Raw genomic sequence first — 49,088 nt, forward strand, 5'->3', positions numbered from 1 at the left:
GCCAGCCAGGTCAGTCAGCTAGATTAGCCAGAGCCGGATTATTTCCCTGGCTCTGGCTAATCTAGCTGACCAGGGGCTAGCAGGCCCGTTGGCGTATCTCAACCTGGTGGTGTCGTCGCCTGAGATACGCCAACGGGCTCAATTCCTCTGGCTCAGCCAGCCAACTCCAATTAATCAACTTGGCTGGCTGAGCGGGCAATCAGCAGGGCAGATTGCAGCAATTACTCTGGCTGTAGCATTAGCATTCTGGCCGGCTTAGCTGCCAGCTAAATTTGCGCAATCTTAGTCGCCAGCCAGAATTGTGCAATTGCATATCGCAGGGATCTGGCACGATCTGGCACGAAGCTCGCGTCAGGGTCCGTCGTTACCAATATCGTGACGGCCCCTGACGCGGCACTGACTTTTGCTTATACGCTAGCGGCGCTAGCCTCGTCAGGCTTTACCTCGCTAGCACTTGCCCGTACCTAGACGCTAACGTCATTTTTTCCAGTGAGCTTGAAGAACAACAGGAGAGAGATGATGGATGTCAGCGTCAAGATAGTGGAGTAGGCGGCGGCTGCGCCGAAGTTAGAGCGAATAACCTCGGTGTAGATCGCCACGGTGAGAGTTTTCGTCCCTGCGGTGTACAAAATGATTGAGGAACTCAATTCACTGATGACGGTAATCCACGACATGATCGCGCCGGCGAACACACCGGGAAGCATCATGGGAATCGTCACGCGCCACAAGGATTTGAACTCGCTGGCCCCCAAACTGATCGCAGCTTCCTCAAGGGAGGGGCTGATCTGCCCGAGAATCGCAGAGCTAGAACGAATCGTGTACGGCATCCGTCGGACGGCTAAAGCCACAATGATGATGTAGGCCGTGCCGGAGAGGAATATCGGCGGAGAGTTGAAACCGTACAAGAACGAGATAGCTAAAACAGATCCGGGAATGATGTACGGGAACATGGAGAGCACATCGAGGCTACCAGTGATGGCATTAGGTTTACGCACCGAGAGATAGGAAACCAACATACCGATGACGACAACGAGAATAATCGCAGCCAGACCGAATAAATAGGTATTCCAGATCGCGCTCGAATTCGTCGAATCGAATAAGGTATGCCGGTAATGATCCAAAGTGAGTGTCCCATCCAGCACAACCCCGCCTGAGGTCCCCATAAAGGAGGTCGCAATAACGGTCACTTGCGGCAAAATAGCCAGCGCCAGCACCCCATAGACGAATACGTAAGCAAAGATACCGCGCAGACCTTTAGCAGGCTCTGCTTGCATAGGCTTCAAAGCCGTCATGGAGTAAGTCAGGCGCTTAGAAATATAGCGTTGCGCGAAGAACAGAACCAGCGCAATGAGCACGACAACGACGCACAAGGCAGCGGCAAAGTGGTCATCCGTGCTGACTTCACCCATGAACTCGTTATAAATCAGGACGGGGAAGGTCTGGTATCCTTCACCGATCAGCATGGGAGTACCGAAATCGGAGAACACCCGCATGAATACCAGCAGCATTGACGCCAGCAATGTGGGAACCACTAAGGGGAGGACGACTTTAAGTACCCGCCCGACGGCGTTACATCCGAGCGACTGTGCTGCTTCGATGAGCGAAGAGTCGAGATTCTTCAGCGCTCCCGAGATATACATGTAGATCAGCGGGAAGGATTGCAAACAAAAGACGAGAACAATCCCAGGGAATCCGTAAATACCGGGGAGTTCTATGCCGGTTAAGGTATGAATTGCGCGGGTGATGTACCCATTGCGACCCAATAGTTGCACCCAAGCATAGGCCCCGATGAAAGGTGGGGATAGGTAGGAGATAACGATGAGAATGTTGATCCATTTTGAGCCGCGGATCCGCACGGAACGCAATACGTAGGCCATTGGCAAGCCGATAACTGTTGCAATTAACGTTGCAACAATTGTGACCTTGAAACTGTTAACCAGGGAACCCCAGTAGTATTCCTTGGCCATGAATTTGGCGAAATATGCGGTGGAGAAGCTACCCGTTTCTGGATCAACCACTGCCCGATACAGGACGAGAATCAGTGGAAAGACGACGAAAGTAACGAAGAACGCCAGCAGTGCCAGGCTCAGCACATTCCATCCGGCTTTTGTGCCGCGAGAGGTCGCCCCGGCGCGATTCGCACGAGTCTTTCGGCGCGGCGGAGTAGGTGATTTAGTCGTGACCGTCATGGCAAACTCCTAGTTCCCTCGGGTGAGGTTGCGCTGACCGTCTGCGGTAAAGACGTTAATCTTATGGGCGCGAACCTGGAGCTTGACGGGGGTGCCAGCGGGGATAGGCGCGGCGGTATCGTCGTCGCGAATAACCTCTACGTGCTGCCCGTCGGGCAATTCCAGGAAGTAATGGGTGGATGTGCCAAGGAATACTGACGATATGACGGTAGCCGGCAACCCTGCGGCATCGTTTTCGGTCACGATGAGGAATTCTTCTGGCCGGACGGAAACCGTCACGTTTTGGGAATCAGAGCTGGAATCGCCCTGCGGATCAAGACCCGGCACGCTGACCTCGTATCCTTCGCTAATGCGGATTTTCTCGCCGATGCGCTGGGCGGAAAGCAGGTTGGATAAACCGATGAAGGTGGCAACAAAGGTATTTGCTGGGCGTCGATAGATCTCTTGTGGTGTGCCTACTTGCTGGATAACCCCGCCGTTCATGACGGCGATCCGATCAGAAACGGCAAGGGCTTCTTCTTGATCGTGGGTGACATACACCGTAGTGATACCAACGGAATGTTGGATTTCTTTGATGGCATTGCGCATTTCGACGCGCAACTTGGCGTCAAGATTGGATAGCGGCTCGTCCATGAGCAGCACTTGCGGTTCAATCACGAGTGCACGGGCAAGGGCGACGCGCTGCTGCTGACCGCCGGAAAGTTTGGCAGGCATACGCTCTGCCAATTGGCTGATCTTAACGGTATCGAGGATCTTTTCGATAGCTTGTGCGGCCTCTTTCTTCGCGGTTTTGCGCATTTGCAGGCCGAATCCCACGTTTTCTTTGACGGATAGATGTGGGAACACGGCGTAGTTTTGGAAAACCATCCCCATATTGCGCTTATTGATCGGGACGTTATTAATGACCTTACCGTCAACCGTAATCTGCCCACCGTCGATGCTGTTAAAGCCGATAATCATGCGTAGTAGCGTGGTCTTTCCGCAGCCAGAGGGACCAAGTAAGGTGAAGAATTCTCCGGGGTTGATTGACAGGGAAAGACCGTCGATAACAGTGTCGTTGCCGAATCGTTTAGTGACGTTATCAATGGAAATCGTTACGCTCATCGTATTTTTCTTTCTTTATGGTCGCGCCTGAGGCGACCCTATGACTGGGCAGATCATTAAACGCATTAACGAGGGGTCATCTGCATTAATGCAATGATCTGCCCAGTACATTTTGGGAATAAAGGGACGCGGGATTACTTTGCGTCGGTGCGATGCTCGGAGTACTTCTCCGTGATAGCGGCCTTATTTTCAGCGACCCACGCCTCGTCATAGTTGGCAACGAGCTTGATCTTGTCGGTGGGCGTCATGTAATCAGCGAGCTTCGCGCCGGTGCGCAGCGGGCGAACAGTGGTTGTTTCACCAACGCGGTTCTGAGTCTCTTCATTAATCATGAAGTCCACGAACTTCTTGGCATTATCTAAATGAGCAGCGCCTTTAATGATCTGTACGGATTCCCCAGGGAAGATTGCCCCTTCAGCGGGGAAAACAACCTCCACGTCAGCACCGGACTTGACCAGGTTAGCGGCGGGATCTTCCCAGGTGAGGCCGACGACGTATTCGCCGTTAGCAACGCCCTTGTAGACCTGTGATGAGGAGTTCGCGATCTTGCCGTCGAGATTGGCCAGGAATTTATCTACATAATCCCAGGCTGCCTTGGACATCGGATCGCCATTACCGGCGGTGTAGAGCATAGCCATCAATACCTGGAATGCCGAGGAGGAATTCACCGGATCGCCGAACGCGATCTTTCCTTTCAGCTCAGGGTTGAGCAGATCGGCAAAGCTCTTGATCTGCATTGAACCAGCAAGACCTTTATTGACAACCATCACCGTCGGATCAGCAAAAGCTGGAGTGAAGTATCCGCTCTTGTTCTTGAACTCGGCAGGCATATTGGCATCTTCGGGGCTGGTGTACTTCTCGAACATGTCTTTCTGCGAGGAGAGCATCGTTTCATCGGCGGCCCAGAGCACGTCACCGAGTGGGTGATCGCCTTCGGATTTAACGCGCTTAATTAACTCGCCAGTACCGGCCGTCACCACCTCAACCTTAATGCCGGTTTCCTTTTCAAACTGTGGGATAACCGCGTTGTTGAGGGCTTCGGAACGGGCAGTATATACCACTAATGTGTTGGGGTCATCAGCGGAATCATTACCGCCACAACCAGTCAGGCTGAGGCCGACAACTGGCAGAGCGAGAGAACATAACAGTGCAACAGAGCGTTTCATTTTCCATTCCTCCTTGAATGTGTCGCGTCAACGCTTAGAGCAACTCTAAAAGTTCCTCAGCAGGTGTGATACCGACGATATCCCGCACTGGGTGGAAAATATCCCGCAATAGCAGAAAGCTATTCAGGAATGAAAAAGCCTGGTTAACGAGCAGTGCTCGGCTCTACGGTTGCCAATAGTAAGTGGTCGATGCTGTTAGCGTGCAATGACGTGGTAAGAGCGGATAACAGCTCGCGGGTGGTAGCCCTAAGCGGCATCAGCAGCTAATAGCTACATGTAAGCGAGCGCAGAGGATCTGCGGCATGCTCGGAGTGCACCTAATACGTGCGGTTATCTGCAGCCCGATCGCAGATTCCGTTGGTGTGCCGGCCTGTGGGCTGTATCCGGTAGCGTTTGGCGAATAACCCGATGTACCACGCATAGCCTCAGTGTTTTTATGCAAAACGAATAGCGCGCTGACGAAAACAGCGTGCCCGACAACGCTAAGACCCGAGCGGCAGAACAAAAATAAGGATCATAGGGCATGCCGTGCGCGCACTGAAAGTAGTGCGAGCAGTAGATATAGGGCGGCAGGAGACGCCATGAGACAGGCAGCAAAGAGAGAAAATCCCTGTGCTAGCCTAGTGGGCAGACAACTCACAGGGGGGCGTTGCCACATGCGCAAAGCCTATTATGCCTGGTTATTGGCAGATACATCCACACAGCTCGGTTCCGCTATTCGCGCCTTTGCGCTGCCAGTGCTAGTTGTTATTGCGGATGGATCCAATACGCGAGCAGGAACCCTATCGGCAATCTCGTCTTTTATTATTGCAGCGGTTTCGTTAATTGGTGGGGTCATTATTGATCGCTATGATCGGCGCATTTTGTTGCTGCTCTCATGTGCAATATCGTTGATGATCTTCGGTGGCAGCATTGCCTGGCTCAGCTTTAACCGGCTTACCTGGATATTCCTGATGGTCGTCGCAGTCTTATCAGCACTGCGCGGCGGCATGTTAGGGCAAACCTCCAATGTATTGCTTCGCGATGTCGTCGAGGACGAAAAACTCCCACGGGCAATGAGCATCAATGAGGGGCGGGACGCCAGTATAGAGATCGCTGCTGGGCCGATTAGTGGTTTCCTTATTACCCTGGGCGCTATCGTCCCGTTTATCGTTGAGTTTGTTCTCAATGCGCTCGCCTTTGCCGCCACGCTATTTTTGCCATCGACGAAAACAAAAACTGCTGAGGGTGCTAACGACGAGGAATCCCCAACACTAAGCGAGCAAGAGATCGATAACGCTGCCCGCGGCTTACAAACGAAAGAGCGGCGCAACCTTATCGTGGCAATGTACCGTGGACTAGCCAATACGGTAGGCGAGGCATGGCAAGGGATTGCACTCATTGGGAAAAACAGAATTTTCCTGCTATCAGTGATTCTTTCGTCATTATTCTTCCCCATGCTCAACGGGCTGATTTTCATGCTCATCCTCGTCATGGTTGATGGTGGAAATTCCCCGATTTCTGCTGCGACGCTCAACTCTTCAGTGGCAGTTGGCGTCATTATCGGCTCGTTCCTCTCTGCTCATATCACTTCTCGGGTAGCAACTGGAAAGATCTTAGTGATCGCTTTCTGTATGCCCGTGCCCTTTGCCTTAGGTGCGTTATGTGCCCCTAATTTTGTTCTCCGATTAGGTGCGCTGTTCTTTTTACTCATCATGCTGCCCTCGGGTAACGCGGCCTTTGGCGGATTCGTGATGAAAATGATCCCCAAAGATCTACTGGGGCGCGTCTTTTCCGTGCTACAACTCGCGGGCATTGCTATTGCGCCGATTGTCAGCATGTTCGTCGGCCTCGGCTTGGATCACCTGGGAGCAATCCTCACGGGTTCTGTGCTCATTGCGGTGATGGCAGGCGTTGGAGCCATGAGCTTTTCTCCGTTACTGCGCAATATTCCACGGCCCGACGGGTGGGACGATTACATCGAAAATCTAAAAATTATCCGCTCATAATCGTGCGTATGCCCAATTAAATGCGATCTATGTGTTGTGCGTGTTGACGTCGGTGAGTAGACGTTGAATATGGATAGCAAGATACCCCACTTCGTCCTCACCACATTCGTAATCAAAAGCGGAAATAATGAGCAGCCGTGCACGTTCTGCCAATCCCCAAGCCAGTGGTCACGCATTGCGAATCTCGCTGCGAACCAGCTCATCTTTCGGCAGAGGAGTAGGGCAATTCTGGCTCAGTCGAGCAAAGAGATTAGCGTAAATGTGTGATAAAACGAGCCAGCGACAAAGAGGAATAATCCAGGTGTGTGGGCAACTGCGCCTCCAGCATGGTCATAATATCGCTCATCACTTGGGCGGTTGCCGTCGCTTTAGGCATATTCCCGTGTGCATAGTTTGCCGCCAAGGCGTGCAACGCAAAATTCGGGGCTTCTGCTTGCCCTAAATCAACACCCAGGCTGGCGTGGATTAACCGCACGGCTTCGCGCCCAAAGACCATCTCGCGCGGATATAAGGGTGGGGTATGTGCTGGGCAAATATCGTCGATATGGGTGATTGACGGTTATAGGTTGTGAGGGGCGGCAGGTGGCGATCCGGAATCTTAAAGAATGTGAGCGGGGAGAGGTTTCGTGCTCACGGCAACGCGAGGGCATCTGCGCAAATAGAGGCAATCAGGCAGTGAAGCGAGCAGATTTTGCCTGAAGAAGGCGAACGCGCGTAATTGTGGGTGATTTACGGGGTAGCAGGTGAGCTGTTCGCCATTCGGAAAGTGAAATATTAGCTATATTCGTACATAGATATTTGGCTATATCGGGCATGTCTGTATTAGGTTATGGGTCTGGCGGATAGATATGGGTGTTTTCGGGAGAGCACGGGATTACATCGAGAAAAAGCGGTGCGTATTGGCAAGGCGCAATGCATTACCAGGGGATAGCGGTGAGGCCGGTAGCGGTAATGGAGAGCGGATGGTGCCTGCCACTGAAACGATAGCTGGAAAATCTGCGCCACAAAACGAGGATTCGGCAGTAGATAAGCAGAGCGAAGCGGTAAATACTGCGGAGGGCGATACTCCGACAGCAGTGGATGACAATGCCGAAATGGATGCGGCGATTAATGCGGCTGTGCAGGAAGAGAAACAAGAGAAGCGGGTAGCGAGATATGTCCTGCATCAGGCCTATACGGTGCAGTTTGTAATAATAGTTTTTGGTGCTTATGTTGTTTTTGGCCTGCCTTATATTGCTGTAATGGTTTGGCCTTCTGGGGATGCCTATCAGCAAAAACAATATCTGTCAGCAATGCTTGACTGGTATCAACATGCCGGGCAGTCAATGGTCGGGGATCCACTGATAATGCTCAATACTTTGGCGCTGGCATTCCTCGCGGCATTCGTTTTTATTACGTTCGGATCTCGCCATGACAAGACCTGGCAGGGACTGCGGGTAGATGGTGTCATAGAGGGGTGGTGTAGAAATGTTGCAGCGGTAACAATCCTTTGCAATCTGCTTGTGTGTTATGCCGTCTGCCGGCAAAAGGGCTTTGTTGCGTTACCGCCATATCTTATTTCAATAGCCTTACTGTTCTTATGCGGCTCACTTTCCTGCCGAGCCTTTGTTTTTCCGCTAGCTCGGCAAGTGGAAGATTTAGTGGATCAGAAGAGGGAGAAGGAGAAGCGACGTTCGGAGTTTGCTTATGGGTGGCATAAGGTAATAGTTAGCGTTATCGTTTACGTGGTAAGCATTGGCTGTGGTGTATTGGGATGCTCTTTTGGTTGCCACACTAGCAGCCTGCTTCGTAGGATTACGGTTGTTCTTTTTATCTCAGTATGTATTATTTTATTCTGTTTTTACAGTATTTTTTCTTGGCACAAAGAAAGTATATTCATGCGAATTATACAATCTCTCACATGCGTGTCTTTTATTCTTCTTGGTGTGCTTACCCTCATTTATGCAGGTATTCACGGAGGTGTGCCTCGCGCTATAGCAGTGTTTGTAGTGCTGCTTGAGTTATGTTTTCTCCTCCCATATCTACTTTTCTGGGGTGCTTTCTTGATAGCTGGTGAAGAAGGAAAGACAGGGAAGCAAGCGCGTTACAGGTTTCTTTTCAGAGTGAGAGAGTGCTGCTTGTACGTATCAATTCTCCCCATCCTAGGTGCCATTTATGGCTGGGTGCTAAGCCGCGAAATCAAGCGGTGTGACAAAAGAATCGCTGAGCTAACAGCTTTCTTGGAAAAGCAAAAAGGATCGGCGCCTACACTATGAGGTGCCGATCCTTAGAAGTAATAACGCCTCTATTTTACCCGATAGAGTCAATGACTCTCTTTGCCTCAGCTAGTGAAGCTCCTGTGCGCTCGCGATACAGCTTAATTGCCTCAATTTTGTGACCGGCGAGCAGAGCTGCTTGCTCTTGTGGGGAGAACTGATTGAGATCCACCGACGGCTGAGCGGGGGCTTCGTCAGCACTGGAGGTGTTAACTGCCGGCGTGATGTTTGTGGTGGTGCTAGGGGTGGTGCTCCACGTGCTGGTTGGAGAGCTATCCTTGCTGAAGATCTTAGATAAAAAGCCCATTTTTGCTCCTAAATTCCATGCTTCATTGAGGTGCGTCACCTCGTATGCGGGGTGAGGTATCGCTAAGTATATTCTCCTTTATATGGATCGTTTTGCTGTGGGAAAGAATTATTCTCTGAGCTTTCTTGGCTGGTAGGTAGCGGGTATATAGGAATTGGCGGCTATACGGAAATAAGGAAAGCCGGTGTGCTCGCCTCCCGCAGGCTTCAGAGCAGCCAAATGTATTTGCTATATCCGTAGGTTTTCGGCTGTTCGTCCGGCAGATATGCATGATATTCCTGACGGAGAACCCCGGAACGGGATAAAATCGCGGCAATAGTGTGAGAGAGAAGGAGCTAATCCCATGCTTATTACAACTACATCCAGCGTTGAGGGATACCCCGTCCAGCAATACTTTGGCGTCGTCAATGGTGAGACTATTATCGGTATCAACTTCCTCAAAGATATTGGTGCCGGATTACGCGATTTCTTTGGTGGTCGCTCGGCCGGATATGAGCGAGAGATGGCGCAAGCGCGAGATATTGCCCTTGCCGAAATGGCAGATAATGCCACCCGAATGGGCGCGAATGCTGTGATCGGATTCCGCTTTGACTATGAAACACTAGGTGCAAACAACAGCATGTTGATGGTGGTTGCCACCGGAACGGCAGTACGGATCTAACCTCTGCCTCAGCCACGCCGAGTATGTCGAGGAGTATCCACAGATACTGCAAAAGCAAATGTGGCATGTTGTGCTCTATTGGGTGCGTTTCGTCTATATACGGGACGCACCCAATGTGTGAGTAACCATTCTTCAGTGCCAGATGGCTAACACGGGGTTTGCGGCGAAGATATAGCCCCCCCCTGAACCTGAGCGATTCCCCGATGGTGAAACGTGATTAATGCCGGAAAATCGGCGCAAGACTCCAGGAATAATCGTTCTTCCCGTAGAATATATAGCGGTGACGCCACCTGGTGACATCGCCGAGATCTGGGAGAACCATGCTGACATTACTTGCCGCATTCGCAGGTGGAGCTTTTGGTGCTCCCATTCTTATGCGGCGCGGGCGGCTAGGTTATCTGATTCTGGCGCTTATTCCGGCGTTCGCCTTCTGTTATCTCCTGAGTTTTGCTCCGGCGGTTATCCACGGAAATCTGTCATATTCGGCATGGCATTGGGTTCCGCAGCTCCATCTCATTTTATCTTTCCGCCTAGATGCGCTCTCCTGGGTGATGGCTTTGCTAGTCACCGGCATTGGAGCACTGGTCTTGGCTTATTGTGCTCGTTACTTTTCCCCGACGGCATCTGGTATGGGGCGTTTTGCTGCGATTTTCTTGAGCTTTGCCGGTGCGATGCTCGGGCTGGTCACCACGGACAACACCTTAGCGCTCTATCTGTTCTGGGAACTGACCTCCGTCTTTTCCTTTATTCTGATCGGTCATAACCACGATAAACGCAACTCTCGGCGGGCGGCCATGCAAGCCTTTATCGTCACCACTGCCGGTGGATTGGCAATGCTAGCTGGCATTATCACCCTAGGAAGCATTCCTGGTGGCTCATATTCTCTGACGGAGCTTATTTCGGCCGCGCAGTCAGGGGCGCTAGGGGTTGCGCCTATCACCGCACATTCCGTGCCGCCAATTGTTATCTCTGGGGCAGTGGTAGCTATCCTGTGTGGCGCGCTCAGTAAATCCGCCGTTATCCCTGTGCATTTCTGGCTTCCCGGCGCAATGGCTGCCCCGACGCCGACCTCTGCCTATCTTCATGCTGCCGCTATGGTCAAAGCCGGCGTCTACCTTATCGCTCGATTATCTCCCGCATTTTCTGACGTTCCAGCCTGGCGGTATATTGTGCTTATCGGCGGGATCGGGACGCTGCTCCTTGGCGGGTATCGAGCCCTAAAGCAATATGATCTGAAACTCGTCCTGGCCTTTGGCACGGTATCGCAGCTCGGCCTGATTATGCTCATGGTTGGCTACGGAACCTCGGCAATGCTGCTTGCCGGTATGAGTATGCTCGTCGCTCATGCGCTATTCAAATCCACGTTATTCCTGGCCGTCGGTCACGTGGATTGGGCGACTGGCACGCGCGATCTGCGGAAATTATCTGGCGTTGGGCGGCGAATGCCGATTACTGCTATCGCGGCAGGTCTTGGCGTGTGCTCCATGATGGGCATTCCAGGATTCGCTGGGTTCGTCGCGAAAGAAGCCGCCCTCCATGCGCTCGTTGAACCACAGTTGCGCCCAGATGGAACGGATCTCCTTGCGATCTTCACCTGTGTTGCCATCGCCCTCGGTTCAGCGCTGACCGTCGGATATGCCCTGCGATTTTGGTGGGGCGCATTTATGTCCAAAGCAGACTGCGAATGTGAAGCAGGGAACGTCAAACCTCATTCGTGGGTGATGACCCTTCCCATCGTTATCCTTTCCCTCGGCGGGGTAGTATTCGGGCTGGCTCCTAATATTTTGGAGCGGGTACTGGGCTCGCACGCCCGTTTAATAGCTGGCAATCCAGGGCATCTATCAGCTTGGGCAGGATTTGGAGTGCCGCTAGCTATTTCGGTGGGGATTCTCAGTGCAGGTTGCGGGCTTTTTGCGATCCGCTCCGTTTTTGCTCGTCTGACCGGTCGGCATAACTTCCCCCTCGATGCGGAAGATACTTACCATGCCCTTATCTCTCGTCTCGATGCCCTCTCTGGGCGGGTAACGGCGGTAACGCAGCGAGGATCATTACCGGCATATCTTTCGACGATTTTCACCTTTACTGCGTTGGCAGCGTTCTTCGCCCTCCTTTTTGGTGATCTGCACGTGCCACTGCGTTTGCGCCCCTACGATACGCTCGCTCAGGCTATTTGTGCTGCTCTCACGCTTCTTGCGGCAATCCTGGCAGCGCGTGCCCGTCATCGCCTGAAAGCCGTGCTCATGATGGGAATTTCTGGTTATGGCGTTGCCTTCACCTACGAGCTGTATGGTGCTCCAGATCTTGCCTTGACCCAAGCGCTGGTGGAAACCATGACCTTAGTGGTCTTTATTTTGGTGTTGCGCCGCTTACCGCAGTATTTCTCGAACCGACCATTGCGTATCTCGCGGTGGTGGCGCATTGGCCTAGCAGTAATTTTTGGCTTAATGACGACGATTGTGGCGGTGTTAGCGGCGGGAGCGCGGATACATGAACCGATTTCTGCGGCCTTCCACGATGAAGCGTATGCCTACGGCTACGGGAAAAATATCGTCAACGTGACCTTAGTGGACGTGCGGGCGTGGGATACGTTCGGCGAAATGTCTGTGGTGGTGGCCTGTGCTATCGGCATCTCTTCGCTGCTCTTCATCCGAGATCGCAGCGGGCGCGTGGATAGATTCCGCAATTTGACTGCGCCGCGAACCTCCGTTGCCGGTCAGATCGTGCGCCCGATGCGAGATAATGGTGGGCCGACGTGGCGGCGTTCCCAAACTCGCCGGATCGAATCAGCCGTGACAGCTCCAGCTCGAAACCGCCGTTGGCTTGCCGGCACTGACAGTGTGGATTTCGCTAACCGTTCCGTGATCCTCGAAGTCGGCACGCGGCTCATTTTCCATACCATCGTCGTGGTGTCAGTGTTTTTCCTGTTCTCTGGGCACAATCAACCAGGAGGTGGATTCGCTGGTGGGTTACTAGCGGGTATCGCCTTAGTTTTGCGCTACGTTGCTGGCGGGCGCTATGAGCTAGGGGCGACGTTGCCGCTCCATCCGGGGCATTTAATGGGAACTGGAATGATAACTGCTGGTATGGCGGCCATGATTCCAGTTCTCTTAGGCGGCACAATTTTGCAAAGTGCCAAGATAGATTTTGTTCTCCCTGGTTTCGGGCATGTTCATCTGGCGACGGCAATCTTTTTCGACATCGGCGTCTATCTCGTGGTTATTGGATTAATCCTCGATATTTTGCGCTCTTTGGGGGCAGAGATTGACCGTCATGGCGAGATTGAAGGTCTGAAAGTAAAGGAATACCAGTTGTCGCCCGCACAGGATTCACGTCGAGATGATACCGACGCAGAAGTTTCGCGCTCCATGAGTGACGATGAGGGAACGCCGGATGATCTTCTCGTCGCCAACGCTACCGGCCAAGATCGGATTTCCGGCGAAGACGTAGAGCACACTCGCGCCTACCTCGGGCAAACACGGCAGGAGGAGCGATAAGTCATGGCATCCTTAGCGCTTGCGATATTGGCCGGTGGTCTTGTAGCAGTGGGAGTGTATCTCGTTTTAGAGCGCTCACTTTCGCGTATTGTGCTGGGATTATCTGCAATAACCAATGGGGTGAATATCGTCTTTCTGATTGCTGGCGGGCGCTCCGGGCAGCCGCCGATTGTGGGAACGGCTGAACCAGAGCACATGTCAGATCCATTGGCGCAGGCCATGATGCTCACAGCAATCGTGATTTCACTATCCTTGACGGGATTCTTGCTGGCGATGGCCTATCGCATGTGGCAGCTCAACGGCAATGATGAAGTGCAAGACGATTTAGAGGATCGACGCATTGCCCAACGAGCAGAGCGTGACAAGATCGAAGCCCGAGTCGATGTGCCAGATACGATTGAACAGCAAGCTGCCGAAGCAAGCGATGAAATGGAAAAGGGCGATCCGCTGGAGGTTGCCTCATGACCTGGACTTTCTTGGTGGCCCTACCCGTGGCCTTACCGATCTTCGGGGCGGGACTTTCGCTGGCATTCGCCCAGGTGCGACGCTTACAAGGGATTGTCTCCGCGGGGATCTTGACCTTAGTGTGGCTGGTGGCGGCGGCGCTGGTGTATTTATCAACGCAGGGTCCTGTGGTGCTCGATGTTGCCTCGTGGGCAGCCCCCGTCGGGATCTCTTTGGTTGCTGATCGACTCTCGGCAATTTTGTTGCTGACCTCTGTAACCGTCACGCTCACCGTGTTGTTCTATTCCCTGGCGCAAGGTGCGGCAGATGGTGATGAGGCTGCCCCGATTGCGGTGTACCATCCGGCATTCTTGCTGCTGTCAGCCGGAGTCTCTAATGCGTTCTTAGCTGGGGATCTGTTCAATATCTACGTCGGTTTTGAACTGTTGCTTACGGCTTCGTTCGTCCTTATCACCTTGGGTGGAACTCGTGATCGAATCCGCTCTGGCACGGTCTATATCGTGGTGTCGCTGGTATCGTCGGTCGTTTTCCTAGTGGGAATTGCGCTATCGTATGCGGCGACCGGCACGGTGAGCTTGGCGCAGTTGGCCTTGCGGCTGCCAGAGATTGATCCAGGGGTTCGGCTGACGATCCAAATCCTGCTCCTGGTTGGGTTCGGGATTAAAGCGGCAGTGTTCCCGCTGTCGGCATGGTTGCCTGATTCTTATCCGACGGCTCCGGCTCCAGTGACTGCGGTTTTCGCGGGATTACTGACGAAAGTCGGGGTATATACCATTATTCGTAGCCAGACCTTGCTGTTCCCTAATAATCGGCTCTCGGTGCTGCTAGGTGGGCTGGCGATTGCCACTATGCTGATGGGAATTTTAGGCGCGGTGGCGCAACATGACATTAAACGTCTGCTTTCCTTCACCTTGGTTTCCCATATCGGGTACATGATGTGGGGTATCTCGATTGCGTCGGTCGGGGCGTTAAGCGCGACGATCTACTACGCGGTCCATCACATCACGGTGCAGACGGCGCTCTTCCTCGTTGTGGGCTTGATTGAACGTCGGGGCGGAACGACCTCCCTCGTAAAACTCGGTTCGCTACTGAAACTTGCTCCGTTACTGGCGGTGCTCTATCTCGTACCGGCATTGAATCTCGCTGGAATTCCGCCTGGCTCAGGATTCTTTGGAAAAGTGGGGCTTATTGAGGCTTCCGTTGATCGTTTCACCTGGTTGGATGTGGTGTTGATCGGGTCAGGCATTATCTGTTCACTGTTGACCTTATATGCCGTGGCGCGCGCGTGGAATATGGCTTTTTGGCAGGAAGCCCCGGAGCCTTTGCCTGCTAAGCCGATCCCGTGGGGGATGACGGCGGCCGCAGCAACTTTGGTCTGTGTATCCGTCGTGATCTCCTTGTGGGCGGGGCCGATCAACGAATTTAGCCGATCGGCAGCAGCGGAATTGCGCGCTCGCAGCCCGTACATTGTGGCGGTATTACCCGAAGGGGGTCGTGGGACGGGGCAAAGCCCGAACGTTCCGGCGGAGGATTTACCACAGGTGGATCCCAGCCCGCGCCCCTCGTGGGTGCCTAAGTCGGGAGAGGAGCACACGGATGACTAATACCTCGCTGGGGAAGAGCAGTGCTCCGTATCGGTCGAGCCGTTCTGCGTCGGCTATTCGGCGAGCGAGCCATCGTCCGGGCAGATTTCCGCATGCTTCCGTCGGGCTGCTGTTGTGGTTGATGTTTGTCTGGGTGTTGTTGTGGGGAGATCCTACGACGGGCAATTTCTTGGCAGGCATGATTGTCGCGCTGGTTGTGACGACGGTGGCCTCATTCCCTGCCACTCCCTTTGATGGGCGATTCCGCCCGTGGGCTGTGGTGCGCCTGGTGATTAGACTGCTGTGGGATATTGTTCATTCCTCTTTCCAACAAGGGATGTTTATTGTGCGCGGCAAAAAACCGCGCGGGGCGATCATTCGGGTGCATGTGCGCTCCCACTCGGATGTGTACCTCGCGATGATTTCTGGGATGACGGCGCTGGTGCCAGGATCAGTGGTGGTTGAAGCGCATCGGGTGACGGGAACACTGTACGTCCACGTCTTTGATACGGGGCTTGCTGGTGGGATTACGGGGGTACATCGGACGATTCTGGCTTTGGAAGAGCGGATCATGCGGGCCTTCGCTTCTCATGATGAATTGGTTGACGCGGGATATGTGCCAGGATCATCGCCCCGATTAGGCCGTCTGCCTACCCCGTATGCGCCGGCGACGGGTGCGCCTCGGGAAAAACTTTCCGATACCTCGGTTCGATCGCCTGTTGCCTATCGCCATTCGCGCCTGGAAGCCGAGAAACATGAGGCCGCCACTGGGCGCAGGCCGGCAGGTGATTGCCCGTGATATACGTCGTCATATTCTGTGTGGTGCTACAGGTGATTGCCGCTTGTTTGATTGTGGGGCGAATCGTTAAAGGTCCAACATCCCTTGATCGGATGGTTGCTGTGGATTTGATGACCTCAATTCTCTTGGGGGCGTTTGCGGTTCTCGCTGCGGTAACTCGACGTTCGGATCTGTTGGCGGTATTTATTGTGCTGTCGCTTGTCGGTTTCGTAGGATCGACGACATTGGCACGTTTTCTTGGTCCTTTGGATCCGGAGGCTCGTCGGATTCTTTCTCGGGAAGAAGAGCGGCAACTTGATGAAGAAACGGCTCGCCGAGCTGACGATGCGGCGCCAGTTCATGACGTCGATCATGAGGAGGATATGCCGACGCAGTATCCGCCGCATTACTCAATGCCGCAGGAGGAGATACCGCAAGAGGCGTATGCTCAGCGTAGCCGCTATGTGTTGCCGCGCGTATTAGGCAATACCTCACCAGAGCTAGGCGGTGAACGCCCATGAATTGGCTGTTGCTAGCCGATGTTCTCGGCATGGGATGTATGCTCATGGGATCCATTTTTATGTTGATCGCCGCGATTGGCGTGTACCGTTACCCGGATGTGCTGGCGCGTCAGCACGTGGCCACGAAACCGCAAGTATTTTCCTTGATTCTTCTCATGTGTGGTGTCATGTTGTTAGTCCGTGAGGCGACGATGACGTGGACGATGTTGTTAGTGATCGGCTTCCAGCTCATTACCTCGCCCATCTCGGCGCACATGATATCGAGATCAGGGTATCGGACTGGGCGGGTTAACCGATCTGCCTTGGTGTTAGATGAGCTAGGTGAAGATATTGCCAGCGGGGATGACGGCGGTAGCTCGCCAGTGAGCTAGCCAGAAGATATGTGCGGCGTCAATGGGTAGCCTGTATGGCTGCTGCGAGCGTCGGTGCGAACGGGAACATACGCATGATTGCGCAAAGAGCGGAGTTCCGAGATGAGCGCATGACATCCGTCGGGCAAACGACGATAATAGACAACACACGATACCTCGAAGTCGGAGGGAAGAATGAATATCGGATGGAAAGTCGTCAGCCTCGCTATTTCTGGTGCGGCCGGCGTGGTAGCAAATCAGGTTGTGGGGCAGATCTGGGAAAAGGGTTTGCACAAGCAGCGGCCAGAGGGCGATGAGGCGGAAATTGATTTGCCGCTGATTGAGATTGTGGTTTTCACCGGCGTTACGGCGGTTGTTAACACCTTGATTACAACCGCATTGAAGCGTAAAGCTGCTCAGTGGTACGGCAACCGTTAATCGGAGTGCCCGCCTGGTAACAGGAATGGTGTAGTACTAGCTGGTGCGGTCATAGTAATAGGCTGCACGGCCCAGAGATAGCTGGGGTAGCTCGGGTGCTACAATTGAGAGCACGACAGGGGAGCGCGAATGCGCTGAGAGTGCGGGATCGGCCTGCAGACCCTCGAACCTGATCCGGTTAGTACCGGCGAAGGAAGTCGAGTATCTCTCCTCGGGGGTACCCCGAGCCCTCCCGATAGCTGGGAGGAACAGTGAAAAGAATATATGTCGCGTGTGTAAGTGTGCTGTTGAGTGCCGGTGTTGGATTATCCGGTTGTTCCGCGATGGATCAGACCTCCTCACAAGCCCGTGATAAGACAGTAACCGTATTGACGCATGATTCCTTTGCGTTGTCAGAAGAACGCAAAGCTCAATTTGAAAAACAGACGGGATACACCCTGAAAACTACCGCGCCTGGGGATGCGGGTATGGTGCTCAACCAGTTGATCTTAAATAAAGATAATCCGACGGTTGATGCAGTATTCGGAATTGATAACATGTCTGCCCAACAGGCAGTTGATTCTGGGGTGATTGCCGCGTATCAGCCGAAAGTGGATCCGCGTGCGCAGTTGCGCGTTGGTGGATTAACCGCCATTGATTTAGGGGATGTATGCCTGAATGCTGATACGGCGTGGTTCGCTAGTCACGGTGTGGCTGTGCCGCAAGGCTTCGATGACCTGGTGGATCCGCGTTATCGGAATCTTTTGGTGGTAACGAATCCTGTCACTTCCAGCCCTGGTTTGGCGTTCTTAGCGGGAACGATTGTGCATGCCGGTGAGCAGTGGCCGCAATATTGGAGTGCGCTGTTTGCTAATGGGGTGAAAGTGGATGATTCCTGGTCCACTGCCTTTAATACGGATTTCAGTGCTGGTGAAGGTAAGGGGGCGTATCCGTTAGCCCTGTCCTATGCGTCGAGTCCGGCTTATGGGCAGGGGGCGTTTGAATCCGTATTGGGGACGTGCGTGCGCCAAGTGGAGTATGCCGGGGTTGTCACGGGTGCGAAGAATGAAGCAGGCGCGCGGGCCTTCGTTGATTTCTTGCTGGAAGATCAGACCCAGCAAGAAATCCCGCAGACGATGTATATGTATCCAGTGGCGAATGCGCCGTTGCCAGCAGATTGGGAAAAGTACGCACAATTGGCCCCCAACCCGATTGTCCCGGATCCGGCAACAGTCAAAGCTCACCGTGAGGCCTGGCAAAAACAATGGACGCAGTTATTTGAATCGCGCTGATATGAGCGGAAAAATCCGGTCATAGGTGATTGATGGCAATAGCGAGCTGTAATAGGGGAAATCGTACTCAGCGCCGCGGCAGGATAGCCGCGGCGCTGAGCTGGGTTATTATTCTCAGCATTCCGCTGGTCTTTCTGGCTCTCTTTTTCTTTTGGCCAGTGGGTGCCATGGTGGGGCGTGGGATCGGAGATTCGGCGGTTGCCCACAGCGTGCTCGGGTCGAGTCGAACCTGGAAGATTGCCGGGCAAACATTGTTCATGGCTCTGGCGGCAACTGGTGGTTCAATCCTGTTAGGTATCCCTGGCGCTTACGTGCTGTATCGGCTCGATTTTCCGGGCCAGCGCTTGTTACGGGCACTGGTCAGTGTGCCTTTTGCCCTGCCGACCATCGTCGTCGGTATTGCGTTTCGGGTTCTTCTCGATAGCGACGGCCCGCTGGGTTTCCTGGGGTGGCAGGAGAGTACCGTTGCGGTGATCGCCGCGATGATCTTCTTTAATTATTGCGTGGTGGTGCGCAGCGTTGGGACGATGTGGCAAGGATTAGGTGATCTTGCCGCGGCTGCCCGCACTTTAGGCGCCTCACCCTGCCGAGCTTTTCTCACGGTGACCCTCCCGCAGCTTGGTCCAGCTATAGCGGCGTCCGGCGCGCTCGTTTTTCTCTTTTGTTCCACATCATTCGGGATTGTCAGTGCTTTGGGGCGCCCTGGATATGGCACGCTCGAATCGGAAATATATATCCAGACGAAGGTCTATATGAATTTTCCGGTTGCGGCGGTGTTATCGGTTCTCCAACTGTTGTTTGTGGTTTTTGCGTTGATTTTATCGTCGGTGCTATCGGCACGCACGGAGAGATACGCCCCCCAACGTGTTCGACCACGGCAGATGGCGCGAAGTGATCTGCCGGCAGTGGTGATAACGGCAGGAATGTTATTATTCCTCGCCGCGCCTATGATAAGCCTGGTTCTTGGTTCGCTACACGCAGCCGACGGCTGGGGCATGCACAACTATCGAGTACTGCACCTGGCTGGTTCGGGTTTTGCCGGTGGAACCTCTGTTCTTTCGGCTCTCAACCATTCCATTAAGATCGCCTGGGATGCGGCAATCATCGCTGTAATCGTGGGGATTATCGTAGCTTTTGCTGGGTCACGTCGGCCACGTAGCCGCCTCCTTAGCCTTCTACAACGCCTAGCTGACACCTTTATTTTGCTCCCTTTGGGGATCTCTGCGGTGACGGTTGGATTCGGTTTCCTTATCACCTGGGGGCGGATTTCCACTATTCCTTCAGGGATGATCGTGCCTCTCGCGCAAGCAGTGGTGGCGCTTCCACTGGTTGTTCGTTCGCTCGTTCCCATTTTGCGTTCTATCGATCCTCGGATGCGCCAGGCGGCAGCAACCCTCGGGGCGACTCCGATACGTATTGCGCTGACGATTGATCTGCCGATTATGGCTCGCGGTATCGGCGTGGCATTCGGCTTTGCGTTCGCAATTTCACTGGGCGAATTTGGTGCAACCTCGTTTCTAGCTAATCCGGATTATGTGACGCTCCCTGTTTTAATATCGCGACTGTTGGGGCGCCCTGGGGTGGATAACTACGGTATGGCTTTGGCTGGTTCCGTCATTCTCATGTTTTTGACGATGGCGGTCATGTTTGCTGCTGATCTGCTACGCCTGCGTGGTCGAAAGGAAAACACATGATGGAATTACGAGACGTTGACGTGCGCTATGCGAAACCGCCGGTACATGCTGTGCGCCGCCTTTCCATGACGATTAACTCGGGCGAAATCGTCGCCATTCTCGGTAAATCAGGCTGTGGAAAATCCTCACTATTACGGGCAATCGCTGGGTTAGAACCGGCAACTGGGCAGATCCTGCTCAATGGTCGAGATATTTCTGCGCTGCCCACTCATCGCCGGAAAGTTGGCATGTTATTCCAAGACGGGCAACTCTTTCCGCATCGCAATGTGGAACGCAATATCAGTTACGGTTTGGAAATGATAGATATGTCTGCCGCTGAGCGCAGGGAACGGGTGGCGCAAATGCTGGAAATGGTGGGGATGGCAGGGTATGGCAAGCGGGCGATTTCCACGTTATCTGGCGGGCAGGCCCAGCGGGTGGCTCTGGCCCGGACGCTGGCAGTACGCCCGGATATTATTCTGCTGGATGAGCCGTTATCAGCGCTTGATCGTCTTTTGCGTTTGCGACTGGGCGAAGAGATCCATCATATCGTGCAAAAATCGGGGATGACTGCACTGTATGTTACTCATGATCGCGAGGAAGCAATAGCGGTTGCCGATCAGATTGCTGTGATGGATGGCGGTGAGCTAATCGGGATGGGAACGTATCAGGAGATGCGTGAGCGCACCTCAGTTCCAATCATTCGCGATTTATTGAGCTGAGCTTCGGGTTGGTGCTTCACACCTGCTGGAGCGGCAATCACCGACCCCTAAGAGAGGGCGGGTAGTGAGCAGGGATAGTGCCGCCGCTCATGAGCGAGAGGGTGATTATTATCCGGAGAATCGCCCTTTCAACACAAGCCGATCACTCATAACGGAGCGTCGGCTTGTGTTGGGGTTGTCAATAACTCGTATAAGAGGCTACCTTTGGTTAAGATACTTGAGGTATTGCCGGTATTTTTTCAGCATTAGATTCTTGGCATATTGTTCCATGTATTCGTAATCAGGCTCGCCGGAATCAGTGACGGGAAGCATGACCTTATCGCCAGCAAGATGCTCCTTATTCCGCTTATAGCCGTGACTATATTTATGCTCAATCATGTCTTGAGCAGCCACGAAGAATAACCCTGTTGCTTCATTCAGCCAATCAGCATATCCGTAAAGCACATTAACTGTCGAAACAAAAGGTTCCTTTTTATAAATTGCATAGCCTGCTGAACCATCGCCATCTTTTATGAAACCTATGCAATTTCCATCTTGAATCTTATTTTTTAATTCGTCAGTCGAATCTAAAAAATACAAGCACCCATTGTTTCTGTTTGTAGCTGCAATATACTCAACCCCCTTACAAGTAGTTTTTTCAAAAGCACTTGCATTAGAGATTTTCCCAGCTGAAATATTAGTGAATAGACTGGCTATTGCGATAGGCTTCCACTCCTTCTCGTTGAGAGTTGGAATCTTAGCAACTTCACCGAGTTCTGCAATGCGTTTCTCGACATAGGCGCAATATTTAGCAAGCATAGCATCACGCTTCTGCTGTGCATACTCCGCCATGTACGTATAATCGGGCTTGCCAGAATCAGTGATAGGGAGCATTAGCTTCTGTCGAAGCATGCGTTGTTCCTTGAACTTATAGCCGTAGCTATATTTAGACCGCTGCTTCGCAAATACAGAAACGAAAAATAGCAAGACAAACTTGTTGTCGGAATAATGGCGGAGATGCAGCCGTTTTACATCATCCGTAAAAATACATTCATACGGATGATAAAAAGCAACGCATGGCGATCCATTATAGTTGACGCCCAGCACGTTACCATCCCTTGACGAATTGTCATTACCGACAAACCCTGTGACGCCGTTGTTATTATCTGTTGCACCGATAAACGGGCGCGTTCCCAGAACTTTGTTCCGCGTTTCCAATCGTTTGCCGGCGCTGACAGTAAAAATGTCATCTAAAGAAAATTCACGCCACTCTTTCTCATCAAGACTCTGCATTATCGTCACCCCCTCCAAACAGGTACTCACGGTTCTGCATGACCATCGAGAACTCGAACGTCAAATAATCGCCGATAGCCTTCTCAAAATCAGCATCCGTAGGAATCTCGTCGTTGAAGTAGTAGAACGAATGCAGCCACTCATCCTCGGGCTTCACCGTAGACTCAACGCAGAACTTCGACGGTGCTTCAGCGCGTCCATTCCAGACATCCAACAGGTGCTGCTTCTTATCCTTTGCAGAATCACCCTCGACAAGACCGATATGTGCCCTAACCTCATACCCGTCATCACGGAAGTCGATAAACTTACACGCCTTATCAGCGTCGTGCGGCTCATGAGCGGTAAACACAGCAATGACAGGGTTCGTTCCCACACGATAAAACGTGTCCGTGTTACACGTAATCACGCCCTCCAACGTGTGACTCTTCAGGATGCTCTTCTTGAACGCCTGCTCGATCTTGGATTTACTGCCCGTCATGGAAGACTGTGGAACAATAACCGCCGCTCGCGCTCCGACCGTCAGTGAATCCAACAGATGCTCAATGAATGAAAGCTCATACTGCTCGGGGTCTGCTTTCGTGCCCTGTGAGTAGGGCGGATTCATCAAGCCAACCGTTGCGCCCTTCATCTGCACCTGAGCGGGATTCTTGCGCAGAAAATCGCAGCATTCAAGATTGCTGTTGCCATCCTTGCGCAAAATCATGTTCGCAGCAGCCACGGCAAACATGTTGCTTTGAAGCTCAAAGCCGTGAAGCTGCTTCTTCTTAATGTTCTTCTTTTGTGCATCTGTATCTGCCATCGTTAGCATGCTGTGCATTGCAGAGATCAAAAATCCGGCTGTTCCACAGGTTGGATCAAGCACGGTATCTTCGGGTTGAACATCCACCAGCTCGCACATTAAGTCACAGATATGACGGGGCGTTAGGATGATACCGAGCGTCTGCCCATCACCGCCAGAATAACTCATAAACTCGCCGTAGAAACGACCGATAAAGTCCTCGCTGGTCTTCTGATACTTGATGTTACGAAACACATGCTCATACAGGAACTCCGTGTAAAACTTCAGCGGAGTCTTTCCAAGAGTCGCGTTCACTTCGTTCAAACGGAAGCTGGTCTGCAAAATGGAGAATTCCGCTAATAACTTGTCCTTTTTCGCGTCAGGGCCGACGTTAGAACGAGTCAAGCGCCCTTTTACGGCGTTCATTAATTTGTCGCCATCGCGCATTCCTGGCGTTTGATCGCCGGTTAGCGAAGTAATAGAAAAACCGCCAAATTCAATTTCATCTAGCGCCAATAAAATACCGGCAACAACTAAGGGTTTATCTTGGTCTTTGAGAGTTCCGTAGGTTCGGAGATATTCGTGAAGTTTAGCTGCATCTTTTAGAATCTGCTCCGTTGTTTTCTCAACATCAGTTGCTTCTTCTAGTACATAGCGCGTGTAGTATTCCTGAATATTGTCCTCAGAAAAGAAAACAAAAGATTCTAGTTCCGGAAGCTCTTTGTAGGATTCTCGATCATCGACATAGAGTGGCGTAATAATGTGTCGTTTTGCATCGCCAGATACCCCGACGGCAAAGACTTTCTTAAATGAAGTGTTCTGAGCAATATGCTTCGCATAGAAGTAGGCACCATTGACGGCGTAATCGGTTATTGCTTTCGTATTACAGTCGAGGATTCCTCCCCCCCCCCGTCAATTTCACGTGCTTTGACAGGTCGGCTTTATCTTCAATGACTAAAACAAATTCACCGATACGTGCCACGAACTCAGGAAAACCAACTTTTCCAGTTCCTCGTTTCGAAGCCGTCTTGAGAGCTTCATTGATCTCCAGTATTTCGCTGCCTTGAGGGTCATAGTTGATGTTGAATTCATCTAATTGTGACGCTACCCAAAGATCTATTTTTGCTTCTTTCTTTGCCACGTTCGTTATTCTCCTTTCACTTATCTGGTGACCGTAGAGGTTGATTTATTTGATTTTGTAGCTCAGACGTTCCGCGTTAGCAAACATACGAACTCGGTCATTGAGTGGTGGGGAAAGCTACTCAGCGCAAAGAAACCGCTCGCCCGCCCATAACGTTACACGCGAAACCTATATGCGCGATCCTCCGTCTCTTCTTCTGCCTTTAACGATGGGTTTTCCGGCTCGTACACCGCGTTACAGTATTTGCTGGTTGGCGCCGTTGCTGGCAGCCTTAATAGTGGCAGCTCTAGTACCGGCAGCCCCTATACGGGTGTGCTTTCCGAGCCTGGAAGCTGATGCTATTGCAGCGCTGGATTGTATCTCAGGGAATTCACCTCGCACGAGCACTCCGTCGCGATATTGATATTCCGAGCCAGTTTCCCTTCGGCCCGCAACTGAAGCAACCGCGGAACGACGCGATCCCGCAGATTCCATGGGTCAATAGTGTTGACGTAAATCTTCGATCCGCCCTCAAAACCGGCCAGAGTGGATACTCGCCATTTGAGCAGGATACGCCAGGGCATATTCACGTCGGAATCCATCGGCTTGGTGTACCACTCCTCATTAGTGGGGATTTCCGAGCCGGTTGCCGCATGGATGGCATGGACGAGATCCGACACAGCAGTAATCTCCTCGCGCGTGTGCTCCCAAGGTTGAATATGAGCCGAACGGGACCACACCTCTAACGTGGGATAGCGATGGCCAAAACCTGCGATAGCAACAGCATGCTTATTCTCAGCAATAATGAGGTTGTGGTATCCGGCGTAATCCACCCCAGCTTCGTTATACAGATTCGGATTGCGCCGCACCTTCTCCACCTCAATACGCCCATTGACGGTGCGTTGATCTATTGCGACGAGCTGCTTATGGAGATGATCGAAAGACGCCCCCGCCGGCTTTAACCAATTTTGGAATACCTGCACGTAACGAACATATCGGTTTGAGGCATAGAGGTCGCGCATAGTGTCAATCGTCAGGCGCATATACCATTCGTGCTCCTGCGGAGTGAGCGTGCCAGAGGAAGCTAATTGCGCATCGTTTTCTGCGCCATCAACGAAATGCCGCCGCCCCACGATGAGATCATGGCTGCCACCAAAAAAGGAATATGCCGCTTCAATCTTGTCCATTTCCGGTAGTGAGTCGAACTCGTCATTGCTCATGCGGTTCGCAAATTTTGCACGCAATACGTTCATGACGTGCGAGCGCCCGGCAGGATCGGCTAAATACGAATCCATTCGCATCTGCGCTGCCGGTGTAAGGGTGTAGCCGTAGTTTTTCGCCCAATAATCAAAGGATAAAATCTCGAACAGATTGGGAACTCGGCGGAATTCCCACTGCTGAGTGAGCATATCGACGCCGGTCGTTCGGACGATCTCTGCGTCATCTCCGTTGCGCACTAACCGAGCTTTTTCTGGCGGGGTTTCCAAAATGCGCTGGGTGCAAAAGGCGCAGTGCCGCCCGTGCTGAGATTCGTCAATCGGTTGGGCAGAATTCGCGGAAACGCCTAGCGGGCGATCTGCCCGACCAGGAATAGTCCAGACCTCTGTTCCGGTAAAAGGGTTGAGCTGTTTGATCGTTCCATCAGCCAATCGGGTTAGCGGTGGCGGGAAAGAATCGTACGCTGGCATGCGGCTTCCTTTCGGGCATCGTTGCGCCCTCCAGTCTATCAGTCACAAGGTGGTATTCGGCACGCTCTGGGTATTATCCCGAGGATATGTAGCCTTTATCCAGCCAAAATGATAGGACGGATAGGTGAGTCAGGATGTGAAATTACCGCGAGAAATTTGGGTGCTTGTTGCTGCGGCTGTGTGCGTATCGCTGGGATACGGAATCGTTGCCCCAGTTTTGCCGTTGTTTGCCGGTAGTTTCGGGGTGAAAACCTATGCGGCAACCGCCGTCGTCTCTGCCTTTGCATGTATGCGTCTCGCATTTGCACCGGCTTCTGGCTGGCTCTCAAAAATTTTTGGGGAACGCCATATGTATATGACGGGCATGGCGGTTGTTGCCAGCTCCTCGGCGTTAAGCGGGCTATCACAAAATTACGTGCAGCTCCTCATCTTCCGCTCTATCGGCGGGATCGGCTCAGTGATGTTTACCGTCGCTGCGATGTCTCTCATTATTAAACTTGCGCCTAGCGGTGCGCGCGGGCGAGCTTCGGCAGCATACGGATCAGGGTTTCTGATTGGCAATATTCTTGGGCCAGCCATTGGAGCTTTTTTGGAGCCATTTGGTTTTCGGGCGCCTTTCTTTATCTATACTGTGCTGCTCCTTATCGCTGGCAGTATCGTCGGCGTTCTCGTTCCCTATGATATTGACGGTCACGAACCCCATCATTGGGGTAAGCACCATAAAGAAAAGCAGGTAGCTCCCACGGAGCGGCCGACTCGGGAATCCATATCCGTCTCGGAAGCGCTCGCAATACCGCGTTTTCGAATCGCGCTCGTCACCGCCTTTGCCCAAGGCTGGACGAATATGGGAGTGCGGGTGGCTATTGTTCCCATCTTCGCAGCCTATCTTGTGAAGACCAGTAATGCGCCAAGTATGCTGCCAGGTTTAGCCTTAATGGTTTTCGCGGTTGGTAACGGGATCGCGCTTGCTTTTGCGGGGCGCTGGTCAGATGTGTATGGGCGCAAGCCTGTCATTGTTGTGGGGCTCATCCTCTCTGGCGTTTTCACAGTTACCATGGGGGTGTGGGCTACGACTTTTGTCGTGTTGATCGGAAGTTTCTTAGGCGGTTTTGGCTCTGGTTGTATTCAGCCATCACAGCAGGGCACAGTTGCCGATATTATTGGCCGACGAGAAGGCAACCGCGTGGTGTCTTTCTTCCAGCAATCGACCGATCTCGGGCAGATTCTTGGACCGCTCCTCGCCGGTTTCTTAGTGGATCATTCCGGCTTTTCTTTGGCGTACATCAGTTCAGGGGCAATTTTGCTTGTGGCGGCTGTGGCATGGATCGTGGCGGTGCGGGGGCACTGGCCGCGGATTTCCCGTCGGCACTAATGCCGGTATTGGGACTACCGAATTACCTCAGTTCTAATGGCATGCGGGGTACTAATAAATGTGCCGTGTTGATAAATGCGCTGTGCTGATAAATGCGTAGGTACTGATAAGCCCGTTGCACACTAATAAACCTGTGGGCATTATTGATAAACATCTTGCGCTAATCATTATTGATAGACCCTTGGCGTTAATAAAATACGCTGATTTTGTTTGGGGCCGACGGGCGGTGACAACGCCGGCATAAGTTATGTGCCGCCTACCGCTAAGGTTGACCTTATTCCTCATACAGCGAAGTATGGATATCTTTTAGTGGGGCTGCGAGATAATGGAATCACGCAAGTTTATGCTGAAAACGGTCAGCAGGTTACGAGGAGGCATGGGTTATGTCCTACGCAGGTGTATATGACGATAAGGGTAAGAAGCCCTTTGTTCTCGATATGGAAGCCGAAACGGTTAACAATACGACCTTCCGCACGACGATGTGGACGGGTGAACATTTGCAAATGACGGTTATGTCCATTCCGGTTGGTGGTGACGTCGGCCTGGAAGTTCATGAAGAAAACGATCAGTTCCTCCGCATTGAAGCCGGAAAAGGCAAGTGCGAGATGGGAACCGCTAAGGACGCACTCGATTTCGTAGCGGAAGTCGAAGACGATTCGGCGATTTTCGTTCCGGCCGGATACTGGCACAATATTACGAACATCGGGGATGAGCCACTGAAGCTGTACACCATTTACGCAGGTCCGGATCATCTGCCCGGCACCGTCCACCAGACGCAAGAGGACGCGGAAAACGATCCGAATGAGGATTAATCCCAGCGTGCGTTCATGCTGAAATATCGCGGCAAAAAAGATAGGAAACCTCGCCAGATTCCCGCCATATTCTTAATGGATACGGAAAACTGACGAGGTAGGCGCGCGAAGAGTTCCTGCGTGAACGGTTAAAACTGATGATGATGTGGGCTGTCGATCCCGCTATGCTGCACGGCGAGCGAGGTCGGCAGCCCCAATGATTCCCGCCTGATTGCCCAATGTTGCCACTCGGATGGGCGGCAACGGGCGATAGGCTCGCCCGGTCAGTAACTCGGTGAAAGATTGGCGAGTAGGCTCCAGAAGCAAATCGCCAGCTTCGCACACTCCTCCGGCAAGGACGAATACATCCGGATCCAGAAGCGCTGCCACATCAGCCATTCCTTGACCGAGCCAGTAGCCGATCTCAGCGAACGCATTTCGCGCCCCGCAGCAGCCCTCCTGGGCAGCTTGCGTCACCATCAATCCAGTAATGGCCTGCGGATCTCCGTCGGCTAATCGCAGTAAACCAGCGGCAATCTCGGGGCAGGTGCGAGCCTGTTCTTGAGCTGCGGCAAGGAGGGCGCGCCCAGAAGAATACACTTCCCAGCAGCCACGTTGCCCACATCCACATTCGCGCCCGTCGCGAACCATATTGATATGGCCGATTTCGCCAGCAAAACCGTATGATCCGCGCAGCAATTCGCCATTGAGGATGATTCCGCCGCCAATTCCAGTGCCGACTGTGACGACGACTGCCGAGGAAAATCCTGCCGCTGCACCGAAACGATACTCAGCCCAGGCTGCCGCGTTTGCGTCGTTTTCGACCACGACTGGCATATCAATTGCTTGGGAAACCTGCTCGGCGATTGGCTCATTACGCCAGGAAACATTAGGCGCAAAAATGACGGTTGAACCGGAAGAATCAACAAAACCCGCAGCCCCGATACCGACGGCTTCGACCTCGTTTTCCTGCTGCAATTGGCGGCACAGATCAATGATCGTATCGCGTACAGATTGGGAGTCGTTCGGAATCGTTGGCCGACGCAACATCATGACAATGTGCCCAGAAGAATCTACGAGCCCTGCGGCGATCTTTGTTCCACCAACATCCACACCGATTGATAACGTCATATCCCCATGATGGCATGCCTGCTTTCAGTTTTCTCGTCTGAAAAACGGAATGCAAGATTTTGGGTGTTCTGTGCGCTCCACAGTGTAGCGTTGCCGAGCTGCTGCCTGCGCTTTTACAGCACTACAGTGCGTATCCCGTCGGTGTTTCGCTTCAGGTGTGCCCGTCGCAGCCGAAGCACACAGGTTTACTCTTTCGATATGGCTAGGTGAGAGCAGAATTTTCTGGCTGCTCAGCGTAGGTACCACATATTTGGCTCGCTAGCATCAGGGGCTCAATCTCACGTTGCTCGCGCATAGCAAAATGACGGTGCCAACGAGGTAGATAATAAGCGGAGCCTGAGGCTATTGCGCTGGCGGAGCATCGCACAAAGCCGCGAGCCTATCTAAGGCTTCTCGGCTCAGCTCAGCTACTCCACGATAGAAATGTGTGCGAGAATTCCGTGCAACATCAACAAAAAATGCGGGTGCCCACTGCATGAGGTGCTCATGAGTAAACCGCCAAACAATGTGGAAATACCGCTGTGCGTCATTGTGCAAACCCCGATCAAGGGCGTTGAGGCTACGGGCTAAACCCTGCGCAATGAAGTCATATTCCAGCCCAATATGGTCATCTGGTTCTTTATGAAGATGCGGAGCTTGTAGGCCAAGCTGGCGGTAATCTTTGCGCACAATGAGCGTATCCTCATCAAAGACTAGGCCGTCTTTCCCGCGGTGAACAGATTCAAAGGGCGCGACGAGGGCGCGGGCAGTGCGACCATACAGCGCATTGAGATCATCGCGGAGCTGTTCAGGGCTTTCCTTGGCAGCAAAGGAGCGTTCCCATTCTTGTAACCCGACGGAGGTAGCCGTGCCGTCAGATAGCGGCCATTCGCGATACATGTGGCGCATCTGATTCAGCGTTTCCGTATCGGGCGCATCCAAATGGAAACGCGATAAGACGAGGAATGCCGAAGCAAGAGCTTCCAGCTCGTTCGCGCTCGGTAGGAGATCTTCACCTCGGCGGGGATGGGAGCTGGCGTCAGAGCACGTAGAAGGGGAACCCGAGCTGGAATTTGTGGTGCTGGGGCTGACGTCGGAACCGGAAGAGAAACCGGATTCGGAACCAGAAGTGGAAGCGGAACCAGCGTTGGAACCAGATTCGGAACTAGAAGCGGCAGACATAGCAGAATCTCCGTCAGTGGAAAAGGAAAGGTCAATCATCGTTACCGTGCCAATTTCTCGTCAAAAAAGGTGAAGGTCAGTGCCTCAAGGTGGGCGAGCTGCTGAGGATCAGCATAGCCGGTGCGACCTCCGTCTGGATTCTCCCAGAAGAATGAGGCGTGGCCGAGTTTCCGTGCTCGGGCATGAAAACAGCGAGCATGGGTGGCAGACGCGCACCCATCGTAGGTGGATGTCGTTAGCAGAAGCGGGGGATACTGCGCGGGATCGGATTGCTTTGCAATATCGAGCTGATGGTATGGGCAGCACAGGTCTGCGTTATCGCGACTCTTATCCGCAGAGGAAGGGGGCAGGGCAGCATCTGCTGAATCGCCAGGGCATACGGTGGTGCGTGACAGATCCAGGAGTGGCATGCGGGCAGCTAGTGCTGCGAAATGTGTGGGATAGCGGTGATATGCATTGCCGATCACCAGAGCGTTATGGGCCGTTCCGATTCCGGCGAGTTTATCTGCACTGGTGATACCGCGCGCAAGGAGATCCTCGGCGACGGCAACAAAATCGGGAACACTGTGTTCGCAGATGGATTGCGGGCGGCGCGGCTCGCCAGTGCTCGCAGGCAGGGATGTTGGGTATTTCGCACGCCCGAGTGCCAGTGCATACACGTAACCGGATCCCAGCCACAACGTGCCAAGAGCGCTGCGATAAGCCGGATGGGCAACAGATGGATCGCTGTTAGTTTCCAACAGGACTCGCGTGGGGCGTTTGCCTTCGAGGCTGTCGTATGGCCCGACGAGATAGTAGGGTACGGCAGTACCATCCGCAGATTGGGCGTAGCATAGCCGCACTTCAGCGCTTGGAGCGGAGAAACGATGCGGCTCAACTCCGATGCGATGTAACCGGAGCTGGGTGGCGTTCACGGTTCCACAGTAAAGTGCGCTGGGGGTAAGGAAACCGTCTACTTGCAACCAGATCTCATCACTTTTTCCAGCATCAACAGGGATAACACGCAGATGTAGATGTTCCATGTGCGCTGGAGTCAGGTCAACCTGATACCACGGGCGGCGATCATTTTTACGGTCAGCAGTGTTAACGGCAGGATCATGCTGGGTGTGCGGATCAACAGCGAAGCGGATAACAGGTTTAAGCTCGCAGGTGGCAAGGATGAGAACCCCGGAGGCAAGGCAATGGATCTCCGTTATTGTGCTGTGGGGTGTGCCGGTAAAGAGGACGTGAATTTCTTGCGGCACGGCGCCGTTACAGGCATCCTGATAGGGCATGGCGAGCACGGATCCGGCTGGATAGCTGCCCGTAGCGGTGGACCATTCCTGCTGTAGCGTCAGGATAATCCAGTTACGCACAATATCTATTCGCGAGAAATCTGGCACGCTAAGTGCCTGCGGAGTGGCGCGCCGCCACCGTCGGGCCTGGGGATGGATACGGTAGATACGCCGACGTTCGAGGTCGTGGTGGATGATTCCATGTATCCGCGGTTCAGGCCAATGCGGCGTCGGGGCACATATCTGAATCTCTACACCCACATCGTCAGCGTCACATTCCAATACGACGGGGGCTTTTGCCAGTGACGTCCCTCGTCGCCAATATCGAATCTGCCGAGGATTTCCGTATGCAGTTAGGCTCTGAGCGCCAATAGCGCTGGTAATGAGGATGTGCTGACGGTCCAGCCAGCGAGCAGTTATCTCGCAATCAGCGCTGGCGAGAAAGCCACGGGTGAGGAATTTCTGTTTAGAAATATCAAATTCTCGGATAGTGCATGTGTTGCTGTTAGCGTCACTGAGGGTGATAAGAGCGCGATCCCCATCGGGGGACAAAATATCTATATCGCGCACAATCCAGGATCGTTTTTCCTGAGTGTTAAGGCGGCCAACATCAAGCACGGTATGCCAACGCAAGGCAGACATTGGTTTTGTGCCGTAATGCTTGGCTAGCGTGCGTCGCCAAAGCCCGCGCGGATGGCGTGAATCTGAGGTAAAACAATAGACCCATGTGCCGTTGCGATGTGGCGTGGCGAGTGCATCATCGGCACACAGGGCACGACGGGCACGGCTTTCATATTTGGCTAGTTTGCGTGAGGGGAACGCATTATGAGTGCGGCGTGATTGGCGGTGAGCCCAGCGCCGGACGCTCGTGGTGTTCTTTTCTAGCCGTTGACATGGGTCGGCAGGAGTTTTCCGCATGGTATCAGTCTAAATCAGGTGGGCTATGTGATTGGTGATGAGGGTGGTGATGAGAAATGAGGGGTGTGGCACGTGCGAGCACGGAGGATAACGAGCGAGTAAAAAATAATGACGGGGATAGACGCAAAAGTGTCGGCTGATTCTTCGTTAAAAGAACCAGCCGACACACAATGAGGTATAGGCAAAGAAGAACTCAGATACCGATACGCATCATCGAGGCGTAGTGCAAAGAACGTCCCATGAATTCGGCAACCAAGATCAGGAAGAAGGTCAAGGTCACTAAAGCAGCCAGCGGAGCAGGCTTTTCTAACATGGCCTTACCGGCAATCCGGTACACCAGCGCACCCAGGACGATAGCTCCCAACGCCAACAGAACAAGCCGTGCCCAGAAGAACAGACCAGAGTAGACGGCAAGGGAAGCCGTTGCTGCTGGGGATGGGTTCGTAGCCAGATTCTGAATGTGCATCGTGTAGGAAATGAGCACTCCCACTGCGGCGAGGGCAGAAACGACGGAGCAGGCGCGCACGAGCCGCACAGAGTACGTCCATTCCTCAGGCGAGGCTGGGGCGTTAATCTCCGTGATATTCCGAGTGAAGCCGAGGCGATCACGCAGGGAGCGTGGCCTGCCCTTAGGATCGGTTGTGTTCTTCACCGCGCGAGGTGGCACCGGAACAGGGGATACCTTGGAGCGTGCCGCGCGCTGGCGGATAACCGTCATTACTCCGATGGCAGCCGCCACTGCCGCCGCACCCAGCATGATCGTGGTAGCGAAGAACTGGAACGGAACAACCCAGGTGTGCCAGGCGGGAACTGAGCGAAGCGAAGTGTAGATCATCGACATGACGAACACTAACGCCACCCCGATAACCGCGGTGATGAGGCCAAGTGCTTGCCGTAGCGCGCGCGAACCAATGCGGAACCACTGCATAACGGCAAACAAGAAGCCAGCGCCAGCGAACCCTACGCCAACGATAATTTCGCGTGAGAGCCACGAGCTTTGCCAGTGCCGGATGACGTTAAGCACATGCATGACGTCATTCATGTGGAACATGGAGGCGATCAAGCCAAAGACGAGCGCCGGGCCGATTACGTAGAGAATCGGCAGAGTCAGGCGATCAACGGTTGTTGAATCCGCTTTTGCGGAGAGCCACAGTTGGGTGGCACCGAGGATAATAAACATCCCCACACACATTTGTGCGATGACCGTGAATAGGATCATCGGAAGTTCATGCAGATTCATGGCGTTAGATCTCCTGCGGGTTCATGATGGAGCCGTTCGCGTTATCCCAAGGCTGGGCATCGCGATGCGGCTTGATAACGAGACGCGGCTGAGTGACGGATGGATCGGGCAGAGGCGCGACGGCATCCAGTTCACCGTAGGTTTCGCGGAGTTTGTCGATCGGACCCCAATCGAGCGCGCGCGACGGGCAAGCCTCCACACATGCCGGATCTTGACCTTGACTGCGGTAGTCGTAGCACAGATCGCACTTGCTCATGTGGCCAGTTTCCGCATTGAACTGAGGAGCGGAATACGGGCAGGCCCATTCGCAGTACCGGCAGCCCACGCACTTAGAGGAATCGACGTAGACGGTGCCGTCATCGCGTCGAGACATTGCCGTCGTCGGGCAAACCTCCATACACACCGCATTTTCACAGTGATTACAGGAAATTGAGGTGTAGTAGGAGAAGATCGACGGTGTGACGGTATGGCCGGAACGCTGCCAGGTTCCGCCAGCGTATTCCACGACGCGACGCCAGGTGACGCCGACGGGCAGGTCGTGCTTATCCTTGCACGCAATTTGGCAGGCCTTGCAGCCGGTGCATACGGACTGATCGAAGAAGAAGCCGTAGTTGGCATCTGCTTCAGTTGCGGCTGTTCCCTTTGCGACGACCTTGTTCTCGGGATTGGTGATTAAGCTGTCGCCTTTTGCGGCAGCGACAATATCAATGCTCATGTTTCTTCTCCCTTAGGCTTTCGCAACGTCGGCAAGGATCGTGTGGCTGACTAGGCCTCGCGCGAGTGGCGAGGGATGTAAGGAGGTCAGGGTGTTAACCGAACCGGAGGTATCTACCGGCTTTTCTGGATTAGCTCCAGCGGGCAGTTCAAACTCGCTCGCCTTTTCTGGCTTGTACCAAGCTCCCTGCGGGATTGACATGACCCCAGGGATAATGCGTGGCGTCACCTGGGCGCGCAGCTTGACCGTGCCTCGCTCGTTGAATACAAAGACGTCATCGCCGTTAGAGATACCTCGCTCGGCTGCGTCAATTGGGTTGATCCAGCAGGTTTGGGTGTGGGCTTCCTTGAGCCAATCGACGTTTCCATACGAGGAATGTGTGCGAGCTTTGAAGTGATGCCCGATGACCTGCAAGGGGTACTTCTTGTTCTCGCGGGCTTCAATGGCGCCTTCCCAGGTATCGACGTGCGCTGGAATCGGCTGGATCTCTTCGCCGCGTAAGCGTGGACGGAACGTGCCGTACTCCCACTTTTGCGCCATATTGGCCAGGCGCTGCGAGTAGACCTCGATCTTGCCTGATGGCGTGCTTAACGGATGCGCCTCAGGATCCTTGCGGAAATCCTCCAGCGGGATAACTGATCCCTTGTTGCGCCGGTAAATTCCCATCTTGACCCATTCGTCATAGGTGGGGAGCTGAGGATCTGCCTCACGGGAGGCGTCAATGGTGGCGCGCAGCCAATCTTCACGGCTCTTGCCACCTGTGAAAGCGTCTTTGATTCCGAGCTTGTCGGATAGCTCGGTGCAAATATCAAAGATGGACTTCGTCTCGTACATTGGCTCAATCGCTTGGCTGGACATAATTCCATACGCCATGGGGCCGCCGTTTTCACCGCCGTGGAAATCGAATTCTTCGGAGGTGGAGGTACCTGGCAGTACGTAATCGGAATAGCGGGCCGAGACGGTGTACATAATGTCGCAGGTGACGATCAGTTCGGCCTTGGTTTCGTCGCGCAGAATATCTACCGAGGAATTGTTATCGCCGGTCTGGTTGACGAGGGAGTTAGAGCCGTACTGGAAAATTGCCTTGAGTGGGACTTCGAGGCTGGTGTTTTCCGGATTGCCGTTGGCGTCCACCGGGACTTTCAATGCTCGGCTGCCACCTTCGGGCTTGACACCAACGCCAGCGTTAAAGGTGTTCATCTGCGGCCCGTGGTCGATAGCGTCAAGCCAAGAGAAACAGGAGATGATCTTGTTGGAGGCATTCTTAATTTCGGAGGCGAAGGGACGCTTAATACCGAGACCGGCAGCGGCTTCGCGCCCGCCCGTTCCACCGCCAGAAATACCAATGTTTCCGGTGACGCAGGCGAGGAGGAAAATTGCGCGCGAGGTGTTCTCGCCGTTTGCTTGCCGTTGCACGCCCCAGCCTTGCGTGATTGCACAGGGCTTAGCGGTGGCGATTTCGCGGGCAAGCTGGCGGATACGTGTAGCGGGAACGCCACAAATATCTGCTGCCCATTCGGGGGTCTTGGCAATGCCATCTGGGCCTTTGCCTTCCAGATATGCGCGATAGGAGGAATTCGGGGCAGCGCCTTGGGGCAAGGTTGCCTCGTCGAATCCGACGCAGTAGCGATCCAAGAAAGCCTGATCGTGGAGGTTTTCTTGGAGCATTGTGTAGATCATGCCGGCAATAAATGCGGCGTCTGTGCCGGGGCGAACCGGAACCCATTCATCGGCAAGACCAACATGCGTTTCGGTGTAGCGCGGATCAACGACGATAGTGCGCACATTATGTTCGGCTTTCGTCTTTTGGGTGACGAAGGTGTGCCCGCCGCCAGACATACGAGTTTCAAGCGGGTTGTTCCCGAACATGACCTGCATTTTGGCGTTTTTCACGTCATCGAATGAATTACTGGATACCCATTCGCCATAGAAGTATGGGTAGGCCTGAGTGATGGCCGTCGTTGAGTAGTCGGAATAGTGATCGAGATACCCGCCGAATGCGTTGAGGAGTCGTGCCATCGGGGTGGATTCGGGTGGCCAGGAACAGGCCATGATTGAACCGAGTACGCCGGTGCCGTACTGAATGTAGAAAGCTTCGTTGCCGAATCGGGATTTAATATCCTTCATCTTCTCGGCAATTTCCGTCAGTGCCTGCTCCCAGGAGATTTCTTCCCACTGTTCGTCGCCGCGCTGGGTTCCCGGCTTGCGCTTCATTGGTTTCTTCAGGCGATCGGGGTTGTATATGCGATGACGGATAGAGCGACCGCGCACGCAGGCGCGCACTTGCTGGTTGCCAAGGGTGTTATCGCCGGTGTTATCTGGCAGGACGCGAACGACTGTGCCGTCTTTGACCTGGAGGCGAACTGGGCAGCGTGAGCCACAGTTGACGGTACATGCTGACCAGACTGTCCGTTCGGCATCTGCAAGGCCCTCAACCGGATCGGCGGCAGCGGTGCTAGCTGGCATACCGACGTGCTGTGCGGTTGAGGCCAGACCTGCGACACCAGCAGCGACGGCAGACCACTTGAGGAAGGTCCGGCGCGATGGGCCAGATTGCGCGGTGGGCGCAGTTAGGCTGGTCGCGCTGTCCACTTCGGGACTAAGCGTTTGGGTCATCTTCTTTTACCTCTGTGTATGCATGGTGGCAAGCCACCCTGGCTCTGTGAATTTTTCGTTCACGTATTGGATATATGCACGTGCTAAGCGCATAGTTGTAGCTCCTAAAATACCGCGTCAACACAGGAAAACCCCCGTGAAAAGGAGGGGATATAGGTAAGACTTTGGTTGCGAAACTTATTTGCGGTAGACGGATTTTGCGCGAGTCCGAATAATGCAGAAATTTATCTGGTGTTCGCGACGCGCATGTACGGTGCGGGAGATTGATGTGCAAGAAATCGAGGAGTGGAAGCGGAATTGGCAGCGCAATTATCTGGCTGATTGTAGGGAGCGGGCAGGGCGAGGGCGCGCCTTCCATGTCACCGCTGAGATGAATAAGTTGAGTGATGTTCGCTCAAGAAAGAATCACTATTCTTGACGTAAGTTTATGTATCTGCGTATGCTGTACTCGGAATTCAAGAAAACGTACCGTGTTCCGTCAGCAGCTCACCGGAGTTCTGGCAGCACGGAGATAGCAAGGAGTACAACATGGCACGCGCAGTTGGTATTGATTTAGGTACCACTAACTCGGTGGTAACTGTTTTGGAAGGTGGCGAGCCGACGGTTATCGCCAACGCAGAAGGGCAGCGAACCACCCCATCAGTCGTTGGGTTTTCTAAGAGCGGCGAAGTTCTGGTTGGTGAGATCGCCAAGCGTCAGGCCGTTACGAACGTGGAACGGACGATCTCCTCAGTTAAGCGTCACATGGGCGATCCGAACTGGAAGATTGAGATCGACGATAAGACGTACAACGCCCAGCAGATTTCAGCATTCATTTTGCAGAAGCTGAAGAAAGATGCCGAGGCATACCTTGGCGAAAAGGTAACGGAAGCGGTTATCACCGTTCCGGCGTATTTCAATGACGCACAGCGTCAGGCCACGAAGGATGCTGGTCAGATTGCTGGCTTGAAGGTGGATCGTATCGTCAACGAGCCGACGGCAGCAGCACTGGCCTATGGTCTGGAGAAAGGCAAGGAAGATGAACTGATCCTGGTCTTTGATCTGGGCGGCGGCACATTCGATGTCTCCCTCTTGGAAGTCGGCAAAGATGATGAAGATTTCTCCGTCATTCAGGTGCGGGCCACGTCGGGCGATAACAAACTAGGTGGCGATGATTGGGATCAGCGCATTGTTGATTGGCTCGTTACCCAAGTGAAGAACAACTACGGTATGGATCTGTCGAAAGATAAGATCGCCTTACAACGCCTCAAGGAAGCTGCCGAGCAGGCAAAGAAAGAGCTATCCTCGGCAACCTCAACGAATATCACGTTGCAGTACCTATCCATGTCAGAAAACGGTCCGATTCATTTGGATGAAACACTGACCCGCGCCAAGTTTGAAGAAATGACGCGCGATCTGCTGGAACGGACGAAAGCGCCATTCAAGAAGGTCATTGAGGACGCCAAGATCTCGGTATCGGAAATTGACCACGTCGTCATGGTCGGCGGTTCGACTCGTATGCCGGCAGTGACGGAAGTCGTCAAGGAACTCACTGGCGGGCGCGAGCCCAACAAGGGCGTCAACCCAGATGAGGTTGTTGCTGTGGGTGCGGCCTTGCAGGCCGGTGTGCTCACGGGTGATCGCTCAGACGTGTTGCTGATTGACGTCACGCCACTGTCGCTCGGTATTGAGACGAAGGGCGGCATGATGAGCACGATGATTCAGCGCAATACGGCAATCCCGTTCACTCATTCTGCACCGTTCTCGACCGCAGAGAACAACCAGCCGTCGGTACTGATCCAGGTCTACCAGGGTGAGCGCCCGATTGCCCGTGATAACAAGCTGTTGGGAACCTTTGAGCTATCCGGTATCGCACCTGCTCCGGCTGGTGTGCCGAAGATCGAGGTGACGTTCAATATCGACGTTAACGGCATTGTCCACGTCACTGCCCGTGATCTGGGAACGGGTCGCGAACAGTCTGTGACGATCACCGGCGGATCGGCGTTGTCGCAAGAAGAGATTCAGCGAATGATCAAGGAAGCTGAAGAGAACGCGGCTGAGGACGAGAAGCGCCGTGAAGCTGCCGAGGTGCGCAATACCGCCGAACAGCACGTCTACCAGATTGAAAAGCTCCTGGAAGATAACAAGGATAAGCTCTCAGATTCAGTAGCAGCCGATGTTAAGGAAGCAGCCGACGCGCTTCGCACAGCGTTGGAGGGTGAGGATATTGAGGCCATTAAGTCGGCCTTGGATGATCTGAACACGCGGGCGCAGAAGATTGGTGAAGCCCTCTATGCGCAAGCACAGGCCGAACAGGCTGGCGGGGCAGCGAGCGCAGAAGCCGGCAGCGCGAACGCACATGACGAAAATGTCGTCGATGCCGAAATCATTGATGAGGACGACGAGAAGTAAATAACTGGATGGGGGCGGCGGCTATCTGGTCGCCGCCCTTATTCTAGGAGGCGAGAAATGAATCATCCCGATAATGAAAATCGGTGCTGCCAAGGCTCTCCAGATTCACTGGATGACGCTAATGGAGTAACAGGCGATAGCTCGTCTACAGCACAGCACGATAGCGCTCAGTTTGCCAGTTCCTGTTGTGCTTCCGCTGGAGAAAATGAGCCAGCGGGCGCGTGCTGTACGCAAGAGGAAAGCGATAGCCCTGCGCAGGATTCGTGTGCTGCACCGGAATCTGATGCCGCGGAAAATGAGGCTGACGGCGCATGCTCAGAAGAAGCAGAGCTGAGTGAATACGATCAGGCTTTGCTGAAAATTGCTGAGTTAGAAGAACTTGTTGCACGGCGCAATGCGGATCTATACAACCTGCAGCAGGAGTATTCCAAATATGTCAAACGCGCAAAGTCCGACGCGATAACCTACCGCGAACAGGGGATTGCAGCGGTGTTGAAATCGCTCCTATCGGTACTTGATGACGCTCACCTGGCTCGCGAGCATGGCGATCTTGACGGGCCGGCCGGCAAAATTGTGGAGAAGCTCGAAGATACCTTGGTGACCAACTACCAACTGGAACGCTTTGGCGAGCAAGGCGAGGATTTTGATCCAGAGCTGCATGAAGCGCTCATGCATCAAACCAGCTCCGAGGTTCCATCTCAGCAAGTTGCTCAGCTCATTCAGCCGGGATACAAGCAGGGCGATAAGGTGCTGCGTCCGGCGCGAGTGGGTGTTGTTTCGCCGGAATAGTGTGCTAGCGATACGTGATGACCAAAGGATTAAGGAGGTGAGTGATGCCAGCTTCGCAGGATTGGTTAGCTAAAGATTTCTATGCCGCCCTTGGGGTGAAGAAAGACGCCACGGAAGCGGAGATTAAGAAGGCATACAACACCTACGCCCGCAAGTATCATCCAGACCGCAACCCTGGAGATCAGGAGGCGGAAAAGAAATTCAAAGCGGCGGCTGAGGCCTATCAGGTGCTGTCAAATGCTGAGGATCGTAAACAATACGACGCTCTGCGTTCGATGGCCGGTGGAGGTCCTCGTTTCTACGGTGGGCAAAGCGGCGGATTTGAAGATATTTTCAGCTCCTTTGCGCAAGGTGCGAACGGCAGTGCGCACTTCGGTGGCAGCGCTGGTGGCGGCGGCTTTGACGATATTCTCTCCTCGCTCTTTGGCGGTGGCGCCGCAGGTGCTCAGGGTGGTAATGGGTTCGGCGGTTTTGGCGGGTTTGGATCGCGCCGGCGCCCGGAGCGTGGTGCCGATGTGAGTGCCAATATCTCCATCCCATTACGAGAAGCAGTTGATGGAACGACGGTAACCGTCACGCATAATGGCCAAAAGGTGACGGCGAAAGTTCCACCAGGCATAACTGACGGGCAGAAGGTGCGGATCACTGGGAAAGGTCAGCCGGGGCGTAATGGCGGGCAAGCCGGCGATATTCTGGTGACGGTACACGTCGAGCCGCATCCGGTTTATGAAGTGAAAGGCAAAGACGTCTACGTCAATGTGCCGATTTCCTTCGATGAAGCTGCTTTAGGAGCAACTATTGAGGTGCCGACGATCACTGGCAAACATGTGAAAGTCAAAATTCCAGCTGGATCAAGCACGGATAAGTTGTTGCGGGTACGGCATAAGGGGATTGAGACGAAACGCTTATCCGCCGGCGATATGTACGTGCGTTTGAAGGTCGTTGTTCCGAAGCGGCTTACTGAGGAAGCACGTCAAGCCGTGGAGGCGTTCCGTGAGGCAGCCGCTGGTGTTGACCCGCGTCAGGAATTCACGGAGATGGCTAAACTGTAAGTTAGAGACGAGAGGTTTCCACGGCGGAGGGTACATAATCTGCCGTGGAAACGGGCAGTTTTGTGGGTGCTGCTGGTTGAAGGAGGGAACATGTCGAAAATATCGAGAAGCGCGCCGATCTTATCGGTATCCGTCGCGGCCGAGCTCGCTGGCATGCATGCCCAAACTGTTCGTCAATACGACCGCATGGGATTAGTCGTCGCTAAACGCACGCAAGGCGGTGGGCGACGCTACTCCCTCAACGATGTCGATAAACTCATTGAGATTCAACGATTATCCCAGGACGAAGGGGTGAGCTTGGCAGGGATTGCCCATATTTTTACCCTGCAAAACAAGCTGGAAAAGGCGCAGCGGCAGCGAGCGGCATTGGAACGTGAAAACGCCGCATTGCGCGAGGCTGTCGTGGCGCTACGCGAAGAGCTCGCTCAGCATGAGCAGCGCTCCGATCGAGTATTTGCGGTTAATCCGTCCGGTGATGTGTTAGTGGTGGATCGCCGCAAGCATTTGCGTTCTCAGTTACGCACCCAGTCCTATTCGCATAGCACAGATATGACGGTGTGGCGCCCAGCGACGATAATTTCAGGCAATCTTCCCTAACGCTCCCTATTGGCGAGCTATTGCCGATATGCTAGATAGGATGGTTCCGCAGTGTAGCGGATTTTCCTAGGGCAGAAGGGAATACCTGTGAAGAACAGATGGAAAGCAGTAGGGATTCTCGCCGCGTCTACGTTAGCTATTCCTCTGGGCGTCTTGCCGGCACAGGCAGCGCCAGCCGGTGACTCCGTCGTCATCAATGAGGTATATGTGCGTGGATCGAATGGCGATCAGGCGTACCGCGATTTTGTTGAGCTGTACAACCCGACAGATAACCCGATTACGTTGGATGGAATGTCCTTGCAATATTTCTCCCGTGGCGGGAAAGTAGGCAATGGGGTTACTGCATTATCGGGAACGATTGCTGCAAAAGGCTACTTCTTAGTTTATGGTGCAGCTCCGAATACTGCGCCACCCACCGAGCTGAAAGTTGACGCATCGGGTGGGCTGAATCTCTCGGGTTCAGATGGCACGGTTGTTTTGGCCAAGGGTAAAGAGGCCCTGAATTTGCCGAATCCCTCGGATACTGCGCAAGCCGATACCGTGGTGGACGCATTCGGATACGGCACGGCAGGTATTACAGAAAAGGCAACCTTCCGGCAGGCAACTCGGGGTGCGCAGTCGTACCAGCGGGTCAGCGAGGGTGTTGATACGAACGACAACTCCGTGGATTTCCGGATTGCTGACGCGACTCCGATGAATTCAACCGGCTCGGCCCTGCCAGGAACCGATCCAAAGCCCGACCCGAATCCGAAGCCTGATCCGGATCCAAATCCAAAACCGGATCCAGACCCGAAGCCGGATCCGACACCGGAGGCGCAGGTTCTGCCTATTGCCACTATTCAGGGGCAGACGGATACTACCCCGTATGATGGCAAGGCTGTGACGACGGAAGGCATCGTGACGGCGGTCTACCGTACTGGCGGCTTTAACGGCATTTACCTGCAGACCCCTGGTACGGGAGGGACGCAAGATGGAGCCGCTTCGCACGGTATCTTCGTCTATTCTGGAAAAACTGGCATGGTCGATAAGGTCGCAATCGGCGACTATCTGCGTGTAACGGGCACGGCAGGTGAGCATTTTGGACTGACGCAGATCTCGGATCCGAAGTGGGAAAAGCTCACTCGCACGGAGGCAATTAAAGATCCCGTTCCGGTTAAGCTTGCGGAAATTCCTGCTGGTGATGCGGCTCGCGAAAAGCTAGAGGGCATGCTTGTTGAGGTGACCGGTCCATACACCGTGACGAATAACTATACGACGAATCGTTACGGTGCTTTTGACGTTATCCCTGGTCTAGAGCCAATGATCCAGCCGACAGAGAAAATGAATCCGGCTGACGGGGATTTGGCCGCAGTAGTCGCAAGCTATAAGGCGAAGTTGTTGACAATTGATGACGGATGCTCGCGCGATTACACGAATTTCAAGCAGGGGAACGACCTCGTTCCAGTTCCCTACCTCAATGTTGCTAATCCGGTTCGGGTTGGAGCACAAGTAGAGCTCAAGCGTCCGTTCGTCCTCGATTATCGTCATCAGTGGAATCTTCAGCCGACTGAGCCGATTAACGTTGCTGGTCCTGATGATCCGGCTGCCGTCGTGGATAACACCGATAAGTGGGTCAGCTTTGTGAATAACACGCGAGAGGCAGCACCGGGAATGCTTGGCGGGGATATTACGATCTCCTCGTTCAACGTCTTGAACTACTTCCCAACGACGGGCGTTGAGGTTGGATGTAAGTCGGGATATGCGGATCGTAAGGGTAATTTCATTACTACCCGAAACTGTGATCCGCGTGGCGCGTTCCGTGCTGAGGATCTAGAGCGGCAAGAGACGAAGATTGTTAAGGCAATTAATGCCTTAGATTCGACCATTTTCGGTTTGGAAGAGATCGAAAACTCTGCCACGTTAGGGAAAGATCGCGACTATGCCTTGAATAACTTGGTGGCGAAGCTCAACGCCGATGCGGGTTATGACAAGTGGGTTGCGGTACCTTCTCCGGCTAAAGTTCCGGCAAGTGAGGACGTCATTCGGTTGGCCTTCATCTATCAAAGTGCGAAGGTTATGCCGGTAGGAGAGTCCAGTATTCTCATTGGTAATGAATACTTCACAGGATATGCTCGCGAGCCACTGGCCCAGAAGTTCCAGGCGAAGGATGCTCAAGGAAAGGGCGTCGGACCGGAGTTTGTGGTGTCGGTAAACCACTTTAAGTCCAAGGGCTCCTTGGCGACGAAGTTCCCCGACGATGCCGATGAGTTCCAGGGGAACAACAATAAGCTGCGTACGGCTCAGTCGCAGGCGCTCGCGGCATGGTTGAAGCAGAGCTTTGGGGATGAGCCGACGTTCATCCTTGGCGATTTGAACTCCTACTCGGCTGAAGATCCGGTTCGCGCCCTGGAGGTAGCGGGCTATGCCAATGTGGCTGAGAAGCTGACGAAGTACAGCTACCAGTACAGCGGTTATATGGGGTCTTTGGATCACGTCATGGCCAATAAGGCGGCGCAAGCATTAGTGGCGGGCGTGGACGTATGGAATGTCAACGCGGTCGAGCCGATTGCTTTCGAGTATTCGCGGTACAACTACAACGTGAAGGTCAATGAGCTCTTCGATCTCACGCCGTATCGTTCTTCGGATCATGATCCGATTAAGGTTGGTCTGAAGGTGCTGCCGACTCCACAGCCCACACCGGAGCCGACCCCGCAGCCAAAGCCTGAGCCGGTTCCAACGCCAACTCCGACGCCGGCACCTGCGCCAAGCCCGACGCCACATCATCCAGGTGTTATCGCTGTTGGCAATGCGCCGACGGCAAAGTTGCCTCATACGGGTATGGCCGCTGGTTCGTTGATTGCTACGGCTGGCGTGCTCATGCTGCTCGGTACGGCTGGGGTGTTGACCAGCGCAGCGACGAAGCGGCGCACGCGCTAGCGGGTGAATCGCTCATGCGGAGATACAGATCTGGGAGGGCTGCGGAGGATAATGCGCGGCGCGCTGTTGTGATCTGAGTTTCTCTCGCGTACATATTGTTATCTGTTGTGACGGCGGCTGGGAGTTCGCTCCTGGCCGCCGTTGCGCGTCGGTGGGGACTGACTTGTAAAATCGCGGGTATGAGTGGTCGATATGCTCCGTCTCCGACGGGTGATTTACATCTGGGAAATCTGCGAACAGCGTGGTTGGCGTGGGCGTGTGCGCGCCGGTACGGTCTAGATTTTCAGGTGCGGATGGAGGATATTGATGAGCGCTCGCGTCCGGAGTTCTATGATCGCCAGTTAGCGGATCTGCATTCCTTAGGGATTGATTGGGATGGGCCGGTGATCTACCAGCGGCAGCGGGTTGAACGCTATAGCGAATTGGTGGCGCAGCTATGGGAGGCAGGGCATTTGTATGAATGTTATTGCACCCGCCGAGAGTTGGCTCAGGTGACGTCGGCTCCGCATGCGCCAGCGGGGGCGTATCCCGGAACCTGCCGTGATCTGAGCGAGGAGGAACGAGAGCGCGGGCGAGAGAAATGCCGGCAGTTGCGTCGAGAGCCATCTTTGCGTTTGCGTGCCGAGGTGAGCCATTGGACGGTATGCGATGTGCGCGCTGGAGAGTATTGCGGCGTGGTGGATGATTTTGTTGTGCGCCGTGGGGATGGCGCGTATTCGTATAATTTTGCCTCAGTGGTAGATGATGCCGAGTTTGGGGTGACGCAGATTGTGCGCGGGGATGATCTGTTGCCCTCTACTGCGCGTCAGGTTTATCTGCAGCAGGTGTTAGGGTATCCGACGCCGTCGTATATTCATGTGCCCTTGGTGCTCAATAGTGACGGGGTGCGTTTAGCGAAGCGGGATGGGGCGGTGACGTTGCCCCAGCTTGCTGAGTGTGGGTGGAGTGCCGAGCAGGTTCGGGAGCTAATTTTGGGATCTTTGGGGTTGCCGGTTGAGGTGCAGCCAGAGAATTTTGATCCGTGTCAGATCCCGGATGAGCCGTGGCGTGTGGATGTAGCGGCTTTGAGTAGTGGGCCGGCGCACTACTGAATTTTTGTGCCTGATGGGTCGGTTTTTCTGCTGGAAATAGGCAGTGCGTTTGCCGTGTGTGCACGTGGTAGATGTGAAGCGCGTATTGCTGGTTGCGCAGTCTTTGGCTGGGTGGTGCGTGCGCGGCGCGTGACGTTTTGAATGGCTGATGAGAGAGGGATGGTCGGTTTAGGCGGCTGTTTCGTTGGCTGGTACCTCGGTCGTGCTGGTGTTGCGGTATGGCTAGCTCGTGGTTTGTAGGGGCGTGTGCTGAATTCTTGGGACTTTGCCGAGAGCGGAAGTATATCTGGCTATTATCTTCCAGTGGATCTTGTTAGGAATAGTTGAGTGGAGTATGCTCAATGTTAGAACGTGAATGGGCGACGTGAAGTCGCATAAAACGCAGATGTCATAACGATGCTCGCGGGCATTGGAGGGAAGAATGGATAAGCTTACAACCAAATCGCAGGAGGCGCTGGCAGAAGCGATTGAGATAGCAACTCGCGCCGGCAATCCGCATCTCGAACCCACACATTTATTGGTGGCTTTGCTCAACCAGCGCGGCGGAGTAGCGCAGGCGCTGTTGGAGTCTATCGGTGCGCGCAGTGCTCCTATTATTCAACGGGCTACCGCCCAATTGGCAACTTTCCCTGGTGCTTCCGGGGCTTCCGTCAGCCAGCCGCAGGCCTCTCGGAATATGTCGCTGGTGTTATCGGATGCGGGGAAAGAAGCCACAGCATTAGGGGATTCGTATATCTCAACGGAGCATTTGCTTCTCGCTCTGGCGGCAAGCCAACATTCCGCAGGAGATATTCTGCGGGAGGCGGGTGTTACTCGCGATCAGCTCATCGCTGCTTTGCCTCGCGTGCGCGGTTCTCGCACGGTCGATAATCCTGATCCAGAAGGAACGTTCCAGGCCTTAGAGAAATACGGGGCAGATCTGACGGCGGCTGCTCGTGAGGGCAAGTTAGATCCGGTGATTGGGCGTGATAGTGAGATTCGCCGCGTCGTTCAGGTGCTTTCGCGGCGCACGAAGAATAATCCGGTTTTGATTGGTGAGCCAGGGGTCGGAAAGACTGCTGTAGTGGAGGGTCTGGCACAGCGCATTGTCGATGGCGATGTGCCGGAATCCTTGCAGGGTAAGCGCCTGATTTCGCTCGATATCTCAGCAATGCTAGCTGGCGCGAAATATCGGGGAGAGTTTGAAGAGCGCCTGAAGGCGGTCTTGCAGGAGATCAAGGAATCTGACGGCGAAGTGGTCACTTTTATTGACGAGCTGCACACTGTTGTCGGGGCTGGGGCTGGAGCAGATTCAGCTATGGATGCCGGTAATATGCTCAAGCCGATGTTAGCGCGTGGCGAGCTGAGGCTTGTCGGGGCAACCACCCTTGATGAATATCGCGAGCATGTGGAAAAGGATCCGGCGCTTGAACGCCGCTTCCAGCAGGTGTACGTCGGTGAGCCCTCGGTTGATGATACGGTGGCAATTCTGCGTGGGATCGCGCCGAAGTACGAGGCTCATCACAAGGTGACGATCTCGGATGGCGCACTTGTGGCGGCGGCCAGTTTATCGGACCGCTATATTTCTGGGCGTCAGTTGCCTGATAAGGCGATTGATCTGATTGACGAGGCGGCCTCCCGTTTGCGCATGGAGCTGGATTCTTCGCCGGAAGAGATTGACGCATTGCGCCGGCAAGTTGATCGTCTGACGATGGAGAAGTCCTATCTTGAAGATACTGAGGAAATGAATGCCGACGCGGGAGCGGCTGACCGCTTGGAGCGGATAGAAGCGGAACTGGCAGATAAATCCGAGGAACTTGCTGCACTAAATGCGCGCTGGGAAGCTGAAAAGTCGGATCGCAATAAGGTCGGAGATCTGCGGGTGCGCCTAGACGAATTGCGGATCGAATTAGAGAAGTCGATCCGTGAGGGGCGGTACGATGACGCGGGTCGCCTGCAAAATGGGGATATTCCTCAGGTTCAGCGTCAGATTGAAGAAGCTGAGGCGGCAGAAGAGCGCATCACTGAGCCGATGATTGCGGAGCGGGTAGATGCTGACGGTATCGCGGAAGTCGTGGCAGCGTGGACGGGGATTCCAGTGGGGCGTTTGCTCCAAGTAGAGACGGAAAAGCTGTTGACGATGGAGGATCACATTGGCAAGCGGCTCATTGGTCAAACCCGTGCGGTTGCGTCGGTTTCTGACGCGGTACGGCGTTCGCGTGCGGGCGTTGCCGATCCACATCGTCCTACTGGTTCGTTTATGTTCCTTGGGCCGACGGGCGTCGGTAAAACAGAACTGGCCAAATCTTTGGCGGATTTCTTGTTTGATGACGAGCGGGCAATCGTGCGTATCGATATGTCGGAGTATTCGGAGAAACATTCTGTTGCGCGTTTGATTGGGGCGCCTCCCGGATATGTGGGATACGAGGAGGGTGGTCAGCTCACTGAGGCGGTGCGGCGGCGCCCTTATGGTGTCGTGCTGTTAGACGAAGTGGAGAAGGCACATCCGGAAGTATTCGATATTCTCTTGCAGGTCCTCGATGATGGCCGGTTGACGGATGGGCAAGGGCGCACTGTCGATTTCCGCAATACGATTCTCATTTTGACCTCGAATATCGGATCGCAGTTCCTGACCGACGAGGCATTATCGGAGGAGGGGAAGAATGAGGCGGTCATGGGTGCGGTGCGCATGCATTTCAAGCCGGAGTTCCTCAACCGTCTCGATGACATCATCGTCTTTAGCCCATTGACGATTGATGAGATTGGGCAGATTGTTGACCTCAACATTGAGCAGCTTGTGGCTCGTTTGGCTAGCCGCCGAATCTCCTTGGAGGTGACGCCTGCCGCGCGGTCATTCCTCGCATTGGACGGTTATGATCCGGCGTATGGGGCACGCCCATTGCGCCGCTTGATTCAGCGAGAAATCGGGGATCAGCTGGCGCGGATGCTATTGGCAGGGTCGGTTGCTGATGGTGATGTGGTGCGCGTCGATGCGCCGCAGTTGGATAGCTCAGTATTAGCGCAGGATGGCCAGGAGCACCACCTGCTCTTGCAGGTGGTAGGCTCGCGCGAAGCTGGAGCGCCTAGCAAGCATGAAGTGTAGCAGTGGGGGGGGGGGGGGGGGGGGGGGGGGGGGGGGGGGGGGGGGGGGGGGGGGGGGGGGGGGGGGGGGGGGGGGGGGGGGGGGGGGGGGGGGGGGGGGGGGGGGGGGGGGGGGGGGGGGGGGGGGGGG

The 49,088-nt window shown here is 54.0% G+C and carries 40 protein-coding genes and 1 riboswitch; of the genes, 24 read left to right on the plus strand and 16 right to left on the minus strand.

What is annotated here, in order from left to right; translation table 11 throughout:
• Positions 1–464: 464 nt before the first annotated feature.
• From ACLHIL_RS05570 to ACLHIL_RS05580, 3 genes are all read right to left on the minus strand, one after another.
• A complete protein-coding gene (locus ACLHIL_RS05570) occupies positions 465–2,189 on the minus strand; it encodes an ABC transporter permease (protein ID WP_411296964.1) in 1,725 nt (574 codons plus the stop codon).
• A 9-nt stretch (positions 2,190–2,198) separates the two neighbouring features.
• On the minus strand, positions 2,199–3,293 hold the full coding sequence (locus tag ACLHIL_RS05575; RefSeq protein ID WP_411296965.1) for an ABC transporter ATP-binding protein: 1,095 nt from the start codon (positions 3,291–3,293) through the stop codon (positions 2,199–2,201).
• Positions 3,294–3,427: 134 nt separating this feature from the next.
• Complete coding sequence (locus ACLHIL_RS05580) at positions 3,428–4,459, minus strand: extracellular solute-binding protein (RefSeq protein ID WP_411296966.1); 1,032 nt, start codon at positions 4,457–4,459, stop codon at positions 3,428–3,430.
• Positions 4,460–5,115: 656 nt separating this feature from the next.
• Here ACLHIL_RS05580 and ACLHIL_RS05585 point away from each other — a divergent pair.
• Positions 5,116–6,447 (plus strand): MFS transporter, encoded by a 1,332-nt coding sequence (locus ACLHIL_RS05585; protein WP_411296967.1) that lies wholly within the window; start codon positions 5,116–5,118, stop codon positions 6,445–6,447.
• Positions 6,448–6,474: 27 nt separating this feature from the next.
• Here ACLHIL_RS05585 and ACLHIL_RS05590 read toward each other — a convergent pair whose 3' ends face one another.
• Positions 6,475–6,600: a hypothetical protein gene (locus ACLHIL_RS05590; RefSeq protein ID WP_411296968.1), complete on the minus strand. Its 126-nt coding sequence runs from the start codon at positions 6,598–6,600 to the stop codon at positions 6,475–6,477.
• A gap of 97 nt (positions 6,601–6,697) precedes the next feature.
• Positions 6,698–6,943 (minus strand): hypothetical protein, encoded by a 246-nt coding sequence (locus ACLHIL_RS05595; protein ID WP_411296969.1) that lies wholly within the window; start codon positions 6,941–6,943, stop codon positions 6,698–6,700.
• Between the two features lie 466 nt (positions 6,944–7,409).
• On the opposite strand from ACLHIL_RS05595, the gene ACLHIL_RS05600 reads away from it, so the two are divergent.
• A complete protein-coding gene (locus tag ACLHIL_RS05600) occupies positions 7,410–8,702 on the plus strand; it encodes a hypothetical protein (RefSeq protein WP_411296970.1) in 1,293 nt (430 codons plus the stop codon).
• A gap of 34 nt (positions 8,703–8,736) precedes the next feature.
• Here ACLHIL_RS05600 and ACLHIL_RS05605 read toward each other — a convergent pair whose 3' ends face one another.
• Positions 8,737–9,009 (minus strand): hypothetical protein, encoded by a 273-nt coding sequence (locus ACLHIL_RS05605; RefSeq protein WP_411296971.1) that lies wholly within the window; start codon positions 9,007–9,009, stop codon positions 8,737–8,739.
• Between the two features lie 343 nt (positions 9,010–9,352).
• Between ACLHIL_RS05605 and ACLHIL_RS05610 the strand changes: the two genes are divergently transcribed.
• The 11 genes from ACLHIL_RS05610 (at position 9,353) to ACLHIL_RS05660 (ending at position 20,965) form a co-directional block, all read left to right on the plus strand.
• Complete coding sequence (locus ACLHIL_RS05610) at positions 9,353–9,670, plus strand: YbjQ family protein (RefSeq protein WP_411296972.1); 318 nt, start codon at positions 9,353–9,355, stop codon at positions 9,668–9,670.
• A 320-nt stretch (positions 9,671–9,990) separates the two neighbouring features.
• Positions 9,991–13,164 carry a Na+/H+ antiporter subunit A gene (locus tag ACLHIL_RS05615; protein WP_411296973.1) on the plus strand — a complete coding sequence of 1,058 codons (3,174 nt, stop codon included), beginning with the start codon at positions 9,991–9,993 and terminating at the stop codon, positions 13,162–13,164.
• 3 nt (positions 13,165–13,167) lie between these two features.
• Complete coding sequence (locus ACLHIL_RS05620; RefSeq protein ID WP_411296974.1) at positions 13,168–13,629, plus strand: Na(+)/H(+) antiporter subunit C; 462 nt, start codon at positions 13,168–13,170, stop codon at positions 13,627–13,629.
• Positions 13,626–15,233 (plus strand): Na+/H+ antiporter subunit D, encoded by a 1,608-nt coding sequence (locus ACLHIL_RS05625; protein WP_411296975.1) that lies wholly within the window; start codon positions 13,626–13,628, stop codon positions 15,231–15,233. Before ACLHIL_RS05620 ends, ACLHIL_RS05625 begins: the two co-directional genes overlap by 4 nt.
• Positions 15,226–16,011 carry a Na+/H+ antiporter subunit E gene (locus tag ACLHIL_RS05630; protein ID WP_411296976.1) on the plus strand — a complete coding sequence of 262 codons (786 nt, stop codon included), beginning with the start codon at positions 15,226–15,228 and terminating at the stop codon, positions 16,009–16,011. The genes ACLHIL_RS05625 and ACLHIL_RS05630 overlap by 8 nt, the downstream gene beginning before the upstream one ends.
• A 23-nt stretch (positions 16,012–16,034) precedes the next feature.
• Positions 16,035–16,511: a monovalent cation/H+ antiporter complex subunit F gene (locus tag ACLHIL_RS05635; RefSeq protein ID WP_411296977.1), complete on the plus strand. Its 477-nt coding sequence runs from the start codon at positions 16,035–16,037 to the stop codon at positions 16,509–16,511.
• Positions 16,508–16,882 (plus strand): monovalent cation/H(+) antiporter subunit G, encoded by a 375-nt coding sequence (gene mnhG, locus ACLHIL_RS05640; RefSeq protein ID WP_411296978.1) that lies wholly within the window; start codon positions 16,508–16,510, stop codon positions 16,880–16,882. The genes ACLHIL_RS05635 and mnhG overlap by 4 nt, the downstream gene beginning before the upstream one ends.
• A gap of 174 nt (positions 16,883–17,056) precedes the next feature.
• The gene (locus ACLHIL_RS05645; protein ID WP_411296979.1) at positions 17,057–17,299 is read left to right on the plus strand and encodes a DUF4235 domain-containing protein; all 243 of its coding nucleotides are present in this window, start codon (positions 17,057–17,059) and stop codon (positions 17,297–17,299) included.
• Between the two features lie 107 nt (positions 17,300–17,406).
• Positions 17,407–17,512: riboswitch (TPP riboswitch) on the plus strand.
• 38 nt (positions 17,513–17,550) lie between these two features.
• The gene (locus tag ACLHIL_RS05650; protein WP_411296980.1) at positions 17,551–18,570 is read left to right on the plus strand and encodes a thiamine ABC transporter substrate binding subunit; all 1,020 of its coding nucleotides are present in this window, start codon (positions 17,551–17,553) and stop codon (positions 18,568–18,570) included.
• A 167-nt stretch (positions 18,571–18,737) separates the two neighbouring features.
• A complete protein-coding gene (locus ACLHIL_RS05655; RefSeq protein ID WP_411296981.1) occupies positions 18,738–20,264 on the plus strand; it encodes an ABC transporter permease in 1,527 nt (508 codons plus the stop codon).
• The gene (locus ACLHIL_RS05660) at positions 20,261–20,965 is read left to right on the plus strand and encodes an ABC transporter ATP-binding protein (protein ID WP_411296982.1); all 705 of its coding nucleotides are present in this window, start codon (positions 20,261–20,263) and stop codon (positions 20,963–20,965) included. The genes ACLHIL_RS05655 and ACLHIL_RS05660 overlap by 4 nt, the downstream gene beginning before the upstream one ends.
• Before the next feature lie 198 nt (positions 20,966–21,163).
• Here the strand turns inward: ACLHIL_RS05660 and ACLHIL_RS05665 are convergent, their stop codons facing one another.
• From ACLHIL_RS05665 to ACLHIL_RS05675, 3 genes are all read right to left on the minus strand, one after another.
• On the minus strand, positions 21,164–22,237 hold the full coding sequence (locus ACLHIL_RS05665; protein ID WP_411296983.1) for a restriction endonuclease subunit S: 1,074 nt from the start codon (positions 22,235–22,237) through the stop codon (positions 21,164–21,166).
• Entirely contained in the window at positions 22,224–23,531 is a 1,308-nt protein-coding gene (locus ACLHIL_RS05670; protein ID WP_411296984.1) for a class I SAM-dependent DNA methyltransferase, read from the minus strand. Before ACLHIL_RS05670 ends, ACLHIL_RS05665 begins: the two co-directional genes overlap by 14 nt.
• Positions 23,532–23,898: 367 nt before the next feature.
• Entirely contained in the window at positions 23,899–24,156 is a 258-nt protein-coding gene (locus ACLHIL_RS05675; protein ID WP_411296985.1) for a hypothetical protein, read from the minus strand.
• A gap of 27 nt (positions 24,157–24,183) precedes the next feature.
• Here ACLHIL_RS05675 and ACLHIL_RS05680 point away from each other — a divergent pair, with 27 nt between their 5' ends.
• Entirely contained in the window at positions 24,184–24,309 is a 126-nt protein-coding gene (locus ACLHIL_RS05680) for a hypothetical protein (protein ID WP_411296986.1), read from the plus strand.
• A gap of 185 nt (positions 24,310–24,494) precedes the next feature.
• Here the strand turns inward: ACLHIL_RS05680 and ACLHIL_RS05685 are convergent, their stop codons facing one another.
• Complete coding sequence (locus ACLHIL_RS05685; RefSeq protein WP_411296987.1) at positions 24,495–25,823, minus strand: DUF4921 family protein; 1,329 nt, start codon at positions 25,821–25,823, stop codon at positions 24,495–24,497.
• A 124-nt stretch (positions 25,824–25,947) separates the two neighbouring features.
• Between ACLHIL_RS05685 and ACLHIL_RS05690 the strand changes: the two genes are divergently transcribed.
• Positions 25,948–27,195, plus strand: a complete 1,248-nt coding sequence (locus ACLHIL_RS05690) for an MFS transporter (protein WP_411296988.1) — start codon at positions 25,948–25,950, stop codon at positions 27,193–27,195.
• Positions 27,196–27,578: 383 nt separating this feature from the next.
• Entirely contained in the window at positions 27,579–28,007 is a 429-nt protein-coding gene (locus ACLHIL_RS05695; protein WP_411296989.1) for a cupin domain-containing protein, read from the plus strand.
• 162 nt (positions 28,008–28,169) lie between these two features.
• Here ACLHIL_RS05695 and ACLHIL_RS05700 read toward each other — a convergent pair whose 3' ends face one another.
• The 6 genes from ACLHIL_RS05700 to ACLHIL_RS05725 form a co-directional block, all read right to left on the minus strand.
• A complete protein-coding gene (locus ACLHIL_RS05700) occupies positions 28,170–29,117 on the minus strand; it encodes an ROK family glucokinase (protein ID WP_411296990.1) in 948 nt (315 codons plus the stop codon).
• Between the two features lie 342 nt (positions 29,118–29,459).
• Entirely contained in the window at positions 29,460–30,317 is an 858-nt protein-coding gene (locus tag ACLHIL_RS05705) for a molecular chaperone (protein WP_411296991.1), read from the minus strand.
• 2 nt (positions 30,318–30,319) lie between these two features.
• Positions 30,320–32,470 (minus strand): prolyl oligopeptidase family serine peptidase, encoded by a 2,151-nt coding sequence (locus ACLHIL_RS05710; protein WP_411296992.1) that lies wholly within the window; start codon positions 32,468–32,470, stop codon positions 30,320–30,322.
• Positions 32,471–32,663: 193 nt separating this feature from the next.
• Positions 32,664–33,710 (minus strand): dimethyl sulfoxide reductase anchor subunit family protein, encoded by a 1,047-nt coding sequence (locus ACLHIL_RS05715; protein WP_411296993.1) that lies wholly within the window; start codon positions 33,708–33,710, stop codon positions 32,664–32,666.
• A 4-nt stretch (positions 33,711–33,714) separates the two neighbouring features.
• Complete coding sequence (locus ACLHIL_RS05720; protein WP_411296994.1) at positions 33,715–34,425, minus strand: DMSO/selenate family reductase complex B subunit; 711 nt, start codon at positions 34,423–34,425, stop codon at positions 33,715–33,717.
• Between the two features lie 12 nt (positions 34,426–34,437).
• On the minus strand, positions 34,438–37,041 hold the full coding sequence (locus ACLHIL_RS05725) for a DMSO/selenate family reductase complex A subunit (RefSeq protein WP_411296995.1): 2,604 nt from the start codon (positions 37,039–37,041) through the stop codon (positions 34,438–34,440).
• A 214-nt stretch (positions 37,042–37,255) separates the two neighbouring features.
• Here ACLHIL_RS05725 and ACLHIL_RS05730 point away from each other — a divergent pair, with 214 nt between their 5' ends.
• From ACLHIL_RS05730 to clpB, 8 genes are all read left to right on the plus strand, one after another.
• Positions 37,256–37,459, plus strand: coding sequence for a hypothetical protein (locus ACLHIL_RS05730; protein ID WP_411296996.1), 204 nt, complete (start codon positions 37,256–37,258; stop codon positions 37,457–37,459).
• Positions 37,460–37,569: 110 nt separating this feature from the next.
• A complete protein-coding gene (gene dnaK, locus ACLHIL_RS05735; RefSeq protein WP_411296997.1) occupies positions 37,570–39,432 on the plus strand; it encodes a molecular chaperone DnaK in 1,863 nt (620 codons plus the stop codon).
• A gap of 57 nt (positions 39,433–39,489) precedes the next feature.
• The gene (locus ACLHIL_RS05740; protein ID WP_411296998.1) at positions 39,490–40,221 is read left to right on the plus strand and encodes a nucleotide exchange factor GrpE; all 732 of its coding nucleotides are present in this window, start codon (positions 39,490–39,492) and stop codon (positions 40,219–40,221) included.
• A gap of 44 nt (positions 40,222–40,265) precedes the next feature.
• Positions 40,266–41,273 (plus strand): DnaJ C-terminal domain-containing protein, encoded by a 1,008-nt coding sequence (locus tag ACLHIL_RS05745; RefSeq protein ID WP_411296999.1) that lies wholly within the window; start codon positions 40,266–40,268, stop codon positions 41,271–41,273.
• A gap of 90 nt (positions 41,274–41,363) precedes the next feature.
• Complete coding sequence (locus ACLHIL_RS05750; protein ID WP_411297000.1) at positions 41,364–41,870, plus strand: heat shock protein transcriptional repressor HspR; 507 nt, start codon at positions 41,364–41,366, stop codon at positions 41,868–41,870.
• 87 nt (positions 41,871–41,957) lie between these two features.
• On the plus strand, positions 41,958–44,786 hold the full coding sequence (locus ACLHIL_RS05755; protein WP_411297001.1) for an ExeM/NucH family extracellular endonuclease: 2,829 nt from the start codon (positions 41,958–41,960) through the stop codon (positions 44,784–44,786).
• Between the two features lie 179 nt (positions 44,787–44,965).
• The gene (gene gluQRS, locus ACLHIL_RS05760; RefSeq protein WP_411297002.1) at positions 44,966–45,877 is read left to right on the plus strand and encodes a tRNA glutamyl-Q(34) synthetase GluQRS; all 912 of its coding nucleotides are present in this window, start codon (positions 44,966–44,968) and stop codon (positions 45,875–45,877) included.
• 421 nt (positions 45,878–46,298) lie between these two features.
• Positions 46,299–48,959: an ATP-dependent chaperone ClpB gene (gene clpB / locus ACLHIL_RS05765; RefSeq protein ID WP_411297003.1), complete on the plus strand. Its 2,661-nt coding sequence runs from the start codon at positions 46,299–46,301 to the stop codon at positions 48,957–48,959.
• Positions 48,960–49,088: the final 129 nt, after the last annotated feature.

The sequence above is a fragment of the Trueperella sp. LYQ143 genome, assembly GCF_046599595.1.
GTDB lineage: Bacteria > Actinomycetota > Actinomycetes > Actinomycetales > Actinomycetaceae > Trueperella.

What these genes read in the sequence shown, in the direction of transcription:
- ACLHIL_RS05645 (WP_411296979.1), top strand. Translation starts at nt 17,057, where the DNA reads ATGAATATCGGATGGAAAGTCGTCAGCCTCGCTATTTCTGGTGCGGCC.
- gluQRS (WP_411297002.1), top strand. Translation starts at nt 44,966, where the DNA reads ATGAGTGGTCGATATGCTCCGTCTCCGACGGGTGATTTACATCTGGGA.
- ACLHIL_RS05715 (WP_411296993.1), bottom strand. Translation starts at nt 33,710, where the DNA reads ATGAATCTGCATGAACTTCCGATGATCCTATTCACGGTCATCGCACAA.
- ACLHIL_RS05685 (WP_411296987.1), bottom strand. Translation starts at nt 25,823, where the DNA reads ATGCCAGCGTACGATTCTTTCCCGCCACCGCTAACCCGATTGGCTGAT.
- ACLHIL_RS05580 (WP_411296966.1), bottom strand. Translation starts at nt 4,459, where the DNA reads ATGAAACGCTCTGTTGCACTGTTATGTTCTCTCGCTCTGCCAGTTGTC.
- ACLHIL_RS05600 (WP_411296970.1), top strand. Translation starts at nt 7,410, where the DNA reads ATGGTGCCTGCCACTGAAACGATAGCTGGAAAATCTGCGCCACAAAAC.
- ACLHIL_RS05695 (WP_411296989.1), top strand. Translation starts at nt 27,579, where the DNA reads ATGTCCTACGCAGGTGTATATGACGATAAGGGTAAGAAGCCCTTTGTT.
- ACLHIL_RS05700 (WP_411296990.1), bottom strand. Translation starts at nt 29,117, where the DNA reads ATGACGTTATCAATCGGTGTGGATGTTGGTGGAACAAAGATCGCCGCA.
- ACLHIL_RS05750 (WP_411297000.1), top strand. Translation starts at nt 41,364, where the DNA reads ATGTCGAAAATATCGAGAAGCGCGCCGATCTTATCGGTATCCGTCGCG.
- ACLHIL_RS05585 (WP_411296967.1), top strand. Translation starts at nt 5,116, where the DNA reads ATGCGCAAAGCCTATTATGCCTGGTTATTGGCAGATACATCCACACAG.
- ACLHIL_RS05630 (WP_411296976.1), top strand. Translation starts at nt 15,226, where the DNA reads ATGACTAATACCTCGCTGGGGAAGAGCAGTGCTCCGTATCGGTCGAGC.
- ACLHIL_RS05665 (WP_411296983.1), bottom strand. Translation starts at nt 22,237, where the DNA reads ATGCAGAGTCTTGATGAGAAAGAGTGGCGTGAATTTTCTTTAGATGAC.
- ACLHIL_RS05745 (WP_411296999.1), top strand. Translation starts at nt 40,266, where the DNA reads ATGCCAGCTTCGCAGGATTGGTTAGCTAAAGATTTCTATGCCGCCCTT.
- ACLHIL_RS05620 (WP_411296974.1), top strand. Translation starts at nt 13,168, where the DNA reads ATGGCATCCTTAGCGCTTGCGATATTGGCCGGTGGTCTTGTAGCAGTG.
- ACLHIL_RS05615 (WP_411296973.1), top strand. Translation starts at nt 9,991, where the DNA reads ATGCTGACATTACTTGCCGCATTCGCAGGTGGAGCTTTTGGTGCTCCC.
- mnhG (WP_411296978.1), top strand. Translation starts at nt 16,508, where the DNA reads ATGAATTGGCTGTTGCTAGCCGATGTTCTCGGCATGGGATGTATGCTC.
- ACLHIL_RS05655 (WP_411296981.1), top strand. Translation starts at nt 18,738, where the DNA reads ATGGTGGGGCGTGGGATCGGAGATTCGGCGGTTGCCCACAGCGTGCTC.
- ACLHIL_RS05575 (WP_411296965.1), bottom strand. Translation starts at nt 3,293, where the DNA reads ATGAGCGTAACGATTTCCATTGATAACGTCACTAAACGATTCGGCAAC.
- ACLHIL_RS05710 (WP_411296992.1), bottom strand. Translation starts at nt 32,470, where the DNA reads ATGCGGAAAACTCCTGCCGACCCATGTCAACGGCTAGAAAAGAACACC.
- ACLHIL_RS05725 (WP_411296995.1), bottom strand. Translation starts at nt 37,041, where the DNA reads ATGACCCAAACGCTTAGTCCCGAAGTGGACAGCGCGACCAGCCTAACT.
- ACLHIL_RS05660 (WP_411296982.1), top strand. Translation starts at nt 20,261, where the DNA reads ATGATGGAATTACGAGACGTTGACGTGCGCTATGCGAAACCGCCGGTA.
- ACLHIL_RS05730 (WP_411296996.1), top strand. Translation starts at nt 37,256, where the DNA reads ATGCAGAAATTTATCTGGTGTTCGCGACGCGCATGTACGGTGCGGGAG.
- ACLHIL_RS05595 (WP_411296969.1), bottom strand. Translation starts at nt 6,943, where the DNA reads ATGGTCTTTGGGCGCGAAGCCGTGCGGTTAATCCACGCCAGCCTGGGT.
- clpB (WP_411297003.1), top strand. Translation starts at nt 46,299, where the DNA reads ATGGATAAGCTTACAACCAAATCGCAGGAGGCGCTGGCAGAAGCGATT.
- ACLHIL_RS05625 (WP_411296975.1), top strand. Translation starts at nt 13,626, where the DNA reads ATGACCTGGACTTTCTTGGTGGCCCTACCCGTGGCCTTACCGATCTTC.
- ACLHIL_RS05610 (WP_411296972.1), top strand. Translation starts at nt 9,353, where the DNA reads ATGCTTATTACAACTACATCCAGCGTTGAGGGATACCCCGTCCAGCAA.
- ACLHIL_RS05740 (WP_411296998.1), top strand. Translation starts at nt 39,490, where the DNA reads ATGAATCATCCCGATAATGAAAATCGGTGCTGCCAAGGCTCTCCAGAT.
- ACLHIL_RS05720 (WP_411296994.1), bottom strand. Translation starts at nt 34,425, where the DNA reads ATGAGCATTGATATTGTCGCTGCCGCAAAAGGCGACAGCTTAATCACC.
- ACLHIL_RS05570 (WP_411296964.1), bottom strand. Translation starts at nt 2,189, where the DNA reads ATGACGGTCACGACTAAATCACCTACTCCGCCGCGCCGAAAGACTCGT.
- ACLHIL_RS05705 (WP_411296991.1), bottom strand. Translation starts at nt 30,317, where the DNA reads ATGATTGACCTTTCCTTTTCCACTGACGGAGATTCTGCTATGTCTGCC.
- ACLHIL_RS05605 (WP_411296971.1), bottom strand. Translation starts at nt 9,009, where the DNA reads ATGGGCTTTTTATCTAAGATCTTCAGCAAGGATAGCTCTCCAACCAGC.
- dnaK (WP_411296997.1), top strand. Translation starts at nt 37,570, where the DNA reads ATGGCACGCGCAGTTGGTATTGATTTAGGTACCACTAACTCGGTGGTA.